The 57,671-nt window shown below is 37.5% G+C and carries 57 protein-coding genes, 2 tRNA genes and 2 rRNA genes (2 of these 61 running past the window's edge); 34 read left to right on the top strand and 27 right to left on the bottom strand.

What is annotated here, in order from left to right; translation table 11 throughout:
- The 5 genes from DCS32_RS03665 to DCS32_RS03685 form a co-directional block, all read right to left on the bottom strand.
- A 23S ribosomal RNA gene (locus DCS32_RS03665) occupies positions 1-468 on the bottom strand (it extends 2,359 nt beyond the left edge of the window).
- Between the two features lie 279 nt (positions 469-747).
- A tRNA-Ala gene (locus DCS32_RS03670) sits at positions 748-824 on the bottom strand.
- Between the two features lie 218 nt (positions 825-1,042).
- A tRNA-Ile gene (locus tag DCS32_RS03675) sits at positions 1,043-1,116 on the bottom strand.
- A gap of 213 nt (positions 1,117-1,329) precedes the next feature.
- Positions 1,330-2,853, bottom strand: a 16S ribosomal RNA gene (locus tag DCS32_RS03680).
- The 16S and 23S rRNA genes sit together here with 2 tRNA genes alongside, the layout of an rRNA operon.
- Positions 2,854-3,610: 757 nt before the next feature.
- On the bottom strand, positions 3,611-5,557 hold the full coding sequence (locus DCS32_RS03685) for a putative porin (protein ID WP_108877039.1): 1,947 nt from the start codon (positions 5,555-5,557) through the stop codon (positions 3,611-3,613).
- A 108-nt stretch (positions 5,558-5,665) separates the two neighbouring features.
- Here DCS32_RS03685 and DCS32_RS03690 point away from each other — a divergent pair, with 108 nt between their 5' ends.
- Positions 5,666-6,304, top strand: a complete 639-nt coding sequence (locus DCS32_RS03690) for a ribonuclease HII (RefSeq protein WP_108877040.1) — start codon at positions 5,666-5,668, stop codon at positions 6,302-6,304.
- Between the two features lie 93 nt (positions 6,305-6,397).
- Positions 6,398-8,854, top strand: a complete 2,457-nt coding sequence (locus tag DCS32_RS03695) for a hypothetical protein (protein WP_108877041.1) — start codon at positions 6,398-6,400, stop codon at positions 8,852-8,854.
- A gap of 10 nt (positions 8,855-8,864) precedes the next feature.
- On the opposite strand, the gene lipB is transcribed toward DCS32_RS03695, so the two are convergent.
- The 3 genes from lipB to DCS32_RS03710 all read right to left on the bottom strand — a co-directional run bounded on the left by lipB (position 8,865) and on the right by DCS32_RS03710 (position 11,673).
- Positions 8,865-9,590 (bottom strand): lipoyl(octanoyl) transferase LipB, encoded by a 726-nt coding sequence (gene lipB / locus DCS32_RS03700; protein WP_108879229.1) that lies wholly within the window; start codon positions 9,588-9,590, stop codon positions 8,865-8,867.
- A gap of 1,067 nt (positions 9,591-10,657) precedes the next feature.
- Positions 10,658-11,512 (bottom strand): hypothetical protein, encoded by an 855-nt coding sequence (locus DCS32_RS03705; protein ID WP_108877042.1) that lies wholly within the window; start codon positions 11,510-11,512, stop codon positions 10,658-10,660.
- Between the two features lie 2 nt (positions 11,513-11,514).
- Positions 11,515-11,673 (bottom strand): YqaE/Pmp3 family membrane protein, encoded by a 159-nt coding sequence (locus tag DCS32_RS03710; protein ID WP_013751129.1) that lies wholly within the window; start codon positions 11,671-11,673, stop codon positions 11,515-11,517.
- 182 nt (positions 11,674-11,855) lie between these two features.
- Here DCS32_RS03710 and lysS point away from each other — a divergent pair, with 182 nt between their 5' ends.
- The 14 genes from lysS (at position 11,856) to DCS32_RS03780 (ending at position 23,657) form a co-directional block, all read left to right on the top strand.
- Complete coding sequence (gene lysS / locus DCS32_RS03715; RefSeq protein WP_108877043.1) at positions 11,856-13,550, top strand: lysine--tRNA ligase; 1,695 nt, start codon at positions 11,856-11,858, stop codon at positions 13,548-13,550.
- 238 nt (positions 13,551-13,788) lie between these two features.
- Positions 13,789-14,694 carry a hypothetical protein gene (locus DCS32_RS03720; protein WP_108877044.1) on the top strand — a complete coding sequence of 302 codons (906 nt, stop codon included), beginning with the start codon at positions 13,789-13,791 and terminating at the stop codon, positions 14,692-14,694.
- A 1-nt stretch (position 14,695) separates the two neighbouring features.
- Complete coding sequence (locus tag DCS32_RS03725) at positions 14,696-15,205, top strand: SLATT domain-containing protein (RefSeq protein ID WP_108877045.1); 510 nt, start codon at positions 14,696-14,698, stop codon at positions 15,203-15,205.
- A gap of 5 nt (positions 15,206-15,210) precedes the next feature.
- Positions 15,211-16,230 carry a hypothetical protein gene (locus tag DCS32_RS03730; protein ID WP_162533587.1) on the top strand — a complete coding sequence of 340 codons (1,020 nt, stop codon included), beginning with the start codon at positions 15,211-15,213 and terminating at the stop codon, positions 16,228-16,230.
- Between the two features lie 89 nt (positions 16,231-16,319).
- The gene (locus DCS32_RS03735) at positions 16,320-17,123 is read left to right on the top strand and encodes a toxin-antitoxin system YwqK family antitoxin (RefSeq protein ID WP_108877047.1); all 804 of its coding nucleotides are present in this window, start codon (positions 16,320-16,322) and stop codon (positions 17,121-17,123) included.
- A gap of 121 nt (positions 17,124-17,244) precedes the next feature.
- A complete protein-coding gene (locus DCS32_RS03740) occupies positions 17,245-18,267 on the top strand; it encodes an adenosine deaminase (RefSeq protein WP_108877048.1) in 1,023 nt (340 codons plus the stop codon).
- Positions 18,268-18,413: 146 nt separating this feature from the next.
- Positions 18,414-18,974 carry a hypothetical protein gene (locus tag DCS32_RS03745; protein WP_108877049.1) on the top strand — a complete coding sequence of 187 codons (561 nt, stop codon included), beginning with the start codon at positions 18,414-18,416 and terminating at the stop codon, positions 18,972-18,974.
- A 192-nt stretch (positions 18,975-19,166) separates the two neighbouring features.
- Complete coding sequence (locus DCS32_RS03750) at positions 19,167-19,730, top strand: TetR/AcrR family transcriptional regulator (RefSeq protein ID WP_108877050.1); 564 nt, start codon at positions 19,167-19,169, stop codon at positions 19,728-19,730.
- Positions 19,731-19,796: 66 nt separating this feature from the next.
- Positions 19,797-20,348 (top strand): carboxymuconolactone decarboxylase family protein, encoded by a 552-nt coding sequence (locus DCS32_RS03755; protein ID WP_108877051.1) that lies wholly within the window; start codon positions 19,797-19,799, stop codon positions 20,346-20,348.
- A gap of 71 nt (positions 20,349-20,419) precedes the next feature.
- Positions 20,420-21,148 carry an SDR family oxidoreductase gene (locus DCS32_RS03760; RefSeq protein ID WP_108877052.1) on the top strand — a complete coding sequence of 243 codons (729 nt, stop codon included), beginning with the start codon at positions 20,420-20,422 and terminating at the stop codon, positions 21,146-21,148.
- 28 nt (positions 21,149-21,176) lie between these two features.
- Complete coding sequence (locus tag DCS32_RS03765) at positions 21,177-21,491, top strand: EthD family reductase (protein ID WP_108877053.1); 315 nt, start codon at positions 21,177-21,179, stop codon at positions 21,489-21,491.
- Positions 21,492-21,501: 10 nt separating this feature from the next.
- Positions 21,502-22,323 (top strand): DUF6503 family protein, encoded by an 822-nt coding sequence (locus DCS32_RS03770; RefSeq protein WP_108877054.1) that lies wholly within the window; start codon positions 21,502-21,504, stop codon positions 22,321-22,323.
- Positions 22,324-22,336: 13 nt separating this feature from the next.
- Positions 22,337-23,005, top strand: coding sequence for a hypothetical protein (locus DCS32_RS03775; RefSeq protein WP_108877055.1), 669 nt, complete (start codon positions 22,337-22,339; stop codon positions 23,003-23,005).
- A 7-nt stretch (positions 23,006-23,012) separates the two neighbouring features.
- On the top strand, positions 23,013-23,657 hold the full coding sequence (locus tag DCS32_RS03780; protein ID WP_108879230.1) for a DsbA family oxidoreductase: 645 nt from the start codon (positions 23,013-23,015) through the stop codon (positions 23,655-23,657).
- 178 nt (positions 23,658-23,835) lie between these two features.
- On the opposite strand, the gene DCS32_RS03785 is transcribed toward DCS32_RS03780, so the two are convergent.
- Positions 23,836-24,300 carry a hypothetical protein gene (locus DCS32_RS03785; RefSeq protein WP_108877056.1) on the bottom strand — a complete coding sequence of 155 codons (465 nt, stop codon included), beginning with the start codon at positions 24,298-24,300 and terminating at the stop codon, positions 23,836-23,838.
- Positions 24,301-24,477: 177 nt separating this feature from the next.
- On the opposite strand from DCS32_RS03785, the gene DCS32_RS03790 reads away from it, so the two are divergent.
- Entirely contained in the window at positions 24,478-24,855 is a 378-nt protein-coding gene (locus DCS32_RS03790; RefSeq protein ID WP_162533588.1) for a thiol-disulfide oxidoreductase DCC family protein, read from the top strand.
- Positions 24,856-24,940: 85 nt separating this feature from the next.
- Here the strand turns inward: DCS32_RS03790 and yiaA are convergent, their stop codons facing one another.
- Positions 24,941-25,402, bottom strand: a complete 462-nt coding sequence (gene yiaA / locus DCS32_RS03795; RefSeq protein WP_108877058.1) for an inner membrane protein YiaA — start codon at positions 25,400-25,402, stop codon at positions 24,941-24,943.
- Between the two features lie 534 nt (positions 25,403-25,936).
- Positions 25,937-27,076 carry a hypothetical protein gene (locus tag DCS32_RS03800; RefSeq protein ID WP_108877059.1) on the bottom strand — a complete coding sequence of 380 codons (1,140 nt, stop codon included), beginning with the start codon at positions 27,074-27,076 and terminating at the stop codon, positions 25,937-25,939.
- A gap of 151 nt (positions 27,077-27,227) precedes the next feature.
- Between DCS32_RS03800 and DCS32_RS03805 the strand changes: the two genes are divergently transcribed.
- The 3 genes from DCS32_RS03805 (at position 27,228) to DCS32_RS03815 (ending at position 31,925) form a co-directional block, all read left to right on the top strand.
- On the top strand, positions 27,228-28,700 hold the full coding sequence (locus DCS32_RS03805; RefSeq protein WP_108877060.1) for a hypothetical protein: 1,473 nt from the start codon (positions 27,228-27,230) through the stop codon (positions 28,698-28,700).
- A gap of 63 nt (positions 28,701-28,763) precedes the next feature.
- The gene (locus DCS32_RS03810; RefSeq protein WP_108877061.1) at positions 28,764-31,238 is read left to right on the top strand and encodes a zinc-dependent metalloprotease; all 2,475 of its coding nucleotides are present in this window, start codon (positions 28,764-28,766) and stop codon (positions 31,236-31,238) included.
- A gap of 237 nt (positions 31,239-31,475) precedes the next feature.
- Positions 31,476-31,925, top strand: coding sequence for a hypothetical protein (locus tag DCS32_RS03815; protein WP_108877062.1), 450 nt, complete (start codon positions 31,476-31,478; stop codon positions 31,923-31,925).
- Positions 31,926-32,297: 372 nt separating this feature from the next.
- Here DCS32_RS03815 and DCS32_RS03820 read toward each other — a convergent pair whose 3' ends face one another.
- From DCS32_RS03820 to DCS32_RS03865, 10 genes are all read right to left on the bottom strand, one after another.
- Complete coding sequence (locus DCS32_RS03820; protein WP_108877063.1) at positions 32,298-32,672, bottom strand: hypothetical protein; 375 nt, start codon at positions 32,670-32,672, stop codon at positions 32,298-32,300.
- Between the two features lie 62 nt (positions 32,673-32,734).
- Complete coding sequence (locus DCS32_RS03825) at positions 32,735-33,076, bottom strand: hypothetical protein (protein ID WP_108877064.1); 342 nt, start codon at positions 33,074-33,076, stop codon at positions 32,735-32,737.
- A gap of 66 nt (positions 33,077-33,142) precedes the next feature.
- A complete protein-coding gene (locus DCS32_RS03830) occupies positions 33,143-33,469 on the bottom strand; it encodes a hypothetical protein (RefSeq protein WP_108877065.1) in 327 nt (108 codons plus the stop codon).
- 12 nt (positions 33,470-33,481) lie between these two features.
- On the bottom strand, positions 33,482-34,303 hold the full coding sequence (locus DCS32_RS03835) for a PoNe immunity protein domain-containing protein (protein ID WP_108877066.1): 822 nt from the start codon (positions 34,301-34,303) through the stop codon (positions 33,482-33,484).
- Positions 34,291-34,473 carry a hypothetical protein gene (locus DCS32_RS03840; RefSeq protein ID WP_108877067.1) on the bottom strand — a complete coding sequence of 61 codons (183 nt, stop codon included), beginning with the start codon at positions 34,471-34,473 and terminating at the stop codon, positions 34,291-34,293. Before DCS32_RS03840 ends, DCS32_RS03835 begins: the two co-directional genes overlap by 13 nt.
- Before the next feature lie 156 nt (positions 34,474-34,629).
- On the bottom strand, positions 34,630-35,136 hold the full coding sequence (locus tag DCS32_RS03845) for a hypothetical protein (RefSeq protein ID WP_108877068.1): 507 nt from the start codon (positions 35,134-35,136) through the stop codon (positions 34,630-34,632).
- Between the two features lie 52 nt (positions 35,137-35,188).
- Positions 35,189-36,472, bottom strand: a complete 1,284-nt coding sequence (hemL, locus tag DCS32_RS03850) for a glutamate-1-semialdehyde 2,1-aminomutase (RefSeq protein WP_108877069.1) — start codon at positions 36,470-36,472, stop codon at positions 35,189-35,191.
- A 76-nt stretch (positions 36,473-36,548) separates the two neighbouring features.
- Positions 36,549-37,382, bottom strand: coding sequence for a glucosaminidase domain-containing protein (locus DCS32_RS03855; RefSeq protein WP_108877070.1), 834 nt, complete (start codon positions 37,380-37,382; stop codon positions 36,549-36,551).
- 4 nt (positions 37,383-37,386) lie between these two features.
- Positions 37,387-38,295, bottom strand: a complete 909-nt coding sequence (locus DCS32_RS03860; RefSeq protein ID WP_108877071.1) for a 1-aminocyclopropane-1-carboxylate deaminase/D-cysteine desulfhydrase — start codon at positions 38,293-38,295, stop codon at positions 37,387-37,389.
- 3 nt (positions 38,296-38,298) lie between these two features.
- Positions 38,299-38,625, bottom strand: coding sequence for a hypothetical protein (locus DCS32_RS03865; protein WP_035335678.1), 327 nt, complete (start codon positions 38,623-38,625; stop codon positions 38,299-38,301).
- Between the two features lie 118 nt (positions 38,626-38,743).
- Here DCS32_RS03865 and DCS32_RS16040 point away from each other — a divergent pair, with 118 nt between their 5' ends.
- The 3 genes from DCS32_RS16040 (at position 38,744) to DCS32_RS03875 (ending at position 41,596) form a co-directional block, all read left to right on the top strand.
- Entirely contained in the window at positions 38,744-38,917 is a 174-nt protein-coding gene (locus DCS32_RS16040; RefSeq protein ID WP_162533589.1) for a DUF5522 domain-containing protein, read from the top strand.
- Between the two features lie 115 nt (positions 38,918-39,032).
- Entirely contained in the window at positions 39,033-41,018 is a 1,986-nt protein-coding gene (locus tag DCS32_RS03870) for a urocanate hydratase (RefSeq protein ID WP_108877072.1), read from the top strand.
- 11 nt (positions 41,019-41,029) lie between these two features.
- Positions 41,030-41,596, top strand: a complete 567-nt coding sequence (locus DCS32_RS03875) for a DUF4136 domain-containing protein (RefSeq protein WP_108877073.1) — start codon at positions 41,030-41,032, stop codon at positions 41,594-41,596.
- Positions 41,597-41,688: 92 nt separating this feature from the next.
- On the opposite strand, the gene DCS32_RS03880 is transcribed toward DCS32_RS03875, so the two are convergent.
- A complete protein-coding gene (locus DCS32_RS03880) occupies positions 41,689-42,438 on the bottom strand; it encodes an enoyl-CoA hydratase/isomerase family protein (protein ID WP_108877074.1) in 750 nt (249 codons plus the stop codon).
- Between the two features lie 161 nt (positions 42,439-42,599).
- Here DCS32_RS03880 and DCS32_RS03885 point away from each other — a divergent pair, with 161 nt between their 5' ends.
- Positions 42,600-44,348 (top strand): aromatic amino acid hydroxylase, encoded by a 1,749-nt coding sequence (locus tag DCS32_RS03885; RefSeq protein ID WP_108877075.1) that lies wholly within the window; start codon positions 42,600-42,602, stop codon positions 44,346-44,348.
- Positions 44,332-44,643 (top strand): rhodanese-like domain-containing protein, encoded by a 312-nt coding sequence (locus tag DCS32_RS03890; protein WP_108877076.1) that lies wholly within the window; start codon positions 44,332-44,334, stop codon positions 44,641-44,643. The genes DCS32_RS03885 and DCS32_RS03890 overlap by 17 nt, the downstream gene beginning before the upstream one ends.
- A gap of 7 nt (positions 44,644-44,650) precedes the next feature.
- Here DCS32_RS03890 and DCS32_RS03895 read toward each other — a convergent pair whose 3' ends face one another.
- On the bottom strand, positions 44,651-45,598 hold the full coding sequence (locus DCS32_RS03895; protein WP_108877077.1) for a GSCFA domain-containing protein: 948 nt from the start codon (positions 45,596-45,598) through the stop codon (positions 44,651-44,653).
- A gap of 69 nt (positions 45,599-45,667) precedes the next feature.
- Positions 45,668-48,280, bottom strand: a complete 2,613-nt coding sequence (gene alaS, locus DCS32_RS03900; RefSeq protein ID WP_108877078.1) for an alanine--tRNA ligase — start codon at positions 48,278-48,280, stop codon at positions 45,668-45,670.
- A gap of 118 nt (positions 48,281-48,398) precedes the next feature.
- Between alaS and DCS32_RS03905 the strand changes: the two genes are divergently transcribed.
- On the top strand, positions 48,399-49,370 hold the full coding sequence (locus tag DCS32_RS03905; protein ID WP_108877079.1) for a M23 family metallopeptidase: 972 nt from the start codon (positions 48,399-48,401) through the stop codon (positions 49,368-49,370).
- Entirely contained in the window at positions 49,370-49,699 is a 330-nt protein-coding gene (locus DCS32_RS03910; RefSeq protein ID WP_108877080.1) for a MerR family transcriptional regulator, read from the top strand. Before DCS32_RS03905 ends, DCS32_RS03910 begins: the two co-directional genes overlap by 1 nt.
- Here the strand turns inward: DCS32_RS03910 and DCS32_RS16045 are convergent.
- On the bottom strand, positions 49,696-49,869 hold the full coding sequence (locus DCS32_RS16045; protein ID WP_013751097.1) for a hypothetical protein: 174 nt from the start codon (positions 49,867-49,869) through the stop codon (positions 49,696-49,698). The two genes, DCS32_RS03910 and DCS32_RS16045, sit on opposite strands and share 4 nt — an antisense overlap.
- A 191-nt stretch (positions 49,870-50,060) precedes the next feature.
- On the opposite strand from DCS32_RS16045, the gene DCS32_RS03915 reads away from it, so the two are divergent.
- The 7 genes from DCS32_RS03915 (at position 50,061) to DCS32_RS03945 (ending at position 56,389) form a co-directional block, all read left to right on the top strand.
- Complete coding sequence (locus tag DCS32_RS03915) at positions 50,061-50,666, top strand: LemA family protein (RefSeq protein ID WP_013751096.1); 606 nt, start codon at positions 50,061-50,063, stop codon at positions 50,664-50,666.
- Positions 50,667-51,110: a TPM domain-containing protein gene (locus DCS32_RS03920; protein WP_108877081.1), complete on the top strand. Its 444-nt coding sequence runs from the start codon at positions 50,667-50,669 to the stop codon at positions 51,108-51,110.
- Entirely contained in the window at positions 51,110-51,937 is an 828-nt protein-coding gene (locus tag DCS32_RS03925) for a TPM domain-containing protein (RefSeq protein WP_108877082.1), read from the top strand. Before DCS32_RS03920 ends, DCS32_RS03925 begins: the two co-directional genes overlap by 1 nt.
- A 188-nt stretch (positions 51,938-52,125) precedes the next feature.
- Positions 52,126-52,329 carry a dodecin family protein gene (locus DCS32_RS03930; protein WP_013751093.1) on the top strand — a complete coding sequence of 68 codons (204 nt, stop codon included), beginning with the start codon at positions 52,126-52,128 and terminating at the stop codon, positions 52,327-52,329.
- Positions 52,330-52,475: 146 nt separating this feature from the next.
- Positions 52,476-54,515: a thioredoxin domain-containing protein gene (locus DCS32_RS03935; protein WP_108877083.1), complete on the top strand. Its 2,040-nt coding sequence runs from the start codon at positions 52,476-52,478 to the stop codon at positions 54,513-54,515.
- Between the two features lie 66 nt (positions 54,516-54,581).
- The gene (locus DCS32_RS03940; RefSeq protein WP_108877084.1) at positions 54,582-55,427 is read left to right on the top strand and encodes a mechanosensitive ion channel family protein; all 846 of its coding nucleotides are present in this window, start codon (positions 54,582-54,584) and stop codon (positions 55,425-55,427) included.
- 143 nt (positions 55,428-55,570) lie between these two features.
- Positions 55,571-56,389 (top strand): mechanosensitive ion channel family protein, encoded by an 819-nt coding sequence (locus DCS32_RS03945; protein WP_108877085.1) that lies wholly within the window; start codon positions 55,571-55,573, stop codon positions 56,387-56,389.
- A 76-nt stretch (positions 56,390-56,465) separates the two neighbouring features.
- Here the strand turns inward: DCS32_RS03945 and tsaB are convergent, their stop codons facing one another.
- Both tsaB and DCS32_RS03955 read right to left on the bottom strand, forming a co-directional pair.
- Positions 56,466-57,143 carry a tRNA (adenosine(37)-N6)-threonylcarbamoyltransferase complex dimerization subunit type 1 TsaB gene (gene tsaB, locus DCS32_RS03950; protein ID WP_108877086.1) on the bottom strand — a complete coding sequence of 226 codons (678 nt, stop codon included), beginning with the start codon at positions 57,141-57,143 and terminating at the stop codon, positions 56,466-56,468.
- A gap of 3 nt (positions 57,144-57,146) precedes the next feature.
- A protein-coding gene (locus tag DCS32_RS03955) for an efflux RND transporter periplasmic adaptor subunit (protein ID WP_108877087.1) crosses the window boundary here: on the bottom strand, positions 57,147-57,671 show its final stretch. The gene runs 762 nt beyond the window's last position; 525 of the gene's 1,287 nt are visible here — the last part of the coding sequence; the start codon falls outside the window, past its right edge — the gene reads right to left on this strand; it ends in the stop codon at positions 57,147-57,149.

Genomic DNA, 57,671 nt, shown 5'->3' on the forward strand with positions numbered 1-57,671 from the left:
CGGTCTCTCAGGAGTATTTAGCCTTATGGGATGGTCCCCACAGTTTCATACAGGGTTTCACGTGCCCCGCACTACTCAGGATACCACTATCTGTAACTGTCTTTACTTATACCGGGCTATCACCGTCTATGGCTACTCTTTCCAAAGTATTCTAATTCATAAAGCACAAAATACCGTGGTCCTACAACCCCAGCAATGCCGTAACATTACTGGTTTGGGCTAATCCGCGTTCGCTCGCCACTACTAGCGGAATCACTATTGTTTTCTTCTCCTCCGGGTACTTAGATGTTTCAGTTCTCCGGGTTTGCCCCATTTCTGGTACTATATCTTCAATATAGTGGGTTGCCCCATTCGGATATCTACGGATCAATTCTTGTGTGCAGATCCCCGTAGCTTTTCGCAGCTTATCACGTCCTTCATCGCCTCTGAGAGCCTAGGCATTCCCCATACGCCCTTAATTAGCTTATTGTACTTATTGCTCTTTTAAGGGCTTATGTATAAAATACATAAACCTTTATATTATAATGAGTTAATCATATTATATTCATATTCTTGCGTATATAACCGGCTAGGTTACATACGACTTCTCGTATTCTTTAATTATTTCCCAATATGTCAATGAACGTTTTCCCATAATCAGTATAAAATCTATGTAAGTAAAAACGTATTGCACTCTCGTGAATCCTGTGTTTTTAAAAACTATATCCTTTATACCTAAGGATGATAACTACTATAAAGTAACTATCTTGGTGGAGAATATCGGAGTCGAACCGATGACCTCCTGCGTGCAAGGCAGGCGCTCTAGCCAGCTGAGCTAATCCCCCATTTTTATGAAATTCCGATGATGACATCAGTTTTCGAATGACGAAGTAATGATTCTCAACTTCTAAAATTTCCTTCAAAATGTAATAAAATGAACATCGCGATTTATTAAGCTTTCGCGAAAGCGTATCCCCTCTGCCTGCGACATCTCCCCTAAGGGTAGAATTCTAAGCAAATTCCTATTTATTCCTTCCCTTTGGGAAGGCTAGGATGGGAATAGTAGTCTCAGGCAGACTCGAACTGCCGACCTCTACATTATCAGTGTAGCGCTCTAACCAGCTGAGCTATGAGACTGTAATTAAACAATCTATAGTCGTTAAGTAATAGTCTTAAGTATAAAACTATACACTAAAGTCTAACTACTATTTACTTGTTTTATTAAAATTAAATCGACAGCTATTGAAAACTAAAACTTATTTTAACCTTTCGGTCGTAAGTCGTTTGCTGTGTATTATTGATATTGTTACATATAAATACGTAACGCACAATAACAGGGACAAGCTCTAGAAAGGAGGTGTTCCAGCCGCACCTTCCGGTACGGCTACCTTGTTACGACTTAGCCCTAGTTACCAGTTTTACCCTAGGCCGCTCCTTACGGTGACGGACTTCAGGTACCCCCAGCTTCCATGGCTTGACGGGCGGTGTGTACAAGGCCCGGGAACGTATTCACCGGATCATGGCTGATATCCGATTACTAGCGATTCCAGCTTCATGGAGTCGAGTTGCAGACTCCAATCCGAACTGAGATAGGGTTTATAGATTCGCTCCTTATCGCTAAGTGGCTGCTCTCTGTCCCTACCATTGTAGCACGTGTGTGGCCCAGGACGTAAGGGCCGTGATGATTTGACGTCATCCCCACCTTCCTCACGGTTTGCACCGGCAGTCTGGCTAGAGTTCCCGACATTACTCGCTGGCAACTAACCACAGGGGTTGCGCTCGTTATAGGACTTAACCTGACACCTCACGGCACGAGCTGACGACAACCATGCAGCACCTTGTAAATTGTCCGAAGAAAAAACTATCTCTAGTCCTGTCAATCTACATTTAAGCCCTGGTAAGGTTCCTCGCGTATCATCGAATTAAACCACATGCTCCACCGCTTGTGCGGGCCCCCGTCAATTCCTTTGAGTTTCATTCTTGCGAACGTACTCCCCAGGTGGGATACTTATCACTTTCGCTTAGTCACTCAGTCCGAAAACCAAACAACTAGTATCCATCGTTTACGGCGTAGACTACCAGGGTATCTAATCCTGTTCGCTACCTACGCTTTCGTCCATCAGCGTCAATATATTGTTAGTGATCTGCCTTCGCAATCGGTATTCTATGTAATCTCTAAGCATTTCACCGCTACACTACATATTCTAACCACTTCACAATAATTCAAGACATACAGTATCAATGGCAATTCTATGGTTGAGCCACAGACTTTCACCACTGACTTATATGCCCGCCTACGGACCCTTTAAACCCAATGATTCCGGATAACGCTTGCACCCTCCGTATTACCGCGGCTGCTGGCACGGAGTTAGCCGGTGCTTATTCTTATGGTACCGTCATCAGTCTACACGTAGACCTTATTCTTCCCATATAAAAGTAGTTTACAACCCATAGGGCAGTCTTCCTACACGCGGCATGGCTGGATCAGAGTTGCCTCCATTGTCCAATATTCCTCACTGCTGCCTCCCGTAGGAGTCTGGTCCGTGTCTCAGTACCAGTGTGGGGGATCTCCCTCTCAGGACCCCTATCTATCGTAGTCTTGGTAAGCCGTTACCTTACCAACAAACTAATAGAACGCATAGTCATCTTATACCGCCGAAACTTTAATGCCTAAATGATGCCATTCAAACATACTATGGGGTATTAATCTTCGTTTCCAAAGGCTATCCCCCAGTATAAGGTAGATTCTATACGCGTTACGCACCCGTGCGCCGGTCGTCAGCAAGTAGCAAGCTACCTCTGTTACCCCTCGACTTGCATGTGTTAAGCCTGCCGCTAGCGTTCATCCTGAGCCAGGATCAAACTCTTCATCGTGTATTGTAAATAAATTTAACTCCTCACGACTCGAAATATCTGGTCAATAATAAACTTCTAGTTTTCAAATTCTTTGTAATAATACCCAAAGGTATTAATACGCGCTGTCAATTCAATAAATCAATGAACTTTCTCTACTACTATTAATAGTAGAAAACTCTTGTAAATGCTAAGGATTTGAACCTTAAATTAGAATAACTAATCTTCCAAAACATCTCAATAAATTACTTTTGAACTTCGCTAGATATGTTACTGTTTCTCTAAGCGGGTGCAAATATACAACTGTTTTTTAAACTCACAACTTAATCTTAAAAATAATTGAAAATTTAATTTTCAACCCATAAAACTAAGCAACAATCGCAATGAACATAACTCCCAAATAACCTCCATTTGTTAGCGGCTGCAAAACTACAACCTTTTTCCTAATCACAAACTATCTTTTGAAAAATAATTTGAAGAAATAAAAAATAACTTTTTGAAGACATTTAAAAGAACAACCGCTTGCTGTTAAGCGGGTGGCAAAGATACACCGAAGTTCTAATCTGACAAGAATATTCTTAAGAAAATTTTAAGGAAATATGCAACTCACTGTAAACACAAGAAGTAGCTTTTAAAATAATTTCAATGACACCTCAACTAACCTAAAAGAACCCTATTTTACCTCTCACAAACTCAGAGAAACTAGCAATTCTCACCTCAGCAACCATCAAATAGCTGCAAAAAGCACCCTAGAAATTTTCGCGAAAGCGTAAACCATCTATAAGAAGAAGTTCCATACGATACCAAAACGTATATTAAAGTCTCTATATGGATATCCAGGGGCACTATAAAAGTCGCTTCCTGTAAAACTACTATTGAAATGCTCTGCTTTTATAAAGATTCTTGTTTGGCGGACTTTCATATTAATAAAGAAGTCCAATAATGGAAAGTTACCTAGCTCTTCTGTGCTTTGCACATAAAACTCGGCTAAGGTAGGATCATAGCCATTGAGATTATACTTAGTAAAGTAGTTTGCTGTAATACCTGTCTGAAGAAACAATGCTTTCTTAAAGAGACGGTCTGTAAAGTAAAAACTACCTCTCCCTACTACATCTGGAACATTGAGCACACCCTCTGCCCCTGTTACATTTTGATAGGTGGCCGTAAGATCGAGGTTAAACTTACCAAACTTGATATCTCTATTTGCACTTATCTTTAGATGATTTACCGCTTCTCCAGATTGACGAGAGGCTACAAGCCCGTCTTCTCCAAGTCCAAAATATGCGTAGTCCTTTATAGTAGATGCAGACGCCTCAAGATTTACGAGACTCTTTGCGTCTAGTTGCGCTGCTAGCGTATTTGTTTTTACCGTAGCATAGTTGTCTTGATTAGACCAGTTATAGTTTAAATAATTACTCTGAAACAGTAAGTGATTAAAACTAGCTTGTCTTGCATTACTGAGAATACTCACAGAGAATCGCTTATCATCTGCTATCGAATATCCCGCTTCTCCATATATATTGTACCCATCAAAATCACCCACCACATTTACCTGTGCCTCTCCTTCTATATCAAATCCTCCAATCCTATTTTTGTAGGCTCCACCTACAGCAATGTTTGTTCCCTGTAATCTATTAGGCACACGCTCAGAAACACCATCCCCATCTGCATCTTGAATAAGCACTGCGTTATACCCGTAATCATAGTACAAAGCGTTTGCTTGAAACTTGAGTTGCCCTAGCTTTTTATCTTCATAAACAGCATTGATTTCATTATAGGTTTCTTCATGATCTGTTCTATCTGAAAAACTGGTTTGACTAAACGCATCACCAAAAATTGCATTTGCCGCATCTTGTCTATAGGTATAGAACTTATTCTCACTATTAAAAATATGCCCTACCCTAAGACTATAATCCTTGAGGCTATCTTTTTTCTGGACAAGGTTATAATGATGATTCACATATATACGTGTGCCATCAAGTATGTTTTCTGCATCCTCAAAGTTTACAGGTAATCTTGATCTATCACTAAAGTCACCTTCACCACTATTAAACTGCTCTATACCTTGCTCTGTAAGTCCGCCGTTTTCTTGATTTAATAAATCTTGTGCAACCCAGTGCGCTTTTATATGATACCTATCATTTTTAGTACGATAGCTTCCTGCAAATCTAAAGTTACCAGAACTCGTTAAGGCGTTTTGATATTTACCTAAACTACGCACTCCTTTATATGCAATAGACATGTTAAGTCGTGGATGAATATTTAAAGTAAAGAATGCATCTAGCTGCTGCCCTTGCTCAAAGGCACTTCTATAAAACAATTCTGTAAGCGGTGTAGGCAGGTGGTAGTAATTAATATCTTCTACCTCCATGTATGCAAAATGTCTAGCCTGCGCTATATATCCTGGTGTAGTGCGTCTATTATTAAAGTTATAAATGAGGGTATTATTAGTTTGCCCAGTGTTTGCAAATGGCAATAAGCCATATCTATCTTTACGCAGGTAATTAAATTTGTAGTCCTTCTTTATGTTAAGCGTAGTATCTACATGCGTAGTATCTCTAGCAATTGATATGATTTTGTAATCCTCAACGGGTGGTCTTTCGAACTTCTTGATATTAGTAGAAGAAACCTCTCTGGCATTAAGAGGATCATTATTATCGTTTTGCTGTATAATGCCTGTAGATGACCCCTTAGTAGGGATCCGAGAAATTTGTGCAAAAAGCATGGTTTGCAACAGGCAAAATAATAAAATCAAAACTCCTCTCATACAAAAAAATTATAGCGTCAAAATTACATTTTTATCCTCGAACCTCGTATTTTCAGCTCCACAAAGATGCTTAAACTCAAATATCATACTCATCTCATAGAATGTGGCACGGACGAAGCTGGCCGTGGCTGCCTCGCAGGCCCTGTTACTGCTGCTGCCGTAATGCTTCCAGACAACTTCATTAACGAGATCCTTACAGATTCTAAACTTCTCACAGAGAAGAAACGTGAATTACTCAAACCTATTATAGAAGAAGAAGCAATTGCTTACGGTTTTGCTCATGTGATGATGAGTGAGATAGACGATATTAATATCCTTAATGCTTCTATATTAGGAATGCACCGCAGTATTGAAAGTATGATAGGTACGCTTTCGCGAAAGCAAAAAAAACCACAACACATTCTTGTAGATGGCAATCGGTTTAAACCTTTCCCTAAGATTGACCACACTACAGTTATAAAAGGCGACGGAAAATACTTGCCTATTGCTGCTGCGTCCATTATTGCAAAAACTGCTCGTGATGAATATATGAATCGCATACACGAAGAGTTCCCCATGTACAATTGGAAGAAAAACAAAGGATACCCAACCAAAGAACATCGAGAAGCAATACGTAAATATGGTATTACAAAGTATCATCGCAAGAGCTTTAAATTACTTCCGGAGCAATACGAACTTGATTTTACGTTTAAGAATAACAGCTAATCTCTTGTTTAAAAAGTAGTCAATAACAATATGTGGTTCTCAAGAAGTTCTCCAGACTGAGGTTGTATTTTTGAACCCACCTTAAGCGCACTTATGAAACCTTTCTTATATATACTTTTTAGCCTTGTTGTTCTCGCTAGTTGCGACACTACACCAAAGGCATCATCTTCTATTACTAAATATATACCTCGCAAAGCGGCGGTAGTGATAAAGACTAATGACTTTAAGGATTTTAAAAGCGCACTTGTAAATAACGACCTTATACAAGAGCTAGCTCCTACGGCACTTTATAAAACTCTAGTTAAAGGGCAGACATTGTTTAAAGACATACAGCCAGATGGCGAGACCTTGTTATGTTATACAAAACTAGGTCGTAATGACTATGACATTAGTATGATCACAAAAGCACATGCTTCTCTTTTTAAAGGAGACTCGTTACTAATGAAAGAAGCAGCACTTAAGGACCCAACTATTAAAACACTAGGCGGAACTGCGCATTATCTCATATATAAAGACATACTTATTGCTAGTACATCAAAAATCCTTTTAGAAAATGTATTGAGAGAGGATAACACAAACATCTATGAAGATGATCTTTTTGAAAAAGCATATACCTCTTCTAGCAATAGCGCTACGGCTTCTATTTTCATAAGGGGATCAGAAGGTGCTAGCTTGTATAAGAGTCTATTTCCTAATGCAACAGCAAATGCACTCAAAAATTCATTTTCTTGGACTGCGGCAGATGTTGATTTGGACAACAATGACATCAGACTAAGTGGTGTTGCGCTGGTGCAAGATTCTACATCGCAAAGATTGAGTTTACTTAAGAATACACAACCAGTAGTAAATAGAATTGCATCTATCACTCCTACGGCTGCAACTGCTGTGGAAGCAATCACGTATGACGACTGGAAGCAGTTTAAATCTAGTAAAGCAGATTTTTTAAAACTAGACCTCTCAAAATACACGCTGGCACGAGAGGATCTTTTTGCTAGTTTCTCAGAGGTAGGAATAATTCATCTGCCAAAAGGAAAAGTAATAGTGGGAGTTTCTACAGACATCACGGTTACAGCTAATGCACTGGCGAGTGCTTCAGAAAAAGCCGAATTTAGAAAGGTTTCCATCTATGAGATTAATATGGGCTCTGCTTTCGCGAAAGCGTACTCACCTCTACTTAATCTATCATCTCCTACGTTATACGCATCGATAGATGACTTCTACCTTTTTGCCGAAAATCAAGAAGCACTAGAAACTGTGATTGCCAACTATCAAAATAAAGCAACCTTATCTAACAGCGCTACCTTCCAGAATACGGAAAGTACTTTAAGTCGCGCCTCTAGTTACTTATACATTTCTAGTCTGGGCAGTAATGCATATAAAGAGCTCGCCTCAGAAGACGGTCAAAAAGTTTTGAAGGATATCACTCTAGATGGTTATGATTATAGTGCGCTGCAACTCATTCAAGAAAAGGACTACTTGCTATTGAATATGGCGATTCTCAAGAACGACGAGGCTACTACAGACGCAAATATTGCTCAAATTGCCAATGTGAAACTAAGCGCAGACATCACAATGACACCGCAGCTAGTAACAAATCATCGTACAAATGGAAAGGATGTAGTGGTGCAAGACATTAATAACACGCTATATCTAATAAGTAATGCAGGAAAAGTATTGTGGCAAAAGGATCTAGATGGTCAAATACTAGGTGACGTGCAGCAGATAGATTTATATCGTAATGGCAGATTGCAACTCGCTTTTACCACGCCATCTTCCTTTTATGTTCTAGACCGCAATGGTAAAGAAGTTTCTCCTTACCCACTGTCTTTTAAAGACAACATCACGCAACCGCTTTCTATCTTTGATTATGATAACAATAGTAACTACCGCTTTGTAATCGTACAAAATGATAAAGTACTGATGTATGATAAAAATGCAAAGGCAGTTTCTGGTTTTACCTTTAGAGAAGCAGGAAGTGCTATCTTATATCCTCCAGCACATATGCGCATTGGTAATAAGGACTATATCACAATTGCCGAAAATAGCGGGAAGCTACACATCTTAAATCGAACAGGAAAAACGCGAATTGACGTTAAGGAAAAAATCAGCTTTGGTGACACACCTATATATAAGTATGGGAACAACTTTGAAACCTTTACGGTTAATGGTGAGAAAGTGAGCATAAACACTTCTGGAAAGCTTACACAAAGTATTTCAGATTTTCAATCTGATTCTAAAATTGCTATTGAGGATAAACTGAAAGTAGGTTTGAGAGAAAACAAACTTGTGGTAAATGGTAAGAAGAGAGAAATTGCCTTTGGCACCTATACTTCGCCTAGCATCTCAAGTACTGGAAAATCACAATACATTGCTATCACCAATACAGAATCTAGCGAAGTCTACATCTATGACAATAAAGGCGTATTACTACCTAACTTTCCTATTTATGGAACTTCTAAGGCAGATGTTGGCTTTTTACAAAGCAATAAGTCTTTAGGTTTTGTAACTCAAGGAGGCAGTAACTCGGTATTGATTTATAAGATTAACTAGCGCGACGTCCTTATATATACTCGGCGCCCCCTTCTGGGGTAATGAATTTGGCTTCAAAGAGCGCTGTGAAGTGTTTGAGTAATTTCTCTTTCACTTCGGCTTCGTCTACCCTTGTTTTGCCTAGCTCTACATTGAGAGACGTCACTGCTTTGTCTTTTATCCCACAAGGAATCATCAGATCAAAGTAGCCTAAATCTGCATTTACGTTTAATGCAAATCCGTGCATGGTTACCCAGCGGCTAGCACGCACACCCATAGCACAAATCTTACGTGCAAATGGCGTTCCTACATCAAACCAAACACCCGTTTCTCCTGGAGAACGTTCGGATTTTAGTCCGTATTCGGCTAGGGTGAGAATCACCATCTCTTCTAGTAGTCTCAAGTATTTGTGAATGTCTCTAAAAAAGCTATCAAGATCAAGAATAGGATATCCTACTATCTGCCCAGGGCCGTGATACGTGATATCACCACCGCGGTTAATCTTATAAAAAGTAGCTTTTTTCTCGGCAAGCTCTTTTTCGCTGACAAGCAAATTAGAAAGATCACCACTCTTGCCTAAAGTAAACACATGAGGATGCTCTACAAACAAGAAATGGTTAGGAGTTACCAGTCCAGCATTTTGTCTACGGTTGGCAATTTTCATCTCCACCGTTTTCTTAAAAAGCGTCTCTTGGTAGTCCCAAGTTTCTTTATAATCTCGATTTCCGAGGTCCTGTAAAATGATATTTTTATTCACGGCGCAAAGGTAAGAAAGGGTTGAGAGTATTGAAAGTTTTATTAATTGATTACTCTTGTGAGACATCTCCCCTAGCCTTACTAGATGTATGTGATTACTCTTGTAAAACATCTCCCCTAGCCCCTCTTCAAAGAGGGGAATACTCACATGCAAATTGCAACGAAGTTGCAAAAAATGAAGCCCCTCTTCGAAGAGGGGTTGGGGAGATGTTCGCAAGTTGTGAGAAACAAAAAGTCACCTTTTAGGGTCGGGGAAAACTTTTAAAAAAGCCACCCTTCAGGGTTGGGGAAAGCTTTTTTCGTAGTGCCTAGATTTTTCTTTTCCCCGCCCTAAAGGGTGGAAAAATCTATTTAATAAAAATTGCTTGAAAGTATCTACTCTGTTCTTAGTAGGTGTATGTGATTACTCTTTCGCAACATCTCCCCTAGCCCCTCTTCGAAGAGGGGGATACTCTTTTGGAAAAAGCTACCCTTTAGCGTTGGGGAAAGCTTTTTGAAAACATCATTACAATTAGAAAAACAATCACATGCAAATTGCAACGAAGTTGCAAAAAATGAAGCCCCTCTTCGAAGAGGGGTTGGGGAGATGTTAGCGAATTGTGAGAAACAAAAAGTCACCTTTTAGGGTCGGGGAAAACTTTTAAAAAAAGCCACCCTTTAGGGCTGGGGAAAGCTTTTTTTGAAGTGCCTAGATTTTTCTTTTCCCCGCCCTAAAGGGTGGAAAAATCTATTCAATGATAGCTACTTGGGAAAAAACATTCTTCATGTCTTAAAAAGTGTGCGTGATTACTCTTGTGAAACATCTCCCCTAGCCCCTCTTCAAAGAGAGGAACACTCTTGTGAAAAAAGTCCCCCTTTAGGGTTGGGGAAAGCTTTTGCAAACCCCTCCTCAAACACAGGAATACTCACATGCAAATTGCAACGAAGTTGCAAAAATTGAAAGCCCCTCTTCGAAGAGGGGTTGGGGAGATGTCCGCGAGTTGTGAAAAAACCCACCCTTCAGGGACGGGTCTACTTTAAAAAAAAGCCACCCTTTAGGGCTGGGGAAAGCTTTTATAATACCACCCCTTATTTATCCTCAAGAACCACCTCAAAGTTTTCTAAGGTTTTGTCTGTTCCTTCTAGTAGGGTTTTATAGTCTATAGAGAAAGTAACTGTTTTGCCATCTTCTGAGATTACTGCGTTTTCTTGAGATACGGAGATTACTTTTCTTGGAAATATATACTCTAGTTTCATAGTAGATTGATCTAGTACTTCGTCCATGCCTAGCACCATATCTTTCATCATATTGTTTTCCACTTCTCCATTTTCGTCTTTAAAAACGGCATCCTCTACGTCTTGCCTTGTCTTTTCAGATAATTCGCTACTGCCTTCTAGGTGTCTAGATACAGCTTTAGGATCTGTTCTTCTAAAGGTGTTCTCGGTAAAAGTATAAATCACCTTATTTGTGCTCAGCATACTATTTGCTGGGCTACTACTTGCTTTCTCTCCGCCTGGTGTGGTTTTCTTTGCGCTTTCAAACACTTTATCTACATCATATGCGATGCGCTCTATCTCCTTAAATTCTTTGAAGTCCTTTATAACAGTGAGTACCATCACCCCATTCTCCTCGTCTATGTTCATATTCATAGCAAAGTCTTTAAGTGCTTTCACATTCTCCTGCTGTGCAGCTGGTAGTGTGGCGATGCTATCCTTGTAGATTTCTAGAAAGTCGTTAAACACCATGGTGGTATCCATTTTCTCCTTCTTCTTTTCTGGATTACTCGCTCCACTTTGAGCAGCGATTGCCATGATTTGTGATAGGTCAAACTTAGACTCATAACGACCTCCCATGTCTTCATTAAACACAATACGCTCATGCATACTACAACTCACTAGTAATACTAAGAGTACTACTAGCAGTCCATAAACCTTTTTACTCATTCCTATTTCTTTGGATTATTTAATATTACGAGTGCTGCGATTACGCCGGGCACCCAGCCACAGAGCCAAAGTAAGAAAACTATTAATACAGACCCACATCCTTTACCTATTACAGCTAGTGGTGGAAAAAAGATGGCAAGTAAGACGCGCCAAATACTCATAAGTGAAGTTTTTTGATCCTCTCCTTAGGTTGGAAAGGTTGATTGATGTACTTAATAAGACGACATAATTTTCAGATTGTTACAATGTTGATTTCTGAGCGGGCTATTACTATCTTTGCGCCGCTCTACCACTATTTGTGTGTAGCGCTTATTTGCAAAAAATATAAAAGAATTATTACTGTATGCAACTGTCAGAACAAGAACAAGTACGCCGTCAAAAATTATCCCGCTTGCGCGAAATAGGAATCAATCCTTATCCAGCAGCACAATACCACGTTACTCATAGCTCTAAACAGGCAATCGAAAATTATAAAGAGGGTGAGAAGGTAGTAATGGCAGGTCGCTTGATGCGAAAGAAGATTCAAGGTTCTGCATCTTTTGGAGAGATTCAAGATGGTGAAGGTCGCATACAACTATACTTTAACCGTGACGAGATTTGCCCGGGAGAAGATAAGTCTCATTATAACGAGGTATTTAAAAAACTACTAGATCTTGGTGATTTTATTGGTGTAGAAGGAACGTTATTTACTACACAAGTTGGTGAGATTACGGTATCACTTACTGGCTTCACACTATTAAGTAAAGCTCTTAAACCATTACCACTACCTAAAACAGATGCAGAGGGTAATACCTATGATGAGTTTATTGATCCAGAAATGCGTTACCGCCAGCGTTATGCAGATCTTGCTGTAAACCCACATGTAAAAGAAGTATTTGTAAAACGCACCAAGCTTTTTAATGCGATGCGTAACTTCTTTAACGACGCAGGATATTTTGAAGTAGAGACTCCTATCCTACAACCTATTGCTGGAGGAGCTGCAGCACGACCATTTGTGACGCACCACAACTCACTAGACATGCCATTATACATGCGTATTGCAAATGAGCTGTACTTAAAGCGTCTTATTGTTGGCGGATTTGAAGGTGTGTATGAGTTCTCAAAGAACTTCCGTAATGAAGGGATGGACCGCACGCACAATCCAGAGTTTACCGCGATGGAAATCTATGTAGCTTATAAAGACTACAACTGGATGATGGAGTTTTGTGAGCAGTTACTAGAACACTGTGCGATTGCTGTAAATGGGACTACAAAGGCAACCTTTGGTGAGCACGAAGTAGATTTTAAAGCTCCGTATGCTAGAGTAACCATGGCAGATAGTATCAAACACTTCACAGGTTTTGATATTCTTGATAAAACAGAAGATGAGATACGCGCTGCCGCACAAGGCATGGGTATCGAGGTAGATGAGACTATGGGTAAAGGAAAACTCATAGATGAGATTTTTGGTGAGAAGTGTGAGGGTAACTACATACAGCCTACCTACATCACAGACTACCCTAAAGAGATGAGCCCGCTATGTAAGGAGCACCGTGATAACCCAGAACTTACAGAACGTTTTGAGTTGATGGTTTGTGGTAAAGAGATTGCAAATGCATACTCAGAGCTTAACGACCCTATCGACCAGCGTGAGCGTTTTGAGGCACAGCTAGAACTTGCAAAGCGTGGTGATGACGAGGCAACAGCTTCTATAGATTATGACTTCTTGCGTTCATTAGAGTACGGGATGCCTCCTACCTCAGGAATGGGAATTGGGATGGACCGTTTGATTATGTTCTTGACTAATAACCAGTCTATACAAGAAGTACTGTTCTTCCCACAGATGAAACCAGAAAAGAAGGCACTTGATCTTAACGAGAACGAAAAAGCAATTTACGACCTCCTTAAAAAGGAAAGCCCACAAGAACTTGGCGCACTTAAAACTGCAGCAGGTTTAAGTAACAAAGGATGGGACAAAGGCCTTAAAGGTCTTACCAAACTAGGCGCTGCCAAAGTTTCTAAAACAGACGAAGGTTTGTTTGTAACCATTGCAGACTAACCCCACCGTCTTACTATAAAAGACAATCTAATTACCGACTATCAAATCCCTGCTTTTTAAGTGGGGATTTTTTTATGCGCTTTCGCGAAAATTTGAATTGGTTACCTCGATGCTTATACTAAACTAATTGTTAATATAATTTTTATCAAATGTGGCTAGGCTCAAATGTTGAATGTTAGGAAGTTGTAATTTAGTGAACAATTATATGAGCTAGATATAATTCAAAACTAAAACATTGATGAATCAAGAAAAAACTATTAATGATATTGAGTTTCGGGGTTATCACGAACCTTTACTCAAAGGATATACTGAAGGAATTAAGGAGGTAATTAAGCCTATAAAAGACATCTGTAGCTTAATATTTTCTAATTCTAAAACAATATTAACCGATGAACTTATATCTCTTGTAAGAAAAACTGATGATGTTTATTTAGAATCTATAATTTATAGATTGATCGGAGTGAGGGAAATAATTTACTGTAGAGAAAATAATAAAAAATTAGATGTCAAATTTGTTTGGAAGTTAATTTCAAAGTCAATTGAAATTATTCCAATAGAGTATACAATCTCATCAATCGGCTCACAAGGCTTCTTATCGATACCTCTATATAAATTTGACAAATCTTTAGAAAGTTTTGATTTCATAAGATTACACATTTGGGATGACTCTTTAAATCAATATATTGATTTAAAAAAGCGTGATGACTTCTCAGTTCACACGCATACATTTTTTGCTGAGAGTTGGGTGATAACGGGGGAAATAATTAACAATACATTTGACTTTGAAATTAGTTCATCAAACTCTAAACACTCGTTTTTTAAAGTGGTTTATAACGATTCATTAAACGAAATAAATCAACACACGTCCAAAGCTATTAATGAAAAAATAGACGTCCAGATCAGCCAAACATCTAAAGAAACACATTTTAAAAACGGATATTATAATGTTAGCGCTGGAAAATTACATAAATCAGGCCATTCAAATTCACCTCTCGCTTCTGCAACATTTTTTTCTTTCACAGGGAAAAATGGTTTAGACAAATCCATCGTAATTGGCCCTAAAGATATTTCAGAATCTATTATAAATAGGAAAATGATTATTGACCCAACAGAATTACTAATTAAAATAAATACTCAGATATAATATGGATGAGAACCAAAAGAAAATGTTGTTAGATTGGATGAGAAAAATTCATCAATTAGAATATGCTCATTGTTATCAATCAATTTTTTGGTCCTCATTTGAAAAATGGATTGGTATTGGTGCTTTTATAATTTCAACAATCGTTGCATTTTCATATAGATTTCCAGAGATTGATTCTACTTATATTCAAAGCTATTTATTCCCATTTGCGCTTCTAATTGTTGCAATTTTAACCGGTCTTCAAACTTTTTTAAAACCAAGTGAAAAAGCCGAAAATCATAAACGTATAGGTTTTAATTATGAAAAATTGAGACATAGTATCGAATTGATATTAAATACAAAGATGACAAATGCAACTAGAAATCGAGAAATCGAAATTATTAAAAATGAGTGGGCTGACTTGAAATCAGTATATGTAAGTACTAGAAAATTTAAAAAAGGGAAGAAGGTAGTTGATGATTTAAATAAATACCCTGAAGAACTAAGCTTTTTAAATACAGCTTCAGAATGAATTCTGTGGCTAAGAACATACTTCAAAATGTATTGATAGCAATGAAAAATATAAAAAACACAATTACCATATTTATAATTCTAGCAACTATTTCATCGTGTTCTGAAAAACAAGATAACTTCTCAACACATGATTGGATTCTTCATTACTATGAGTTCAATGAAGATTACAGCAGCTCAACATCTCATCAAAGAATTTTATTTAAAAATGACTCGATAGTCTGTATTTCCAAGATAACTGGAGAGACAACACGATTTCCATTGATAAAGAAAGACAGCTTAATTATTTTTAAAGAATTATATACAATAGGAGGTAAAGGAGAAACAAAGAAAGACACTATAGTAACCGACACCTTACTTTACGATTTTAAAAACATTTTTAATAAACCTCTATTATTTATAAAACCTTTGAATTCTGAATATTTTAATGTGCTCACATCTTCAAAAGATAATATTCAAATTGAAGAAAGCAACAACTTTTTATCAATTACTAATTTTAAAATAGGAGGTTTTGAAATTGGTGATTCAATATCAATTGATAGTTTAAACAATGTCAAAGACGCAGATAATTATGGTGTAAAAAATTTGTTGATTGCTAATCCAAAAAACAATGACAATATAGAGCTAGAAATAATTGATAAAAAATACATCTATAGCATCAAACAGAGAAATATTGAAAAGAGCCAAACTGAAAACATTGCTAAGATTATAAATGAAAAAATTAATATAATTCCGGATACTATAAACCAAACACAACCTTTCTATTTAAATGGATTTCAGTGGAGTCATAATGGTATTGACATAAAATTAGAAAACAATAATATGTATCAACATTATATGGACATTGTTCATGAAACTAAAGGGAATGGTATTTTAAGTATCGCAAGACAAACCGCAGCTTTAAAACTTGCTAACGAAAGCTCTGAACAAAGCAGCTACTACGAACTAGAATATAACAATTCCATTCTACAAGAAATATTAAGAACTATCAGTACAAGAAAAACACAGTCCTCAATTATTGAATAATTGAAGTTTCTAACTCAAGATTAATTTAAAGACTAAATTATTTTGACTATTCCCTTATAAATTAATTGTAGTAAATTATATATTAATCAATGCGACCTCTACACACTTATTTCACCATCTTCCTCCTACTCCTAAGCACCCACATCACCACTGCTCAAGAAAAACAAGTAGTTGAGTACTTCAACACGGGTGAGAAAAAAAATGCTGGTCTTAAAAACGCAGCTGGCTTTCCTACGGGTGAGTGGATTTATTATAGAAAGGATGGAGCGATAGATACTAAGCTCACTTTTAATGGTTCAGATAATCCAGTAGGCCCTTTTGAAATGTACTACCGCAATGGGCAGTTGCAAACTAAAAGTTCTTATGCGAGTGAGGGTTTCTATAGCATGGACGGCCCTTACGAGGATTATTACAGTAATGGCCAACTAAGATCTAAAGGAGTTTATAAGGAAAATCAAAGTATCGGCAATTGGATGGGGTATTGGGAAAATGGCCAACTCAAATCAAAAACCACCTATAGCAGCGAAGGTGTGATTATAAGTAATACAGAATATCACAGCAATGGCAACTTGAGACTAGATGCTACCTACACAGACAAAGGCGACTTTACCGGCAACCTCAACATTTATTATGAGGATGGAACGCTATTTACCTCTCAAGAATTTGACGAGCTAGGCAACAAAAAAGGCGTGTACACTTCTTTCTACAAGAACGGCAGTATCAAAGAGCAAGGTGAATATGCAGGCATCGATTACTTTAAGAAAAAAGGCGCCTGGAAATCTTTCTACAAAGATGGTACATTACAAATGATGGTTACCTACGACAATAAAGGCAACCGCCTAGACATAAAACGCTATGACACCAATGGGGATTTGATTCCTGAGCAGGAGTGATATAAAAGCTGTTTTCGCGAAAGCGTACTTATCCTAAAGCTAGTTCACGTACAATTCAAGCGTCGTAAAACCACTTCATACAAATAACCCTACCTTTGTAGCCACAAAAAAAATAGCGACAATGAACAATACTCCCCTAAGAACCCTTGTACAAGGCATCCCAAAAACAGAACTCCACCTCCATATAGAAGGTAGTTTTGAGCCAGAATTGATGTTTGAAATCGCAAAGCGCAATAACATCACCCTTGCTTATGATTCTATTGAGTCACTTAAGAAGGCATATACATTTAATAACCTTCAAGAGTTTCTAGACATCTACTATACAGGTGCACAAGTGCTTTTACACGAGCAAGATTTTTATGATCTTACGTGGGCATATCTTACCAAGGTGCATAGTGAGAATGTGGTACATGTAGAGGTGTTCTTTGATCCACAAACACATACAGATCGCGGTGTTCCTTTTAAAACTGTAATCACCGGGATTTACAATGCGCTTGAGAAAGCAAAAAGTGAATACGGTATTACTTATAAACTCATCATGTCTTACTTAAGGCACTTAAGCGAGGAAGCTGCATTTAAAACACTAGAAGAATCACAACCATATAAAGCGTGGATAGATGGCGTAGGACTTGACTCTTCTGAGCAAGGTAATCCTCCTAGTAAATTTAAAAACGTATTTGAAGCCTCAGCAAAAGAAGGCTACAAACTAGTTGCACACGCTGGTGAAGAAGGCCCAGCAGATTATATCTGGGAAGCGCTTGACGTTCTAAATGTTGTACGTATAGATCACGGTAATCGCTGTCTAAGTGATGACGCACTTGTGGAACGTCTTGTAAAAGAACAAATCCCGTTAACGCTTTGCCCTACTAGTAATGTAGCGCTTAAAGTGATTGATAAGATGGAAGAACACCCAGTGGCAAAGATGCTAGATAAAGGGATTCTTGCGACGATACACTCTGATGATCCAGCATACTTTGGCGGATACATGAATGAGAATTATTACCAAACAGCAAGTGCCTTAAACTTATCTAAGGAGCACATCATGCAACTTGCCATCAATGGTTTTAAAGCAAGCTGGCTTACCGAAGATGAGAAAAACGCACACATCACAAAGGTGAAAGCATACTTTGCTTCCATCGATTAATTATTTTAATAAGGTTGCGCTTTAGCAAGAGCGCAACCTTATTTCTATCGTTCTGTAAGGGACATCTCATCACTAACCAAGAACACCTAAGCGACTGATAACTCAATCTTTATAGCTATTTTTGAACTAACTTAAATAGGAATACTATGGAGGTAATAAAAATTATATTCTTTGCGCTTGGCACTTTCTTTGGCGTGGACGATAGTACCATTGTGGCAGAAGAAACTGCGGTACACATTAACATAACAGAACAAATTATAACGGTAGATCAACAGGATGTCTTTGCACTCGTGAGCAATGAGAAAGACAGCCTAAAGATTAGAAATACCCTCTATAGAATTGGCAATGCGCAAGCACAAGAAAAGCGCCTTACCTTAAAAGAAAAGTTTGACACCTACGCTTGGTCCACTTCTGAAATAGTGAGCCGTAAAGAAGCAAAGCAACTTGACATCAAACTCAAGTTTAAATATGTTACTAAGGAGCAGCTTAACGATTTTGGGATAGACTACGTAGAAAAAGATAGCTCCTACGCTATGATTAACATCCCAGCGTGGAATCTTAAAACCACTACTGGAACACTACGCGATAATTACTGGTACTTTAAAGACAGTATTTCCTTCACCCTTTCACCCGCTAAGGATATGCCTAAGAAATATCTTCCGTTTAAAAAGGGATTATATGATTACTGGGAGCAGGTGAAGCCATAAGCATAGATTATAAGAATTGTTGTTACGCTTTCGCGAAAGCGTAATTACCTATCAAAACTATATACCGTATATAATCCTCATCAAACAAATGATGAGGATTTTCTATTTCTAATACACCCATAACATAAATAATTGTTAAACCCTTTTTAATTACTAAACGGTTGGTTAGTTTTGCACAGTAATAAGAAACAAGTGGCTAGAAAAAAGAATTATGATGAGCGTGAAGTAGTCGAGAAGGCTATGAATCTGTTCTGGAAAAATACCTACGAGTCTACCTCTATGCAAATGCTAGAGAAGGAAATGGGTATTAATAAATTCTCCATCTATGCGAGCTTTGGTAATAAGCACGGTCTGTTTTTGGCAAGCTTATCTTTTTACAAAGAGAAAGTGGGCGCTATCATTAAGAAGTTTGCTAGCGGTACAAATGGTGTTCAAGATATCAAGCAGTTTTTTATAGACTCTGTAACGATACTTGATCCAGACGGATCTCGCAATGGATGTTTGCTTACAAACACTTATAACGAATTTGCAGCAAGTGAAGACGCTGTGATTCAAGAAGAGATGAATGCCTTTATGAGTAGTATAAAGGAGCTTTTTATTGAAAAGCTGAGAATGGACGGTAGTAAAGATGAAGCGACAATCATGCGTGAAGCAAACTTCCTTTTACTAGCAAAACATGGCCTAGCTGCTGCCTCACGAGTAAACACAACAAAAGAGATTGAAGATTACATAGAGATGACGTTTAAAAACATCTAACTATTTTTTTACTATAAAACTAAACGAACGTTTAGATAATATTAACATACATTAAAAATTACAATTATGACTTCATTAAACATTCACAACATAGAAAGCGCACCACAAGAAAGTAAAGCACTTTTAGAAAAATCACAAAAAGCTTACGGGATGATTCCTGGTTTACATGGCGTACTTGCTGAGTCTCCACAATTACTAGATGCATACCAACAACTACATGAGTTATTTACAAACTCTTCATTTAACGCAGATGAGTTAACGGTAGTATGGCAAACAATTAACGTAGAGCATGCATGTCACTACTGCGTACCAGCACACACAGGTATCGCAAAAATGATGAAAGTAGATGACGCAATCATCGAGGCTTTACGTAACGAGACTCCACTAGAAGATGCAAAACTAGAAGCACTACGTACATTCACTTTATCACTTACACGTAACCGTGGTAACGTTTCTCAAGAAGATCTTACTGCATTTTATGCAGCTGGATATGGAGAAAGACAAGTGCTAGATATCATCTTAGGATTATCTCAAAAAGTAATAAGTAACTACACAAATCACATCGCAAACACACCTGTAGATGCTGCATTTGAGAAGTTTGCTTGGGAAAAAAAATAAGTAACTCCCCTAACTTAATTAATAACAAGCCTTCCTCAATATTGTAGGAAGGCTTGTTTAAAACAAATCATATGAGTATTTCAATAGAAAATAAAGTAGCATTAGTCACTGGCGCAAATAGAGGTATTGGTAAAGCGATTGTGGAGTCATTTTTAGACCACGGAGCAAAGAAAGTATATCTAGCGGTACGTGATACAAACTCTACAAAAGAACTAGAAGAAAAGTATGGTGATAAAGTAGTCACTTTACAAGCAGATGTGTCAAACACAGCCTCTATAAAAACACTAGCAGCACACGCTACAGATGTAGATGTAGTAGTAAACAATGCAGGAATAGGGACACCACAGTCTATCATAAGTGATGATGTAGAAGAAGATTTTCTTAATCAGCTACAGGTAAATGCTTTTGGATTAGTGCGTGTTGCAAACGCTTTCGCGAAAACGTTAGAAAGCAACAAAGGAGCATTAGTACAATTAAACTCTATTGCTTCTATCAAGAACTTCTCTCAACTCTCTACGTATTCTGCATCAAAAGCTGCATCATATTCTTTAACACAAGGAATTCGCACAGAATTAAGTCCACGAGGAATTAATGTACTAAGTGTACACCCAGGCCCCGTAGATACAGATATGGCAGCAAAGGCAGGTTTTGAAAATGGAGCTACAACTTCTGAAATTTCTGAAGGAATTGTAAGCGCCTTAAAAGCTGGAGATTTCCACTTATTTCCAGATGATATGGCGAAGCAGTTTGAGAAAGAATACGAGAACTTTTCTAACAACATCGTAACTTCAGATTTTTAAGGAGTAATTTCACTTTAAAACAAATATCATGATAAAAGTATCTGTAATGTACCCTAATAGTGATAGTGTTAAATTTGACACCGACTATTATAAAAATAGCCACTTACCTATGATTCAAGAATCACTAGGTGACGCATTAAAAGGATTAGAACTAGAAGTAGGAATTGCTGGAAGAGCGCCTGGAGAGCTTGCACCTTATGTAGCGATTGCTCATTTAAAATTTGATAGTGTTGCTTCTTTCCAAGAAAGCTTTGCGCCACACCAAGAGAAGTTTGCAGCAGATGTTGAAAACTACAGCAACGTGCAAGGAGAATTACAGATAAGTGAAATCATAGCTTTGTAATACACCTCTTTTGAAAATAAATTTTTTAAATATTATAGTTTGTGTACTTCTATTATCATGCGGAGATAATAGAGGTACTCAACAAACTAAAGAGTCAAAAGAATCTGTAATGACTTTTGAAAATAAAGGTCATGAGTTGGTGTATAACATGGTTCAAAAAGTAGGTGACTACAGGAGCCTATTAGACAAGAAAGATGTCATCTACACATACACCTATAAAACCGCCGATGGTAAAGTAGATGTTGCTACAGAAAAATATTTATTTGATGGAGAGCTATCCTACGGTTTATATGATCAACATGAAAGGACAATACCCCAGCTAGAAGGAGCTATTGAGCAAGGATATGATGGGAATGAATATTGGTTAAAACATGACGGAGAGATTGTAACAGACCAACTTCTTATTGACAAGGTGATGTTTAATAGACCCACCAATTTATATTGGTTTGCAATGATGCCAAAATTGCTAGATCCTAATATAGTATACAATTATATAGGAGAGACTGTAATTAATGAAGCAACGTATGACATTGTCAAGGTCTCCTTTAATATACCCAACAAGGAGAATACAGATGTTTATAAAGTATATATAAATCAAGACACAGGTCTCGTAGATCAGTTTCTTTTTACAGTCGCAGCATACAATGTAATCGACACTCCTTATTTGATGCAACTTAAGTATGAAGCTATAGACGGACTATTAATTCCTACGCAAAGAACATATCAAAAATCAAATTGGGATGGTGTTGATTATAACGGACCTTCGACAGAAGTTACTTGGACTGATATTTCTTTTAATAATGGATTAACCATAAAAGATTTCAAAAAATAAAGTTGCTATCGCTATGGAAAAGTTAAGTGTCAACATAAAAAAAATAGCAAAAGATGCTATTAGAGATGTTTTTAGAACTGACACTAGCAAACCTGGTTTTATTCATATTGATTTAGGAGAAGATTCTTCCTCTAGCGAACTGAGAGCTACTATGGTTGCTCTTAAAAAAGAATTATCTAGCTATACAAAAGCAACTTACAATAGACCATTAAGCTACCACTGGCTTGTCCGTTTTGATCAACAAGTGAATACGCCTTTCCATGTAGATAACGCTGCAGATCAATCTTTTTTAATGCTGGGCTATGAACCAACTGCAATACAAAGCGAGCTGTATATAGGAGACTATCACAAGTATGCTAAGGAAAGTGAAGATGCTCCAAAAAGCTACCTTAAAGAATTTACACCTGTTTTTGAAAACAATCTAGAGCATCTCAAACCGTACATTACAAAAGTGGAGACCTTGTCAAATAATTCTTATAGTATTGTATTGATAAATAATAGTGTTCCTAAGCAAAACAATGAAACATTAGGTGCGTTTCATAAAGCAACAATGCGTTCTCAAGATCTCTCAAAAGAGAGAGTGGTAAATTCTATGATTATGAACATGCTTCCTGAGCATGAAATCGCACTCAATGAACCAGATGAACAGCACTTTATTACAACTAGCGAAATAAGTAAATAGTAAAATGATGAAAGAAAAATTAAAAATAGATATTGTCTCAGATGTAGTTTGCCCATGGTGTACCGTAGGTTACAAACGCTTAGAAAAAGCAATATCAGAACTTGGTATTGAAGACCAAATAGAGATTGAGTGGCAACCATTTGAGTTAAATCCTCAAATGCCTGCCGAAGGTCAGAACGTAAACGAGCATATTACAGAAAAATATGGATCAACCGTGGAGCAACAAAAAGAGTCTAAGCAACGACTGGTAGATGCTGGAAATGAGCTTGGCTTTACGTTTGACTATTTTGACGATATGAGAATTGTAAATACTTTTGATGCACATGTATTATTAGAGTATGCAAAGAAATTTGACAAACAAACAGCATTAAAAATGCGACTTACTGCTGCTTACTTTAGTGAGCGTAAGGATGTATCTCAAAGAGAGGTCTTAAAACAAGCACTACTTGACGTTGGCTTAGATGCAGAGGAAGGTCTGGCTTTACTTGAAAATGAAGAAGCTCGTTATGAAGTAAGAACGCAACAAGGTTACTGGAAGAACTTAGGTGTAAACTCAGTTCCTACTATTGTTTTTAATAGAAAAAGTGCGGTTACTGGAGCACAACCTGTTGATTTATTTAAGAAAGTACTCTCCGAACTTATTGCAGAATAAAAGGATATAGATAATCATTCTTTAGAATTCGCTTTTCCCTAAAAGCTTTTTTAAAGAATATAGAACCCGTACATAATGCTCAAAAAGCATCTTGTGCGGGTTTTCTTTTATAGTATATCATGTCCTAATTATGGAAGACTCCTTTATATGAGCCTATACTACTTAACTCATAAAGGGATTACTTGGCATTTACTCGTTTATCATTTTCCCAAACTCCTTGCTCCGTAATGTTACCTTTATTATCAAATACTTTTCCTTTACCGTTCTTCCTATCATCCTTCCACTTCCCGCTCCATTTTGTCCCAGTTATTAAGATGAGAGATCCCTTACCATGTCGTTTTCCTTTCTTAAACGATCCTTCATAACGCATTCCATTTGCCCAAGTGTAAGTACCTTTTCCAGAAACATATGCGCCAGAAAGTCTACCAGAATAGGTTGTTCCATCTAACCACTTTACAACACCTTGAGTATATCGTCCTCCTAATATTTCTACATCAAAAATAGCTCCTTGTAATTCAAACTTATGCCATCCGTCTGGCCAAGACTTTACCTCTAGATTAGTAGGCAATATTTTAATTCCTTGTGCGTGTACCGCTGTAAATATCCCTACGAAGAGAACCGATAGTAATAGTAATTTTTTCATTTTAATAGCTTTATCTCAAATACGTCGCTATCTATTCACGAAAACTTACACAACCTCATTACAAAACGATAAACACCTCATTATGAATGGCAACTAATAATAAATAAATTTTAAAATGAAAAGTTTTTAATTTTTATTCGACCTAGTGATTGTAATTAACGTATCAAATCAATGGAAATGGAACACAATAAAAACATTATTATTTTTGACGGAGCTTGTAATCTCTGTAATGGTGTTGTGGGCTGGCTCCTTAAATTTGCACCAAGCGAATTGTTTGAATGTATCGCCTTTCAATCTCCAAAAGGTCAGCATATTTTAAAAGAATATGGAAGACCTACAGATCGTTTAGATACCGTAATGCTTATTGAAAATCAAGAACTACATACACATTCTGATGGGTTTTTAAAGATCATTTCTAAAATCCCAAAGTGGAAATCGGTAGCAGCACTACTTGCATTTATCCCAAGAATCATACGTGATTTTATTTACAACACTGCTTCTCGCAATAGACTTAAATGGTTTGGTGCTTCTTCATCTTGTACTATTAATATATAGTTATAACATAGAAACCCAACACTCCCTAAGAAGCATTGGGTTTCATCAAACAACAAAAAGCGACACCCGTAGGTGTCGCTTTTTGCTAGTTGTCATTAATACTATCTATAAACTTTACATCTCGTGTATTCTTTTGCACCGCTATGGCTGAAAACAGACTTAATGTAAAAGACATTCCATAAAATCCTTTCTCACTTAATTCTAGATCTGCATTCCATAAACCTACAACGAGTAATAAGATAGAGACGATAGTGACAAACCAACTTATACCATAATAAATATCTGTTACTAGCACTCCTTCTAGTCTATCTCTCACGCTTTTTTGTACTGATACTACAGCAAATAATCCAAATAGTAATACTGTAAAGTAATATCCCTTTTCATTGAGGTACATATCTGCATTCCATAGTCCTACACAAAAGGACACCATCCCTACAAATAATGCACTCCATGATGCACTTATAAAAGCTCCCGTAGGCTTGTTTGAAAATGGTTCTTGTTTTTTATTCTTCTTTTCTGTTACTGGTGTTTCAAATTGATTTTCCATAATAGTTGTTGTTTGTTGTTGTTTAATTGGTAATTGTGATATTCTAAAAAGCTTTCTCCATCTCTAAAGAGTGGCCTTTTCTAATTGTAAATCTGATTTTCTCCCTTTAGGGTTGGGGTAAAAAATCTCATTTTCTAAAAAGCTTTCCCCAACCCTAAAGGATGGCTTTTTCTGGGTGTGATTAATAATTTTCTCCCTTTAGGGACGGGGTAAAAACCTGATGTTCTAAAAAGCTTCCCCAGCCCTAAATGGTGGCTTTTTCTAATTGTAATCCTGATGTTCTCTATTTAGGGGCGGGTTAAAAAATCCGATGTTCTCCCTTTAGGGTCGGGGTAAAAATCTGATGTTCTAAAAAGCTTCCCCCATCCCTAAAGGGTGGCTTTTTCTAATTGTAATCTTGGTTTTCTCCATTTAGGGTTGGGGAAAAATTCTGATATTCTAAAAAGCTTTCCCCATCCCTAAAGGGTGGCTTTTTCTAATTGTAATCTTGGTTTTCTCCCTTTAGGGTCGGGGCAAAAATCTGATGTTCTCCCTTTAGGGCTGGGGCGATAAATCATCTTTTATAATTTCTTCTTCAGTTTTGTCTTCTTTTGCTATCTCCATAATATGATCTCCGCAGGAGTAACAGTGTGGCAGGTGTGCATAATTTGTAGTCTCACAGCTATTGCAATCTTTAAAGAGTTGGAGCCCACAATGACGGCAGTAGTTGGTTACTTTTAGACTTCCTGCTACTCCTTTTTTTCCACCGCTCTGGTGAAACTCATTAATAAGATAATCTTTACCACAGCTAGGGCACATATGGTTTTCTAATGCTTTCTCTGCAACCTCTTCTTTTATTTGCTTTGATCGCTCTTGGGTAGATTGTTGTAAATCTTCTTTCTTGCGTTTTATAAATGCTTGTAGTGACCGTATTGCATATACTCCTAAAAAGATGGAAAGTAGGATACCGATTGTAAATCTCACATATCCTCCGTAGCTAGGTAAGTAAGGCACTAAACCTACAAAAAAGCTATAGAAAGAAAAGAACACATACCCACGATATAATGGCCAGTACGTATGCTTTCTTTTCTTTACAAGCATCCATAAACCTAGCAACAGTATAGGAAGTACAAATAGCAATCGTTTTAAAAAGATGCTCAGCTCATAACTTCTTACAGCATCATCATGTAGATTATACACTACCTCCATAGCCTCCTGCTCTTGCAAACTATAGACTGCCTGTGTATCTCTTAATGTTAAGATAGCTGCTGCATAAACAGACTTCTCTGTCTCGTAAGATTGTATCACTTTTTGAATGGAGTCCATCGTAAGGTTACGCTTTCGCACCTCGGCATCTACTGTAGATGATTGCGTAGCTGTACGTGTGGAAATCCAAGATTTAAAAGAGCGCTGCTCTTGAGATAAGGTAGTTTTGGCTAACTCAAGATTTATTTCTAAAGCCTCCTGACTACGGTATTGTTCATTTATTGAATCTTGAACCGCACGGTATAACGTTCTATGAGTATCCACATCTGTTTGCGATTCAAAATTTTCTAGCGTAGGACGATTATCAGATTCATCAATATCCCAGATAATTCTATTTGCAAGTCCTATTAAAAAAGCAGCCAGTAATATACTTATAACGTAGTGTACTACGGTTGTCGTTCTTGACAGTTTTTTGTTATTAAATTCCATGACCTTGTTGTTTGATTACAAGGCAAAGATGCAGTGATGTAGGAGCTAATAAAATCTAATATTTCAATATTACTTATGATATAAATAGAAATAAACATCATTTAATTCCTATATTTATTGCACTTTAAACAGATAAAACTTACGATTTAAAATGGATGTCACAACTATTATACAATCTTTCTCTACAGAGGACAGTAAGTTATTCAAGACCTATTTACGTTCAAAAAATAGAAGATCAGACACAAAGAATCTCACATTATACAACCTTATAAGAAAGGGAACGCCTCTTAAAGACATAGATATCTTACTATATGGAAGCCCAAATCGTAATGCGTATCATGCGCTATCAAAAAGGCTACAAGACAGTCTCATTGATTTTATAGCCACTCAAAATTTTGAAAATGAAACCTCTGATGATATGCAGGTTTTTAAATGGATACTCGCAGCACGTATTCTTTATGAGCAAGACCTCCATAAACCAGCTCAAAAACTTTTAAAAAAAGCGACTCAAAAAGCAAGAGACCTTGACTTACACACGGCTCTTATTGAAAGCTACCACACCCAGTTCCAGTATAGTCATCTTCATCCGGAGGTAGATTTACAAGAGCTCACACAAGCCGCACAACAAAACCAGCAGCGATTTATACAGCAAGAGCAACTCAACATGGCATATGCACACATCAAGCGCATACTCATATTTGATGAACATCTATTAAAGAAAGGAATACAGAAAACGGTAGAAGAGATACTCGCTGCTTTTCATATTGAAATCAACGAGACGTTCACCTTTAAATCCTTGTACCAGCTGCTAGAAATTATAAATACCGCAGCGCACTTAGATCACAATTTTGGCGAGGCACTGCCCTTTATCACGCACACTTATAATCTCATAAAGAAGAAGGAAAACGTTCAAGAAAAGCAACGCTTTTATCACATCCAGGTGCTTTACTTTATGGCAAATGCTCACTTTAGAGTGCGCGATTTTGCACAAGCAACGCATTATCTCTCGTTAATGAATACCGAGATGAATGCCGAAAATGGAAAGTGGGAATCCCGCTTTCGCGAAAACTTGCTTCTCATCAACTCCTTCGTTTTAAATTATAGTGGTAACTCCTCTCTGGCTATTGCAGATATAAACAACCACATCTCAACAACAAAACAGAAAGTTGATCCAGATATATTGCTCGCACAAGTGGTGTTTCTCACACAGCAAGGTGAGTACAAAGCCGCTATAAGTACGCTCAATAAATTTAAACATACTGATAGCTGGTATGAGGAACGACTAGGAATAGACTGGATGATTAAAAGAGATTTACTCTCATTGATTAATTATTATGAACTAGAATATATTGACCTCGTTCACTCACAACTCCGTAGCTTCAAACGGAAGTACAAAAAAATCATCCTTTCCGAAGTAAGATTGGAACGCTTTATAAAAGTATTTAGCCAGATCTTTAATGATCCGACTATTGTGAAGAAGGCAAATTTTCGCGAAAGCGTAATGAGTCAATTTACTGTAGACTCCCTAAAAGATGAAGATATTTTTATGGTGAGTTTCTTTGCATGGATAAAGGCGACGCTAGACGGCACAAAACTTTATGAGACCACACTTGCCATGTTGTGATTTTCTTAACAATATAGGGAGTCGCTGGTCTGTACCTTTTACCCACCAAAAAAGGTCAACCGAATGAAAAGAAAATTATCCTATGTGATGGCAACCCTATTTGCCATTACTATCGCGAGTTGTAGCACCTCACAATCTAAAGTTGCCAGCAAGGCAAGTGCTTCAAAATCAAAAGCAAAAGACAGTAAAAATGCCATTAAACCTTATGGCAAAGTCATCACAAAAGATGCAAAGACTGATGAAGGTCTTTTTACCGTACACAAACTAGACGACAAATATTTTTATGAGATTCCAGACTCACTTATGGGTCGTGAGATGCTCATGGTGACTCGTATTGCAAAAACTGCAGGAGGCCTAGGCTTTGGTGGTGGAAAGCAAAACACTTCTGTGTTGCGCTGGGAAGTAAAAGACAAGAAAGTATTATTGCGTGTGGTATCACACCAAGTATATGCTGCAGACTCACTTCCTATTTCTGAGGCTGTAAAGAACAGTAACTTTGAACCTGTACTGTATGCTTTTGACATTAAAGCGTATCATAAAGACAGTGTTTCTGGTTCTAGAAATACAGTAATTGATGCTACAGGTCTTTTTGAAAGCGATGTGAAGCCACTAGGTTTACCACAAAGAAGCCGTAAAGGATTAAAAGTAACAAAGCTAGATACTAAGCTTTCTTACTTAGATACTATAAGAAGTTACCCAGAAAACATAGAAGTACGTAGTGTAAAAACATACGCTTCTTCTGATGCACCATCTAATAGTGCTACGGGAGTAATATCTCTGTTAATGAGTAACTCAATGATCTTACTACCAGAAGTGCCTATGCAACGTCGTATGTTTGACGAGCGTGTAGGATGGTTTGCACGTGGTCAAACAGATTACGGAATTGACGTTCAAAAGAGTAAAACAGTGCGTTACCTTGACCGCTGGAGACTTGAAGTAAAAGACGAGGACATGGCTGCCTTTAATCGTGGCGAACTTGTAGAGCCTAAAAAACAAATTGTTTATTATATAGATCGTGCGACTCCAAAAAAATGGATTCCTTATATTAAGCAGGGTATAGAAGACTGGCAAGTAGCTTTTGAAGCTGCAGGTTTTAAAAACGCCATCATCGCTGCCGATCCTCCATCTGTAGAGGAAGATCCAGACTGGAGCCCAGAAGATGTACGTTACAGTGTGGTACGTTACCTAGCTTCTCCTATTCCTAATGCAAATGGACCTCACGTAAGTGATCCACGTTCTGGAGAGATTTTAGAAAGTGATATTAACTGGTACCATAATGTAATGACATTATTACACAACTGGTATTTTGTACAAACTGCAGCTATCAATCCTGAGGCTCGTAGTAATGAGTTTAAAGATGAAATCATGGGACGATTAATTCGTTTTGTGAGTTCGCACGAGGTAGGTCACACACTTGGACTTCCACACAACATGGGAAGTAGTGTTGCTTATGCGGTAGATGATTTACGTGATCCTGAGTTTACTAAGAAATATGGAACTGCACCATCTATCATGGATTATGCACGTTTTAATTATATAGCACAACCGGGAGATGGAGATGTAGCCTTAATGCCTAACATAGGTATTTATGACAAATACTCTATAAACTGGGGTTACCGCCCTATCCCATCTGCAAAAAGCGCAGAAGACGAGAAGAAAACTTTAGACAGCTGGATTCTTGAACATGCTGGAGATCCTATGTACCGTTTTGGAAGACAACAAAGAGGTGTTATCGATCCTAGTTCACAAACAGAAGATCTAGGTGATGATGCTATGAAAGCTAGTGCTTATGGTATTGCAAACCTTAAACGTATCGTTCCTAACCTTATTGAGTGGACGGCAGAAGAGGGTCAAAACTATGACGAGCTAGATAAAATGTATGGTCAAGTATTATCACAATACAATCGTTACATGGGACACGTTGCGGCTAACGTAGGTGGTGTATATGAAATGTACAAAACCTATGATCAAGAAGGAGCAGTATACACACACGTACATAAAGCAAAACAGAAAGAAGCGTTAGATTTCTTACAGACACAACTTTTTGACACACCAGAGTGGTTACTAGATAACAACATTTTTGATAAGATTGAAAATGCTGGAAGTGTAGAACGTGTAAGAGGTTTCCAGACTAGAACACTTAACAACCTTCTAGACTTTGGACGTATGGCTCGTATGCTTGAAAACGAAGCTATGAATGATGCAGATGCATACTCACTAGTTACTATGATGTCTGACTTAAGAGCTGGGTTATTCTCAGAGTTAAGAAGCCGCCAGGCAATAGATATTTACCGTCGTAACTTACAGCGTGCATATGTAGAACGTCTTGAGTTTATCATGACAGAAGATCAAAGTGGTGGTCGTTTCTTTAGCGGGACAAGAGTAAATGTAGGTCAGAGTGATATACGTGCCGTAGTACGTGCAGAGCTTAAAGATCTTAAACGTGATTTACAGAACAACCGACTTAGAGACCGTATGAGCCGCATACATGCAGAAGATCTTGTAGAGCGTATCAACATGATACTTGATCCTAAGTAATACTTACAATAGCTTACTTATAGAAACAGCCAGCAATCATGTGATTACTGGCTGTTTTTTTTTATGGATCCATTTTATTAAGGTTCATTCCTTATAGTTGCAGACAATTGGAAGGGTTACGCTTTCGCGAAAGCGTGCTTTGATAAAATCATAATAAAGTCACAAAAAATTATAATCATTAAACCTTCCTCTTTTTTTTGGGTCATATAAGTGTTCAACAATTAAAAAAGAAAAAAGATGAAAAAGTTAATGATGATGTTTCTAGTACTTGCGACCGTATCAATGTCTGCACAAAGAGGTCCAAGATCTGGAGAAGAAAGAATAGGTAATGACATGACTGCAGAACAAGTTGCTACACTTAATACAAAGAAGATGACACTTGCACTTGCACTAGATGATAACCAGTCTAAAAAAGTGTACACCGTGCTTCTTGATCAAGCAAAAGATCGTAAAGCGATGCAAGCAGAGCGTAAGGCAAATAAAGAAAAGCCAGAGCTTACTAAAGAGCAACGTTATGCAATGCAGAATGAGCGTCTAGATAAGCAGATTGCTATGCAAGAAAAAATGCAGAGTATCTTATCTGAAGATCAGTTTAAGCAGTTCAAAAAAATGAATGCTAAGAGAAAAGGAAAGCGTGGTGACAAAGGAAAAAGAGGTCACGAAGAATCACGCAGAGGGAATAAATAATTTTGATTGATTGGTTTATTTTTAGATTGAAAACGGCATCCTTGATTGGGATGCCGTTTTTTGTTATAGTGATTTTGGAAAATGATTATGGTTGTTCTCCTTCTAGAATTTTTGAGAAGTCAAATATATTTGCTTCTGTATATTCTCCAACTCTCAACATAAATGAACCCTTTTCATTAATCATCGGAAGAGCGCAGCAGTGTGTCCCGCTTTTTAAATTGAATGTCTTAGTAAAAAAATTATCTTTATCCTTATAGAAATCATTTCTTGGGTATTATAAGTTTCTTAGCTGATTTCTCTTGGAGTGGGATGTAAATATTAGTAACATTTTCTAAGCTTAATTTTCTGTAGAATTCATCAAACCAATCTTAGTTACTTCTTATCAGAATATTTGCTAAAGCGATCTATCCATCCATTTTCTATAGTCGGTTCTGCTTTTAGCATCTCACTTATTTCCTCGAGATTAACTTGCTTACCGTTTTCTTCATAAATTAATTTATAATTTTCTTGTTCCTCAAATATTTTAAGAAAGGTAAAAATTAAATCAGATTGTGTTCTTTTAATTAATTTTTTTAGACCATTTATTTGTTCATCATTTAATGATTTAACGAAACTAGCTTCTTCTTTAATAATGTACGGAGGCTTTGTTATTTGCTTTAGGTCGTCTACTAAATTTATACCAGAGTCATATCCATCTTTAATAATTAACCTCCCAAAGTCATTAAGTATATTTTCATTTAATATCATTTTTTAAATTTAAGGATTTATTCCCTTCCAAGTAATATGATTTGTATCAGTAATACCTTGCATTATATTAATTTAAAAGAACTATAACTTCCATCCCAATCCTCCCCATTTGATATAATTTCTAAAAAATTACCTTTATCGCTATTTAAACATAATGCATATGAAACCTCATAATCTAATCCTTCAATGAACAAGCTTCTCGTGGATGAAAGTAGCATATTGAATTTCTTGGCTTCTTGAAATTCCAGTCTATAGCCAAAATTAACAATTACCCCTACTCCACTATATTTTCTATCCTTAACTGTAAAATCTTCAAAATGATTTGATAAATAAGGATAAAGGTTTTTATTGTCTTCAACTATAGTTTTTAAAATTGAAAGTTCTAATATGTTCAGATTTTTCATATTATATGCATTGTAGAAATCTCCTACTTAATATTTAAATATTATGGTAAAGTATGTCGAATAAATTTAATGTGCTTTTGATTGGGCTGACCAATTATAAAGATGGAAAGCTTTTTCATTTTCTTTATAAAAATATTCTTTATCATCGACTTTTATAAAATCAGATTCTTCTAAATCAATTGAATAATAATTATAGCTTACTTTTTTAGGCAATGACATTAAAATCGTTTTGTTGTTTAGCTCTATTACCAAGGTTTCATCTCTCTTATAAATATCTTTTATTGTAGAAATAGTATCTCCAGGTTTACCAAAATAATTTCCATAAATAGATATTACACCTAGCGTTTGAAGTTCCTTATTTTTAAAAGCATTTATTAGTTTATCTAAATCCAAGTCTGTAATTATTTAAAAGAGTCCTTTTTTCTTTGATGTTAATGCAGTTTGATGAACTAAGTCTTTTGGATAATATTGGTTATCTATAAAACTACTATCATCTAAGCCCATAATCTTAACCACTGCGGCTGTCTCAAAGCTCCAATAGCCACAATAAATATCAGCCTTACTATTATGGCTATTATAAAGGTTCATATGCTTGTGGTAAAAGTCTTTTTCTAAAAATTGTTTTATCAATTTTGAGGCTTCTACTTTATCTTCTGTTTCTGTAGCCTTACGAAGTTTATCGTATACTTTTAATATTACAGATTGCTTTGTATCGTATTCTTCTGGGCGTTTTTGTTCTCTATTAGGAAAGCGAGCTTTGATAATAAATTCATATAAATTATCGCTGATATTGTCTCTATCAATAATATCAACCAATATTTGAAAATCTTCATTGGATACTTCCAAAAAATATGCTAGTGATAAATATTGCAATACTTCTTGATAAATATGAATATAATATTGGTCTAAATATTGACTTTTAGTAACGTGAACTTTTCCATTATTACCTGTCAACGATTCATTCATCAACTTAATTCCATTATGAAAATCACTTTTGAGTTTTTCTAAATAATCTCCATTTGAAAATTTAGCATGTATAATATGTAAATAAGATGATGACATCGCTTTTTTTACAGGAATTATCCTTTCATCTTTTATTAAAACAGAATTTAATTTAACAATCCTTTTTTCCAAAGATTTATATGTATCGTCTAGAAAAGAATCAAAGTAACTTTCATCTTTCAGCTTGTCTCTCATATTTATATTACTATTTTTTAAGGAGTCCATACATTACCTATGTTACCAAGAGCATCTACTAACTTATAGATTACATTACCATTAGGCCCGTGGGTAGCTAAAACTCTAGTATAACCGGCATCAATAATATCATCTGCTAAACCCGTGCTTCCAACTGTATTTGCTAATTCTCCTGGCCTTGTTATCCAAGCATCACTCATTTGTTTTGGAAGATTTGTCGCGTCATTAGCCGAATTAAGCGAAGGTGTTGTAGTAGAAGAGAACTTACTTTCTACAATGAAATATTGTCCATTCTTTTCAAAAACGGCATCCTTGATTGGGATGCCGTTTTTTGTTATAGTGATTTTGGTAAAAGATTATGGTTGTTCTCCTTCTAGAATTTTTGAGAAGTCAAATATATCTGCTTCTGTATATTCTCCAACTCTCAACATAAATGAACCCTTTTCATTAATCATCATAAGAGCATAACAATGCCTTCCACTTTTTAAGTTAAACGTTTTGGTAAAAAAATCATCCTTGTCCTCATAAAAGTCTTTTCTAGATTTTGTAAGCTTTCTTAATAAATTATCTTCAAGCGAGATGTAAATATTTGTGACATTTTTCAATGCTAATTTCCTATAAAACTCATCATTCCAATCATTATCAATTACTCGATATTGATTGCGCGGACAAGTGCTTAAAAACGTTTTAAAAGTAATAATAAGCTTAGTGCCTTCTTTCCAATTATAGTTTTGCTTCAGAAATGCTACTTTATGTTCAGGTATGGAACCTTCAAAAACAAATTCACTTCTTCTATCTACTTGTGCATGGCCTACTATTGAGAAAGAAAACAATACAAGAAATATTACTACGATATTTTTCATGACTATAAAAGGCTTCTTTAAGATTGAGAGCTACAATTTCACTGATTACATCTTACAACGTCTTTCCCACCTTTGCTACTGCAGCGATTGTCTCATCAAGATCTTCGTAAGAAAGAGCGTCATTTAAGAACCAACTTTCATAAGCACTTGGTGCGATGTAAATACCTTCTTCAAGCAATCCATGGAAGAATTTCTTAAACGTATCATTATCACCCACTGCAGCCGATTTGAAATCTGTTACTGCGCCTTCTGCAAAGTGTACAGAAATCATAGAGCCTATTCGGTTTATAGTAAAAGTAACTCCGTTATCAGTTAAGGCTTTATCTATTCCTTTGTGCAAGTACTCCGTTTTCTTTGCTAGGCTTTCAAAAACATCACTATTATTAAGTTCTGTAAGCATGGCCAGTCCGGCAGCCATCGCCAGCGGATTCCCACTTAAGGTTCCTGCTTGATATACTGGTCCTTCTGGAGCAAGGTGACTCATGATTTCTGTGCGAGCTGCAAAAGCTCCTACAGGTAACCCACCACCTATTACTTTTCCGAAAGTGACAATATCTGCACGAACATCCATAAGCTCTTGCACACCACCTTTTGCTAGTCTAAAGCCTGTCATCACCTCATCAAAAATGAGTAGCGCACCATGTGCGTCACATAGCTCACGTAATCCTTGTAAAAATCCTTCGGCTGGAAGTATACATCCCATATTACCTGCAACAGGTTCTATAATGATTGCAGCAATCTCACCTGAATTTGCTTCAAAAAGTTCTTTTACATTTTCTAGGTTATTATAATCTGCAAGTAAGGTGTCTTTTGCCGTACCAGCCGTTACTCCTGGACTATTAGGAGAACCAAAGGTTACTGCTCCACTACCTGCTTGAATAAGAAATGAGTCAGAGTGACCGTGATAACAACCTGCAAATTTGATAATCTTCTCTCTTCCTGAGAATCCGCGAGCAAGACGCACTGCACTCATGCAGGCTTCTGTCCCACTGTTTACAAAGCGTATTTTATCAATACCTGGCACCATAGAGATGGCAAGCTCGGCTATTTTTGTTTCTATCTCTGTAGGCATTCCAAAGGAAGTGCCTTTTTGTGCTTTTTCTACAACAGCATCTACCACAGGTTTATGCGCATGACCTAAAATCATAGGCCCCCATGAGGCGATATAATCAATAAGTCTGCGTCCATCTTCATCATATAAATAGGCTCCCTTTGCCTCTTTTACAAATACAGGATCTCCTCCTACAGATTTAAAAGCTCTTACGGGACTATTTACTCCTCCTGGTATTACTTTTTGAGCTGCTACAAAAAGCTCACTACTTCTTTTATAAATCATCTAAATATGCTATTTGTTGTCTGTACATTTTACACTGTACAATCTTGTACTATATTTTATTCAAGGATCTAATGTTTTAATACCCTCTATCAAATGGTTTGATAAAAAGCACTTGACCTTCAAAGATTTGATCACCATCAATACCATTCCATTTTTTTAGTTCTGGCACCGTTACATCATACATGCGAGATAGACGGAAAAGCGTTTCTCCCTTTTGCACAGTATGTTGGTTATTATTATCTGTCACTTTCTTATAGTCTGCAACATCTTTACCTAGTACTTCACCGTCATAACGATATAACTCATAACGCTCTACCAGGCTAATTAATTTTTGAGGATACTTCTTATCTGTAGCATATCCTGCAGCACGTAACCCATTTGCCCATCCTTTATAATCATCTTTAGGGAGTTTAAAAAGATCTGTATAACGCTTTCTTCCTGTCAAAAACAAGGAGTGATCTCTGTAAGAAAACTTAGCCAAACTATACTTTCTAAAGCATTCCCCCTTCGTATCATCGTCATGATAAACGGTCTGACCTTTCCAGTCGTGACATTTAATCCCAAAGTGGTTATTTGCTTTTTGAACCAATTCGCCTTTACCAGCACCAGACTCAAGAATCCCCTGCGCTAGCGTGATACTTGCTGGGATTCCGTATAGTTCCATTTCTTCTTTTGCGATATCTGCAAAGTCTTCTATATAACCGTTTACGCCACCTTTAGGAACTGGATTAACTCCATTATCAAGATTGTCATCTGGAGTTGCTGCCTCCTCAACTTTTGGAGAAGGTTGTCTTCTCTCGACGGTACGTGTAGTTTTTGTTCTCTTTTTAGAACGTGTGGCTTTTTTAGAGCCACCACAACTTACAGACAGTATTCCTATTAATAAAAGTATGATAAAACGTTTGAACATATAATTAGTGTATGAGCGGAAGCCCTTTTCTAGCTAGCTGGATATTCATTCCTGCAATTCCTTGTAAACCTCCCGTATGAACGGCTAAAATACGAGAATTCTCGCGGAAATACCCACCTTTCATAAGCTCTGAAATACCATAAAGCATCTTACCCGTATAAATAGGATCTAGTAAAACGTGATGCTTTGCGTGAAATTCATTTATAAAGTTAACGAGATCACCATTCACCTTTGCATATCCGCCAAAATGATAGTCGGCAATAATCTCCCACTGCTCATTATTTGCATATTTTCTCACCTCATCTGCCACCCAGTTACCTTTAAGAGCTGGAAACCCTAACGCCTTCTGATGCGGCTTCAGGCTATTTATGATACCAGAAATTGTACCTGCTGTTCCTATTGGGCAACATATATAGTCAAAGTCTGTATCATCATCAGCTAAGATTTCTTCACAACCTTTAATAGCGAGCTCATTGGTTCCACCTTCGGGAATTATAAACGGATTATTAAAGGTTTTTGTCATGCTTTCGCGAAAGCGTAACTCATCTTTTTCACGGTATTCTTGCCTTGATATAAAGTGAAATTTCATCCCACACTCATGTGCAAATGCCAGCGTAGGATTACTTTCTAACGTCTGAGCAAGATGTACACCTAGCTCTTCTCCACGAATAACTCCTATGGTTTTGAAACCTTCTAACTGACCTGCCGCTGCCGTAGCAGCAATATGGTTTGAGTAAGCGCCTCCAAAAGTGAGTAGCGTATCATAACTTTCTGCTCGGGCTTGTATGAGGTTATATTTAAGTTTTCTAAACTTATTTCCTGAGACTGTAGGGTGCAACAAGTCTTCCCTTTTAATAGAAAGGGAGTAGCCATTTGTTTCTGAAATAAATTGATTTTTTGAAGTAAGATTCACGGGTTAAAGATACGCTAGAAAACTCCAAAAAGGGCGTTTTTCTAGATAGCTAAGCTCGCACTCACGAGCATAAGCCTCTCTCTCAAAACTGATATTGAGGTAAGCGACATAGTTATCCCTATACTGTATAAGCCTTATAAAATACTCAATAACATACCATATAAAGAATGGTAGTACTAGCATTTCTGCTTGTTGTCTAATATGGATTTTCTCGTGATTAATAAATACAATATCCTCCTTAAGATCTGGAGTACGCATCACTATAAATGGCCAGAGAGTGACTCCCACAAAGCGTTTGCGCAATAAATATTTATTTACAATTAAAAACATAGGTCAAAAATAAATTAATTATAACATCTAGCATCTTAAGATCTCCTTAATACTTGTACGTTATTACTAATACTATAGACGTTATTCAAAGTCTATGCCGTATCCTTATCTTTGTGTTATGTCCTACTTAAAAAAACATATTCCTATAGAAGACGGCGATTATTACCTAACGCCAGAAGGCTATAAATGTTTTACAGAGCAATACCACCTCAAAAGAGGTTATTGTTGTGAGAGTGGCTGCCGTCATTGTCCATATGGATATAGTAAGAAAACAAATAAACAAGATGGATAGTAGGCTTAAACATTATAGAAAGCGTACTTATAAATCCTATCATCGCGTAGATATACGTTACCCTTAGTGAGTAGAAGCAATTTGTATTTATTGTTTCACTTAACACTCACATCTTATGACTTTTCAAGAACAAATTTTAATGGGTATTCCTGATAACTTACCACCAGCAAAGGAATACAACCCATCGATTAATCACGCGCCAAAACGTAAAAAAATTCTTTCTCCAGAAGAAAAAAAACTAGCTTTAAAAAACGCACTCAGGTATTTTGAACCTCAACATCATGAAGTACTCCTCCCTGAATTTAAAGAAGAACTAGATACCTACGGCCGTATCTATATGTATCGTTTTCATCCAGAATATGATATTTATGCAAGACCTATAGAAGAATATCCCTCGCGATCTAAAGCGGCAGCGGCAATCATGTTAATGATACAAAACAATCTGGATTATGCGGTTGCACAGCACCCTCACGAACTCATTACCTACGGAGGTAATGGCGGTGTGTTTTCAAACTGGGCACAATATCGTCTTACAATGCAATACCTCGCCCAGATGAATGATGAGCAAACACTTGCCATGTACTCAGGCCATCCTATGGGTTTATTTCCTTCCCATAAAGATGCGCCACGGGTTGTGGTGACTAACGGCATGATGATTCCTAATTATAGCAAGCCAGATGATTGGGAAAAATTTAATGCCCTTGGTGTTACTCAATACGGACAGATGACGGCAGGAAGTTTTATGTATATCGGCCCGCAGGGAATTGTGCATGGAACTACGATCACCGTTCTTAATGCGTTTAGAAAAATAAAGAAATCTCCCATAGGTGGTCTTTTTGTAACCTCTGGACTGGGCGGTATGTCTGGAGCACAACCTAAAGCTGGTAAGATCGCTGGTTGTATCACGGTATGTGCAGAGGTAAATGCAAAGGCAGTACACACAAGACACTCTCAAGGTTGGGTAGACGAAGTAATAAAAGACACAGACACGCTTGTAACTAGAATAAAACAAGCTAAGCTTGATAAGGAAACCGTTTCTATCGCTTACCAAGGAAATGTAGTTGACGTCTGGGAAGCATTTGACACACATAACATCACCATAGACATAGGTAGTGATCAAACTTCTTTACACAATCCATGGGCTGGTGGTTATTACCCTATGGGATTTACTGTAGAAGAGGCAAATGATATGATGGCAAATAATGTAGACCGCTTTCGCGAAAGCGTACAAAGCACTCTCAGGCTTCATACTGCAGCCATCAATGCTCATACAGCAAAGGGTACTTACTTTTTTGATTATGGGAATGCCTTTTTATTAGAAAGCAGCCGTGCAGGTGCAGATGTCTTTGCCGAAAATGGTATTGACTTTAAATATCCAAGCTACGTACAAGACATCATGGGACCTATGTGTTTTGATTATGGATTTGGCCCTTTCCGTTGGGTGTGTGCTTCTGGAAAACCAGAAGACCTTTTAAAAACAGATCAAATAGCTTGTAGCGTTCTTGAGGAGCTTGCAAAAGATGCTCCTCCAGAAATCCAGCAACAAATGCAAGACAATATCACTTGGATAAAAGGAGCACAAGAAAATAAACTTGTTGTAGGATCACAAGCTCGCATCCTCTATGCAGATGCAGAGGGAAGATCAAAAATAGCACAAGCTTTTAATGATGCAATTGCACGTAAAGAAATAGGTCTTGTGATATTAGGACGTGATCATCATGACGTGTCTGGCACAGATTCTCCATATCGCGAGACTAGTAATATTTATGATGGAAGCCGCTTTACGGCAGACATGGCGATACAAAATGTAATAGGTGATAGTTTTCGCGGTGCTACATGGGTAAGCATACACAATGGCGGTGGCGTAGGCTGGGGAGAGGTTATAAATGGGGGTTTTGGTATGGTAATTGATGGTAGTAAAGAATCTGAAAGACGCTTACAGTCAATGCTTTTCTGGGATGTAAATAACGGGATTGCTAGACGAAGCTGGGCTCGTAACGAAGGTGCTGTTTTTGCAATAAAACGAGCCATGGAAAATGAACCAAATCTTACAGTAACATTACCAAATTTTGTGGATGACCACTTATTAAATAATCTTTAAAACAAACTACTATGAAAGCACTTAGACTTTTACCATTGCTAGGAGCCGTACTCTTACTGGCTTCATGTAGCACTGTGCGCGTAGCATCTGACTACGACAAAGAAACAAACTTTAACGAGTACAAAACGTTTGCTTTTTACAAACCAGGAATAGACAAAGCAGAGATTTCTGATCTAGATAAAAAACGTGTACTCCGCGCTATTGAATCTGAGATGATAGCAAAAGGTTTTACAAAATCTGAAAATCCTACAGTGCTTGTAAGCATTTTTACAAAAGCTAAAGAACGTATTGATGTGTATCAAAATAACTTTGGCTTCCGTGGAGGCTGGGGAGGTTTCTGGGGACCATGGGGAGGCCCTTGGGGCTGGAATGGCGGATTTAATAACAACTCCGTTGCAAGATCTACTCAGGGTACTTTATACATTGACTTAATTGATGCGAATAAAAATCAGCTTATCTGGCAAGGTCAAGGTACAGCACCACTAGTGACTGGCGATGTAGATAAGCGTGAAGAACGTATTAACCTAATCGTTCAAGAAATTTTAGGTGTATATCCTCCACAAGTAGCAGGAAATTAAAACTTTGTTTGAATTAGCCCTTAAACTTAAAAAGCACCCCTTGGGGTGCTTTTTTAATGTATGAAGTTTCTGACTGATAAAAGTCATCTTGGTTACAACGCTCCCAGTGTGTCTTTTGTAAACTTACTCAGCACTAAAGTACCACTCATCTCGGCACGTTCTTCTAAAAGTGTTGGCCAGTGATCTGTACCTTCCCATAATGCTTTTTTCATAGCGGCTACCGCTTCTGGATTATAAGAAGCAAGTTTTGAAGCTAATGCTTGTACCGCTTCATCCATTAAAATAGAGGTTTCAAAAAGTGCTGCATAGAGACCTTTTTCTTTTGCCCATTCTGGGCTATAAAATTCTGTTGCATTAAGTGTCAAGTCGCTTAGTGCATTTAACCCCATCTTACGCTCAACAGCAGGGGCAATAACAAAAGGCCCTATACCTATGGTGAGTTCGCTTAATTTTATACTTGCATGCTTAGTAGCGTAGCAATAATCTGTTGCAGCGGCAAGGCCTACGCCACCACCTACAGCTTTACCTTGAATGCGACCAATGATTATTTTAGGACAAGAGCGCATCGCAAGTATGACGCGTGCAAACCCCATAAAGAATTCTTTTCCTTCTACATTATTTTCAATCCCTTTAAGCTCATCAAAGCTAGCACCAGCACAAAAAGTGCGTTCTCCTCCACTTTGCAATACAATTACCTTTACATCTGCATCATCCCCACTATGTTGGATAGCATTTTCTAGATCTGATAACACAGTGCTAGGCATACTATTGTGCGATGGATGAAAGAATGTAATGGTAGCGATTCCGTTTGCTTTTAATGTCTTTACGTAAGGTTGTGTCATTTTCTGTAACTGAAATTAATGTTAGGTAAAAATAGGTAAATAGAGAAGAATGCATGTTTTGCCAACTCACATTTTCGCGAAAGCGGAAATCTAAAAATAAATTAACGCAAACGATTTAGGAATGCATTTTATTCACGACCAATTCTTCGTAAATTTACTTTATGGAAATACCAGTTACATCAAACCCGTTATTAGATCGTCTGCCTAAGCATTTAGGACAATATATCAAGGCGCAAGATTATGACCAATACACACCTATCAACCAGGCGGTGTGGAGATATGTGATGCGCAAAAATGTAGCTCATTTAAGTCAGGTGGCTCATGAAAGCTATATGTCTGGTCTTAAAAAGACAGGGATTTCTATAGATAATATCCCATCTATGTACGGGATGAATCGTATTCTTAAAGAAATAGGATGGGCTGCCGTTGCGGTAGATGGTTTTATCCCGCCTAATGCTTTTATGGAATTTCAAGCATATAAAGTGCTTGTGATTGCAAGTGACATACGCCAACTAGAAAATATAGAATACACACCTGCACCAGATATTATTCATGAAGGTGCTGGTCATGCTCCTATTATTGCAAGTCCAGATTATGCAGAGTACCTGCGCAGATTTGGAGAAATAGGTGCTCGTGCCATATCAAATGCACATGATATGGATATGTATGAAGCAGTGCGCAAGCTCTCTATTTTAAAAGAAGCCGAAGGTATTGCTCAAGAAGATATAGACGCTGCCGAAGATGAGGTAAACCGCCTGCAGCAAATGACGGTAGAACCATCTGAAATTGCACTTATAAGAAACCTTCACTGGTGGACCGTAGAGTATGGGCTTATAGGAACACTAGAAGATCCTAAATTATATGGCGCAGGCTTATTATCATCTCTAGGTGAGAGTAAACACTGCCTTACAGATGCTGTAAAGAAACTACCTTATAGCATAGATGCTGCTTATCAAGAATTTGATATCACACAAATGCAACCTCAGCTATTTGTTACTCCAGATTTTGGGTACTTAATGGAAGTACTAGAAGAATTTGCAGAGACCATGGCACTTAGACGTGGTGGATGGAGAGGTGTTCAAAAACTTATAGACTGCAAGCAACTAGGCTCTATCGAGCTTAATACTGGGCTGCAGGTAAGTGGGAATTTTAGCAACATGATTCAAGATGAAGACAACCGCGTTGTTTATTTTGAAACTCATGGTCCCAGTGCGCTTTCTTACAGAGGCAAGGAACTTATAGGTCTAGGAACAGATCATTTTAGAAAAGGATTCTCTTCTCCTCTAGGGAAACTCAAGCGTAGCTCTATGGCTATCGAAAATATGAGCCCGAGAGACCTTAAGGCATTTGAAATTTACGAAGGCGGCATTAACTCTTTTGAGTTTGAAAGTGGCATTACTGTAACAGGAATGATTACCACCGGAACTCGTAGTGTAGACGGAACCTTGCTCGTAGTTCACTTTGATGGATGCGAGGTATCCTACAAAGGTGATAAGCTTATCTCACGCAAGAACGGACCTTTTGATATGGTAATAGGTAGCTCTGTAGTTTCTGCTTTTGCAGGAGCGGCAGATCATCACTCCTTTGACGTAAAAAGTAATGTGAGCAGCACAGCAACCATTCACAACGAACTATCTGAAGAGGATAAAAAACTTAACGAATATTACAAGGAAGTAAGAGACCAGAGAGAAGAAAACGTAACGCAAGAAACTGCATTACTTACTATATTCAAAACGGTAAAAGAACAATATCCTACAGACTGGCTTCTGTCACTTGAGATATTTGAGCTTACGCGAAATAAGGAAGTGCTAGCACACCTAGAATCTCTCATGGTTTCTAGAGCAAATATTGCACATCTTATAAAAGATGGACTAAGTTTAGTAATGGAAGATAATGGGGTTATTCAGTAGTTTTTTCGGTAAGAAACAGCGAAAACTTGACGACTTCTTTAGTAGAGATGCTGTTATCATAGACGTGCGATCAAAAGCCGAATATGATAACGGCGCTATTCCAGGCTCTAAACACATACCACTACAATCCATAGATGCCAATGCCGCAAAAATCAAGAGTTGGAATGCACCTATAATATGCGTTTGCGCGAGCGGAGCACGAAGTGCCTCTGCTACTGCAATTTTAAAAAGCAAAGGGATTGAAGCTATGAATGGTGGTGGATGGCTTTCACTCTATAAGAAAATGAACACTTAAGCTTTCATTAAAATCTCATCCAAGGAAATTCTTGAAGTAACTCTTCTTTTTGACTGTCTAACTTTGCCAAGAATTTTTGATGCTGTTCTCCTTCGGCATTAAAGGGTTTATGGGTAAGTCCTTGTTGTACTTTTGAGACTTGCTTCATGGTTTGTTGCGCTTTCGCGAAAGCGTATATTTCAACAAATCGTTCCCAAATATAATCTACCGCCTGTGCTGAAGGATGAATCATATCTGAGCCATAAAAGCGATAATCTCTTAACTCATCCATCATAATCTCATAAGACGGGAAGTAAGAAACAACATTCTTATCTACCAACTCATGAATGGCAGAAATCAAATGAGATTTACTTCGTGTATTTTCTATAAATCCATCTTTTATGTGACGTACGGGAGATACAGTAAAAGTGATGTAAATATCAGGATTGAAGTTACGTACAAGCTTTACTATGCGAGATAAGCTTTGTACAATATCATCTATAGTCAAGAGCTCTTTTGCAAATTCTTTTTGTGGAACCTTATGACAGTTAGCCACCACCTCATCTCGTTCAAGATGTCTATAAACCCAAGCAGCACCTAATGTGATAAAGAGATGTGATGCACTTTTTAATTGCGTCCTAAGTAATTGCTGTGCTTCTTGAAGATGTATTACAGCTCCTAGTCTACTCAAAGCATTTTTATCGCTATGCGCGTAGTATGACTTCCAGACACCATCAAGTTCAAAAACATCTTCTTCTGTGTATGTTTTGTTTTCAATCGCGTCTTGTATAAGGCGCTCAAGTGCTATAGGATTAAATATAATCCCAAATGGATTTGTAACCGATTGAAATTTATAGTAATCTAGTTTATCTCCTATGTTTTCTGAAAAACAAGAACCCAACAGCAGCAGCTTATCATCATACCCAAACGGTGTAGATGATGCAGCAAGTGGCAACTGAGTCTGTAATTTTATCATAACACAAGAGCAATCTTTATAAAAAAACCACCTACTTATTAAGTCAATAAGCAGATGGTTGTATGTGTATTAAACCAAGTAATTTTTCACTTCAGCTATTGCGGCGTCTATTCCTGCTGGGTTTTTCCCTCCTGCGGTTGCAAAGAAAGGTTGTCCTCCACCTCCACCTTGGATGTGCTTTCCTAGTTCGCGCACCACAGTACCCGCATTTAATTTCTTAGAAGCTACTAGCTCCTTTGAAATATAGCAGCTCAATAATGCTTTACCATCTTGCTCTGTACCAAAAAGGATAAAGACATTGTCTTTATTTTCTCCTAGTTTAAATGCAAGGTCTTTGATTCCCCCTGCATCTAGGTCTACTTTTTTGGCAAGGAAATCAACACCATCTACATCTGTAAACTCTTTAGCAAGATCACCGCTTAAGTGTTGCGCTTTCTCTTTTATGAGTGCTTCTACTTGTTTTTTCAAAGCTGTATTCTCGTCTAGTAAGCTAGTAATTGCTTTTACTGGATCTTGTGCGTTTTTAAGCGTAGCTTTTACATTGTTATAAGCTTCAGTTTCTGATGTAAAATAATCTTTTGCTGCATCACTTGTGATTGCTTCTATACGACGTATTCCAGATGCTACAGCACCTTCTGAGGTAATCTTACAATGCCAGATTTCTCCTGTACTTGGTACGTGAGTTCCTCCACAAAGCTCCATAGACTTCCCAAAACGGATGGTTCTCACCGCATCTCCATACTTCTCTCCAAATAATGCAATGGCACCTTCTTGTACTGCCTGATCATAAGGAATACCTCGCTGCTCTTCTAGTGAAAGATTTTCTCGTATACGTGCATTTACAAAATCTTCTACTTCCTTAAGTTCTTCTTTAGAAACTTTTGAGAAGTGTGCAAAGTCAAAACGTAAATTCCCACTATGTACCATACTACCCTTTTGCTCCACGTGTGTACCTAATACCTTACGTAAGCCTTGGTGTAATAAGTGTGTTGCTGTATGGTTTGCAGCTGTACGACTACGTTGCTTTGCATCTACCACTGCCTTAAATGTTCCATCTGTAGATCGCGGAAGATTTTTAGCAAGGTGTATAATTAAATTATTCTCTTTCTTAGTATCAATGATATAAACAACCTCTCCATTAGGAGTTTCTAGATATCCTTTATCTCCTACTTGCCCTCCTCCTTCTGGATAGAATGGAGTAAGATTAAATACTAATTGGTATAGCTCCCCATCTTTTTTACTCTCCGTCTTACGGTAGCGAGTGATTTTTACTGGTGTTTCTAGTGTATCGTATCCTACAAACTCTTCTTCAGCATCTTCGTGTAAGATATTCCAATCGTCTGTCTCGACTTTTGTTGCTGCACGAGAACGGTCTTTTTGCTCTTTAAGAGCAGCTTCAAAACCTTTCTCATCAAGCTTTAAGTTTTTCTCACTAAGTATAAGTGCTGTAAGATCTATTGGGAATCCGTAGGTATCATAAAGCTCAAAAGCTTTATCTCCAGAAACAATATCACCCTTAGTCTCAGCAATTACATTATCAAGTAATAGTAACCCTTTATCTAGCGTGCGTAAAAAAGAAGCCTCTTCCTCACGTATCACATTTGTCATTAGATTCTTCTGTGATTTAAGCTCTGGAAAAGCATCACCCATTTGTTCTACAAGTGTTGCTACAAGCTTGTAGATAAATGGTTCCTTAGTGTCAAGGAAGGTAAACCCATAACGAATTGCACGACGTAAGATTCTTCGTATTACATAACCAGCTCCAGTATTTGAAGGCAACTGCCCATCTGCTATAGAGAATGATACAGCTCTTACGTGATCTGCGATTACTCGTACTGCAATATCTATTTCTTCGTCATTACCGCACTTTGAGTTTGTGATGGTTTCTATCTCACTCATTAATGGAGTAAAAACGTCTGTGTCATAATTAGACTGCACTCCTTGAAGCACCATACATAAACGCTCAAAACCCATTCCAGTATCCACGTGCTGATTAGGAAGCTTTACAAGCGATCCATCTGCAAGACGATTGTACTGCATGAACACAAGGTTCCAGATTTCCACAACATGTGGATGGTCCATATTGATGAGGGTCTTCCCGTCTACTTTTGCTTTTTCTTCGGCAGATCTTATGTCTACATGTATTTCTGAACATGGTCCGCAAGGTCCTTGCGCTCCCATTTCCCAGAAGTTATCTTTTTTATTTCCATCGATGATTCTATCCTCATCAATACGCTGTTTCCAGATATCAAAAGCTTCTTGATCTCTATCTAATCCATCTTCCTTGTCTCCTTCAAACACACTCACATAAAGACTGTCCTTATCAATCTTCACTACTTCCGTTAAGAATTCCCAAGCCCAAGCAATCGCCTCTTCTTTAAAATAATCTCCAAAAGACCAGTTACCCAGCATCTCAAACATCGTGTGATGATAGGTATCTTTTCCTACCTCCTCCAGGTCATTATGCTTCCCTGAAACACGCAAACATTTTTGAGTATCTGACAGCCTAGCATTTTTTGGCGTGGCATTTCCTAGAAAATATTCTTTAAAAGGCACCATTCCCGCGTTTGTAAACATTAATGTAGGGTCGTCCTTTAAAACCATTGGTGCAGAGGGCACTATGGTATGTTTTTTGGATTCAAAAAAGTCTAAAAACTGTTTACGTACCTCTTGAGATTTCATACGATGGATGGTGTGGATAATTTATTTTATATTTGAACGTTGTTGAGGTTTTAAATCACGCTTTCGCGAAAGCGTACTAAACCCCATAAACAAACCCCAAAAATAAGCATTTTAACTTATGTCTAAGGTAAAATATTACTACGATAGTGAGACACTATCCTACCGAAAAGTAGAGAGAAAAAAGGGACGCACCTTTGGCGCAGCATTGATATTCATTGCAGCAACCGCTCTTATGGGACTTCTTATAACGATTGCTGTGTTTAACTCTGGTGTCGACACTCCTAAGGAACGAAAACTAGAACGTGAGCTGGCAAATATGTCTTTACAGTTTGAGATTCAAGAAAAGAAACTTGACCAGATAGAACGCGTACTTGCAAATGTAGAAGAGCGAGATAATAATGTATATCGTGTATTATTTGAGGCTAGCCCTATTCCAGATGAGGTAAGACAAGCAGGTTTTGGAGGTGTAAATCGTTACAAAGACTTAGAAGGATTTGATAATTCTTCTATGATTACAGGAAGTGCGAAACGTATTGATCAGATCACAAAACGACTTGTAATCCAGTCAAAGTCTCTAGACGAAATTGCAAAACTAGCCGAAGAGAAGGAAGCGTTACTCAAAACTATACCAGCTATACAACCGGTTCAAAACAAAGACCTCTCTAGAGTAGCCTCTGGCTACGGAATGCGAGTGCACCCTATTTTAAAATACCGTAAAATGCATAATGGGATGGACTTTACAGCTCCTCCTGGTACGCCAATTTATGCCACTGGTGATGGAAAAGTCACTAAAGTAGGCCTAGGAAGTGGCTATGGTAAAATGGTAATTATAGAGCATGGTTTTGGCTATAAAACGTATTATGCGCACATGAGTAAGTACAAAGCTACCGTGGGGCAAAACGTAAAACGTGGTGAGATTATAGGATATGTAGGTAATACTGGACTCTCTTCTGGTCCCCACCTGCACTATGAAGTGTGGAAAAACGGCACCGTAGTTAATCCTGTAAACTTTTACCATAATGATCTTACTCCAGAGGAATATGACCTTATGCTCACTGCGTCATCTATAGAAAATCAATCACTCGATTAATGTATATAGATCTTCCAGAAAAACTATACTATACTATAGGAGAAGTCTCAAAAGCATTTGATGTAAATGCATCTTTGATACGCTTCTGGGAGAAAGAGTTTGATGTGATCGCTCCAAAAAAAAATGCTAAGGGAACAAGGAGATTTACTCCAGAAGACATTAAAAATCTGGAGCTTATTTATCATCTAGTAAAAGAACGTGGCTTTACACTTGAAGGTGCAAAAACACACCTCAAAGAAGGTAAAAAGGAAATTTTATCAAATTTTGATATTATAAGAAAACTAGAAGCTGTAAAAGCACAACTACTAGAGATTAAGTCTAATCTCTAAAAACGCTTTCCTTTATAGTAATCGCGATAAGCTAGGCCTATAAAAAATAAGCTAGTGGTTATTGACAAAAGGCTCATTACAAGATACTGCCCAGACACAAGGTGATACACACCTGCAATAACACCTATAACTCCCATAGATGCTAGTAAATATAAAAGTTTTAAATCCATAACAATAATACACTGCAAATGAGTGTAGCTTTTTTTTTGCAAAAATCTCAATTATATAACTCCTAGGTATTCTGTTTAACAAAACCTTATTGTCTTCTTATAGTAATTCTTTTTCTTAACTTGCTACTATTGCAAGTTACTTGTAACAAATCACAACAGATAACAACTAACTATCAAACCTAATTAATATTATGAAAAAAGGACTTATCGCTCTTATCGCCATTGTTGCTATACTAGTAATAGGAGGCTTATGGCTTGCTCGCACAAATAATAATCTCGTTCCTCTAGATGAAGAGGTAAGTGCACAATGGGGTAACGTGGAGAGCTCTTACCAACGTCGTGCAGACTTAATCCCAAATATTGTAAATACAGCCAAAGGATATGCAGAGTTTGAGCAATCTACTCTTATAGGGGTTATAGAAGCACGTAGCAAAGCTACCTCAATAAATATTGATCCTTCAAACATTACACCAGCACAACTTAGACAGTTTCAAGAAGCTCAGTCAGGCCTTACCTCTGCGCTATCTCGACTATTAGCTGTTTTTGAACGCTACCCAGATCTTAAAGCAAATGAAAACTTCAAGGAGCTAATCAATGAGCTGGAACGTACAGAAAACCGTATCAATGTGGAGCGTAATCGCTTTAATGAAAAGGCAAAAATCTTAAACTCTGAGATACGCATGTTTCCTACTAACCTAGCTGCAGGAATTTTAGGTTTTGAAAACCGCGCATACTTTGAGGCAGATGCAGGATCAGAAAATGCTCCAGAAGTAGAATTTGATTTTGGCACAAAATAAATGGCATCTACGGTAGAAGACTTTTTAAGTAAAAGCGACGAGCAAGCCATTGTTGAGGCTATTAGACAGTCTGAGACTCGTACTTCGGGAGAAATTCGTGTGCACTTAGAGCATCACTCTAACAAAGTAGATGCACTCATACGTGCTCAAGAATTATTTCATTTACTTAAAATGGATAATACTAAGGAAGAAAATGGAGTCCTTATTTATGTTGCTGTAGATGATCATAAACTCGCTATTTGCGGTGATGCTGGCATCAACATGGTAGTCCCACCAGATTTCTGGGAGTCTACTAAGGATGCTATGATTGCTCAATTTACTAATGGAAACTTCCGCGATGGTCTCATTGAAGGAGTACAATCTGCTGGTGAGAAACTAGCTGCATTTTTCCCATGGAAGCATGGTGATAAAAATGAACTCCCTGACGAAATAAGTACCTCTTAATGCAAGAAAAAAATAATTTTTTTGGTTCACGCTTTCGCGAAAGCGTACTCTTCTCTCTACTTTTATTAGTACTGAGCTTTCCTGCATTTGGTCAATTTAATATTCCTGAAAAACCAACAAAGGCAAATCCGGACGCAGTTTATGATTACATAGGCTTACTATCTGCAGGACAAAAGAGTGCTCTAGAAAACAAGCTTATTAAATACAGTGATAGTACCTCAACACAAATTGTGATTGCTATTATCGCTACTTCTAATGGAGAAGGACTTGATATGGTAGGCGCAAAGTGGGGACAGCAATGGGGAATAGGCCAGGCAGATGAAGATAACGGTATCCTAATAATTCTTGCAAAAGATGATCGCAAGGTAGATATCAATACGGGTTATGGAATAGAAAGCATCATTTCTGATCGCGATGCAGAGCAAATCATAAATAGAATAATGATTCCTCAGTTTAAACAAGGGAATTTTTATGCTGGACTTGATCAAAGCGCAGATGCCATCTTTGACGGCTTGCAAGGAAACTTTAAAGGAACAAGACAAGGCAACGATGGATTTCCCATACAAGGGATTCTCATGTTTATCTTTTTTATCGTTATTCTCATTATCATAAGTCGCAACAATCATCGCGGTGGCGGTCGTAATGGCGGTAAGCGCAGTGTAGGCGGCTCACTACTGGATGTTATCATACTCAGCAATATGGGACGTGGTGGCTTTGGTGGTGGTGGCTCTTTTGGCGGTGGTGGAAGCTTCGGTGGAGGCGGTGGTTTTGGAGGAGGCTTTGGAGGCGGTGGCTTTGGAGGTGGTGGTGCTTCGGGAGGATGGTAATCATACCAAGTACTTCAAAAATAAAATCTCTCAAAATAGCTTTAACACCTACGCTCATCTACACATAACTATCGTTATTATTCAGACAGACAGTAATTATAACATTTATAAAAACATTTGCATTCTTATCTAATGAATTCCGTAACTTTCAGGAAACAACTAATTATTAACACATTAAAACCAATAAAATGGCAGTATTAAAAGTTATAGAAGTATTAGCAAGTTCTGAGAAAAGCTGGGAAAATGCAGCAGAAAACGCACTTAAACACGCTAGCAAGTCAATAAAGAACATCAAATCTCTTTATGTAAACGAGCAAAACTGTGTAGTAGGTGATGATGGAAAAATAAAAGAATACCGCATGAACTGTAAGATTACTTTTGAAGTAAAGTAAATCTCTTTTTAAAATATTGAAAAAAGTCTCATCTCAAGATGGGACTTTTTTTGTTTGTATTTTTACAAGACTACCACAGTTTACAATCGCTCTTGCGTCTATAATCACACTCCTTTTACAATCGCCAAGCACTAAAATATCCCACAATGGAACATCCTTACACTAATGATCTTATACAGGAGACTAGCCCTTATTTATTACAACATGCTCATAACCCTGTAGACTGGAAACCATGGAATGAGCAAACACTCGCTCAGGCTAAAAAGGAAAACAAACTCTTATTGATAAGCATAGGTTACTCATCATGTCACTGGTGTCATGTTATGGAGCACGAGAGCTTTGAAAACACAGAGGTCGCGCAACTTATGAATGCGCATTTTATAAATATAAAAGTAGATCGTGAGGAGCGTCCAGATGTAGATAATGTATACATGAATGCTGTCCAACTTATGACAGGTCGAGGTGGCTGGCCTCTTAATGCCATTGCATTACCAGATGGAAGACCAGTATGGGGAGGCACCTATTTCCCTAAAGAGGAATGGACAAGCGCACTAGAGCAAATTGCAAAACTCTATCAAACAGCTCCAGAAAAACTCATAGAATATGCAGAAAAACTTGAACAAGGCATGCAAGAGATGGATGCAATTATCCCAAATAATAGCAGTCCAGATTTTAAGTTAGAAACGCTCCAAAATGCGATAAGCCAGTGGTCACGACAGTGGGACACTAGACAAGGTGGCCTTAACCGAGCACCTAAGTTTATGATGCCTAATAACTACCTCTTTTTACTTAGGTATGCACACCAAAATCAAGATCAAGAGATTTTAGAATATGTAAATACTACGCTAGAACAAATTGCCTTTGGTGGAGTTAACGACCACGTAGGTGGTGGTTTTGCGCGTTATAGTGTAGACACAAAGTGGCACGTGCCACACTTTGAGAAAATGCTTTATGACAATGCACAGTTGGTAAGCCTATACGCACTAGCCTACACAAAGACTAAAAATCTTTTATATAGGGAAACAGTCTATCAAACCTTAGCATTTATAGCACGCGAGATGACGACAGAAGATGGAGCCTTCTATAGCGCTATAGACGCAGATAGCTTAACTACAGATGGAATTCTAGAAGAAGGAGCTTACTACGTATGGACTAAAAAAGAGCTACAAATTTTGATAGGTGATGATTTTGATCTTTTTAAGGAATACTACAACATCAACTCCTATGGAAAATGGGAGAAAGACAACTATGTACTTATTAGACAAGATACAGATCAAGATTTTTGTAAAGAGTTTGGTATTTCGGAGCAGGAAATTATTTCAAAGAAAAATAAATGGCATGAGGATTTATTACGCTTTCGCGAAAGCAATAAAGAAAAACCTCGCCTAGATGACAAAATACTAACCTCTTGGAATGGATTAATGATTAAAGGGTATGTAGATGCCTACCGCGCTTTTAACGATGAGGTATTTCTTGCTGCTGCATTAAAAAATGCCAACTTCATAAGTACCAATCTTATGAGAGAAGATGGCGGTCTCAATCGTACATTTAAAAATGAAAAAAGTACTATAAATGGATATCTAGAGGATTATGCTGCCATAGTAGATGCCTTTATAGCACTCTATGAAGTCACAGCAGATAATCAATGGCTTAATAAGGCTAAACAACTTACAGATTACACCTTTCAACATTTTCAAAATCCAGAAAATGATTTATTCTTTTTTACATCAAACCAAGATCCTAGTCTCGCAAGTCGTAACACGGAGTTTTATGATAACGTAATACCATCTTCAAATTCGATAATGGCAAAGAACATATTTATGTTATCTCATTACTATAGCGATAATATTTATAGAGATGCGGCGAAAGCAATGCTACATAACATTCAGCCATCTATTGAGCAAAGCCCTACTAGTTTTTCAAACTGGATGGATGGAATGCTTAATTATACAATGCCTTTTTATGAGCTTGTCATCGTGGGAAAAGATGCAGAAGTCCTAAGACAAGAATTCGACAGCTATTACATTCCTAATAAATTAATTGCAACTAGCACTATCAAAAGTGATCACGACATCTTTAAGGGGCGTTACGATAATGACAAAACATTTATCTATGTATGTGTGAATAATACGTGCCAGCTACCCGTAGAAACTGTGAAAGCGGCGTTAAAACTCATGGAAGTTTAACAGAAGTTTATCCTAGAAGATTATGTAACATGTTTGCTTATATCCAATTTTGTAAAAAAATTAAATATGAGTAATCCTTTGGATCAAGTAAGCGAATACCAAGAACATATAGATCAGGCCATCAAATGGATATGGGATTTCATCCCAGGCTTTTTGAGCGCTATGGTTTTGCTATTTATTGGTTTATGGGTCATCCGTATTATTAAGCGATTGGTAGCTAAATTTTTCAAAAAAAAGGATTACGAGCCTACGCTTGAAAAATTTATTGCAGACCTTATAAACTGGACTTTAAAGATCGTACTTTTTGTACTTGTGATTACACAAGTAGGTGTGCAAACTACTTCACTGGTAGCTATCATAGGAGCAGCGGGACTTGCAATAGGACTGGCATTACAAGGATCTCTCGCAAACTTCGCTGGAGGAGTTCTTATCTTATTACTAAGACCTTTTAAAGTAGGTGATTTTATAAAAGCACAAGGACAAGAAGGAACCGTAAAAGAAATTTCAATCTTCCAGACCAAGCTTAATACTTTTGGAAATCAACTAGCTATTATTCCAAATGGAAAGTTGTCTAATGAAACCATTGTAAACTTTACCGAAGAAGGAATCCGTAAAGAAGCAATCACTTTTGGAATTGATTATGGTGATGATGTTAAACTAGCTAAAAACATTTTACTTACACTAGTCAACGAACAAGAACAAGTAATCCAAGAAGAAGGAAAAGCACCTATGATCGTTCTTGCAGAGCTAGGAGATAGCAGTGTAAATCTATCGCTAAGATATTGGGCAAAAAACGAAGACTTCTGGAACTTACGCTGGTTAGTTCTTGAGGAAGGAAAAGAACGCCTAGAGGCTGCAGGAATCACGATACCATTTCCTCAACGTGATGTACATGTTCACAATGCTGAATAATAAAAACTAGACAAGATTCCCTTTTGTATCGATTAACGATATAATCAACGTAATAATCATTCTATAAAAACTCGCATATATTGATATATGCGAGTTTTTCTATTTTTAGGTTACAAACATTAACAACCTAATAATTAAAACCAATGGAAGATTATCAAAAATGGATTGACCTCGCTATCGAAAAAGGATCAGAATACGGACTCAAAATCCTTATGGCAGTAGTCATATGGGTCGTAGGTAAATGGGTTATTGGAAAACTAATGAAGGTTTTCAAGAAAGTGCTCGAGAAAAATAAGAATATGGATAAGACACTTGAGAAGTTTTTATCTAATCTCGTGAGAACTATTTTACTAGTGCTACTTATTATAGCCATTTTAGGACAATTAGGTATAGATACAGCATCTTTTGCTGCTATTCTTGCAGCCGCTGGTCTTGCTGTTGGTCTCGCGCTACAAGGTTCTTTATCTAATTTTGCTGGTGGTGTATTACTTATGCTTTTTAAACCTTTTAAAGTAGGTGATCTTATAGAAGCTCAAGGTGAAGTAGGAGTTGTATCTGAAATTCAAATCTTTACTACCAAGATAGCTACACCAGGAAATAAACTAGTTATTATACCAAATGGTGTTTTATCTAATGGTAATATTAAAAACTACACAGAACTAGGTGAACTACGTGTAGACCTTACCATAGGTGTATCTTACGATGCAGATATTAAGGCGACTAAAGAAGCTCTTATGCGCGCTATGCACTCTCAAGAATATGTACTACAAGTACCTGCTCCATCTGTAAATATGGGTGAGCTTGCAGATAGCTCTGTAAATTATGAAGTACGTCCTTGGGCTACACCAGAAAATTACTGGGATGTATACTTCCAAACTATCGAAAATTGTAAAATTGAACTTGACAAAGCTGGGATTGAAATTCCTTATCCACATGCTGTCGAAATACACAAAGAAGCTTAAGAAGCTCTTTCTTAAAAGTAAAAATCCCGTGATACAGTATTGTATCACGGGATTTTTTTTTGCTTAAGGGTTATTACTACTTTGCTTTAGGCTTACCTGCAATAAAATCTTTGAGGTAATACGGTTCAAAATAAGCTACATCTTCAAGATCATTAGCTTCAAATTTTGACTGTGCCATAGTTGCCATTTGTGTTGATGATGGCAGCTCTCCTATCACAAACCTAGCATTAGGATGCTCACAGATTTCTTGAAATTTTTCTACGCCATTCCCCACAAAGTGAACGATTCCCTTATCTAAATATTCGGTAAAAGATGTTTCATCTAGTATTTGTGCTTGGGTTTCTCTGTGACGATTTCCATTATTATCAAAAACGGCACTGTACACCTCCATACGACGCGCATCAAGCATTGGGATGATGAGTTCGCCATCGTTTATAGTTAGCTTTCGCGAAAGCGCACCTAAAGTATCTACAGAGATAAGCGGTATATCTAGTGCTGCACAGAGTCCCTTTGTTGCCGAAACACCTATACGAAGCCCTGTATAGCTTCCTGGACCTTTACTTACAGCAATTGCATTAAGTTTATCTTTAGTAACACCTGCTGTATCAAGCACCTCTTTAATAAATACGTGTAATCGCTCTGCGTGAGAATACTTTTGAGCATTATCTTCTTGCATTGCCACTACGTTTCCATTAATAGACAAAGCCACCGAACAATTTGTGGTGGCTGTCTCTAGACATAATATACGTGTCATTTTTTACTCTTCAGATTCGTTTTTTTCTTCTCCCTTTACCTCAACTTTATCTCCTGTTTTGAGTGTTTTAGTTACAAGACTGTAAGGGCCTATTATGATCTCATCTCCTTCTTCTAGACCTGTTAAGATTTCAATTTTAGAGTCATCTTGTATTCCTGTGGTTACCACCTTCAACTTTGCTTCACCACCACTCTTCACAAATACACATTCAAATTTCTCCTCTGCCGCTCCTGCAGTTGTTGTAGACTTTGGCATAGTGCTTCTTGTAGCACTAGTATCTGTTTTTACTACAATAGCACTTATAGGTGCTGCAAGAATATCGTTACGCTTCTTAGTAATGATATCTACAGTAGCCGTCATACCAGGTCTGAAAGGCGAATATGTATCCTTTTTACCTTCTAGCAAGTGCTTATATGATTCTTCTAGAATACGCACTTTTACTTTAAAATTTGTAACCTGATCTGCAGTGAGTGTTGCTTGAGCCGAGTTTGCAATTTCTGTAACCACACCAGCAAATTTTGTTTTTAG

Origin of the sequence: Dokdonia sp. Dokd-P16 (assembly GCF_003095655.1) — a bacterium.
GTDB lineage: Bacteria > Bacteroidota > Bacteroidia > Flavobacteriales > Flavobacteriaceae > Dokdonia.

Excerpts from the sequence above, each read along its gene's own strand:
- DCS32_RS03685 (WP_108877039.1), bottom strand. The coding sequence starts at position 5,557 with ATGCTTTTTGCACAAATTTCTCGGATCCCTACTAAGGGGTCATCTACA.
- DCS32_RS03690 (WP_108877040.1), top strand. The coding sequence starts at position 5,666 with ATGCTTAAACTCAAATATCATACTCATCTCATAGAATGTGGCACGGAC.
- DCS32_RS03695 (WP_108877041.1), top strand. The coding sequence starts at position 6,398 with ATGAAACCTTTCTTATATATACTTTTTAGCCTTGTTGTTCTCGCTAGT.
- DCS32_RS03705 (WP_108877042.1), bottom strand. The coding sequence starts at position 11,512 with ATGAGTAAAAAGGTTTATGGACTGCTAGTAGTACTCTTAGTATTACTA.
- DCS32_RS03710 (WP_013751129.1), bottom strand. The coding sequence starts at position 11,673 with ATGAGTATTTGGCGCGTCTTACTTGCCATCTTTTTTCCACCACTAGCT.
- lysS (WP_108877043.1), top strand. The coding sequence starts at position 11,856 with ATGCAACTGTCAGAACAAGAACAAGTACGCCGTCAAAAATTATCCCGC.
- DCS32_RS03720 (WP_108877044.1), top strand. The coding sequence starts at position 13,789 with ATGAATCAAGAAAAAACTATTAATGATATTGAGTTTCGGGGTTATCAC.
- DCS32_RS03725 (WP_108877045.1), top strand. The coding sequence starts at position 14,696 with ATGGATGAGAACCAAAAGAAAATGTTGTTAGATTGGATGAGAAAAATT.
- DCS32_RS03735 (WP_108877047.1), top strand. The coding sequence starts at position 16,320 with ATGCGACCTCTACACACTTATTTCACCATCTTCCTCCTACTCCTAAGC.
- DCS32_RS03740 (WP_108877048.1), top strand. The coding sequence starts at position 17,245 with ATGAACAATACTCCCCTAAGAACCCTTGTACAAGGCATCCCAAAAACA.
- DCS32_RS03745 (WP_108877049.1), top strand. The coding sequence starts at position 18,414 with ATGGAGGTAATAAAAATTATATTCTTTGCGCTTGGCACTTTCTTTGGC.
- DCS32_RS03755 (WP_108877051.1), top strand. The coding sequence starts at position 19,797 with ATGACTTCATTAAACATTCACAACATAGAAAGCGCACCACAAGAAAGT.
- DCS32_RS03760 (WP_108877052.1), top strand. The coding sequence starts at position 20,420 with ATGAGTATTTCAATAGAAAATAAAGTAGCATTAGTCACTGGCGCAAAT.
- DCS32_RS03765 (WP_108877053.1), top strand. The coding sequence starts at position 21,177 with ATGATAAAAGTATCTGTAATGTACCCTAATAGTGATAGTGTTAAATTT.
- DCS32_RS03775 (WP_108877055.1), top strand. The coding sequence starts at position 22,337 with ATGGAAAAGTTAAGTGTCAACATAAAAAAAATAGCAAAAGATGCTATT.
- DCS32_RS03780 (WP_108879230.1), top strand. The coding sequence starts at position 23,013 with ATGAAAGAAAAATTAAAAATAGATATTGTCTCAGATGTAGTTTGCCCA.
- DCS32_RS03785 (WP_108877056.1), bottom strand. The coding sequence starts at position 24,300 with ATGAAAAAATTACTATTACTATCGGTTCTCTTCGTAGGGATATTTACA.
- DCS32_RS03790 (WP_162533588.1), top strand. The coding sequence starts at position 24,478 with ATGGAACACAATAAAAACATTATTATTTTTGACGGAGCTTGTAATCTC.
- yiaA (WP_108877058.1), bottom strand. The coding sequence starts at position 25,402 with ATGGAAAATCAATTTGAAACACCAGTAACAGAAAAGAAGAATAAAAAA.
- DCS32_RS03800 (WP_108877059.1), bottom strand. The coding sequence starts at position 27,076 with ATGGAATTTAATAACAAAAAACTGTCAAGAACGACAACCGTAGTACAC.
- DCS32_RS03805 (WP_108877060.1), top strand. The coding sequence starts at position 27,228 with ATGGATGTCACAACTATTATACAATCTTTCTCTACAGAGGACAGTAAG.
- DCS32_RS03810 (WP_108877061.1), top strand. The coding sequence starts at position 28,764 with ATGAAAAGAAAATTATCCTATGTGATGGCAACCCTATTTGCCATTACT.
- DCS32_RS03815 (WP_108877062.1), top strand. The coding sequence starts at position 31,476 with ATGAAAAAGTTAATGATGATGTTTCTAGTACTTGCGACCGTATCAATG.
- DCS32_RS03820 (WP_108877063.1), bottom strand. The coding sequence starts at position 32,672 with ATGATATTAAATGAAAATATACTTAATGACTTTGGGAGGTTAATTATT.
- DCS32_RS03825 (WP_108877064.1), bottom strand. The coding sequence starts at position 33,076 with ATGAAAAATCTGAACATATTAGAACTTTCAATTTTAAAAACTATAGTT.
- DCS32_RS03835 (WP_108877066.1), bottom strand. The coding sequence starts at position 34,303 with ATGGACTCCTTAAAAAATAGTAATATAAATATGAGAGACAAGCTGAAA.
- DCS32_RS03840 (WP_108877067.1), bottom strand. The coding sequence starts at position 34,473 with ATGAGTGATGCTTGGATAACAAGGCCAGGAGAATTAGCAAATACAGTT.
- DCS32_RS03845 (WP_108877068.1), bottom strand. The coding sequence starts at position 35,136 with ATGAAAAATATCGTAGTAATATTTCTTGTATTGTTTTCTTTCTCAATA.
- hemL (WP_108877069.1), bottom strand. The coding sequence starts at position 36,472 with ATGATTTATAAAAGAAGTAGTGAGCTTTTTGTAGCAGCTCAAAAAGTA.
- DCS32_RS03855 (WP_108877070.1), bottom strand. The coding sequence starts at position 37,382 with ATGTTCAAACGTTTTATCATACTTTTATTAATAGGAATACTGTCTGTA.
- DCS32_RS03865 (WP_035335678.1), bottom strand. The coding sequence starts at position 38,625 with ATGTTTTTAATTGTAAATAAATATTTATTGCGCAAACGCTTTGTGGGA.
- DCS32_RS16040 (WP_162533589.1), top strand. The coding sequence starts at position 38,744 with ATGTCCTACTTAAAAAAACATATTCCTATAGAAGACGGCGATTATTAC.
- DCS32_RS03870 (WP_108877072.1), top strand. The coding sequence starts at position 39,033 with ATGACTTTTCAAGAACAAATTTTAATGGGTATTCCTGATAACTTACCA.
- DCS32_RS03875 (WP_108877073.1), top strand. The coding sequence starts at position 41,030 with ATGAAAGCACTTAGACTTTTACCATTGCTAGGAGCCGTACTCTTACTG.
- DCS32_RS03880 (WP_108877074.1), bottom strand. The coding sequence starts at position 42,438 with ATGACACAACCTTACGTAAAGACATTAAAAGCAAACGGAATCGCTACC.
- DCS32_RS03885 (WP_108877075.1), top strand. The coding sequence starts at position 42,600 with ATGGAAATACCAGTTACATCAAACCCGTTATTAGATCGTCTGCCTAAG.
- DCS32_RS03890 (WP_108877076.1), top strand. The coding sequence starts at position 44,332 with ATGGGGTTATTCAGTAGTTTTTTCGGTAAGAAACAGCGAAAACTTGAC.
- DCS32_RS03895 (WP_108877077.1), bottom strand. The coding sequence starts at position 45,598 with ATGATAAAATTACAGACTCAGTTGCCACTTGCTGCATCATCTACACCG.
- alaS (WP_108877078.1), bottom strand. The coding sequence starts at position 48,280 with ATGAAATCTCAAGAGGTACGTAAACAGTTTTTAGACTTTTTTGAATCC.
- DCS32_RS03905 (WP_108877079.1), top strand. The coding sequence starts at position 48,399 with ATGTCTAAGGTAAAATATTACTACGATAGTGAGACACTATCCTACCGA.
- DCS32_RS03910 (WP_108877080.1), top strand. The coding sequence starts at position 49,370 with ATGTATATAGATCTTCCAGAAAAACTATACTATACTATAGGAGAAGTC.
- DCS32_RS16045 (WP_013751097.1), bottom strand. The coding sequence starts at position 49,869 with ATGGATTTAAAACTTTTATATTTACTAGCATCTATGGGAGTTATAGGT.
- DCS32_RS03915 (WP_013751096.1), top strand. The coding sequence starts at position 50,061 with ATGAAAAAAGGACTTATCGCTCTTATCGCCATTGTTGCTATACTAGTA.
- DCS32_RS03920 (WP_108877081.1), top strand. The coding sequence starts at position 50,667 with ATGGCATCTACGGTAGAAGACTTTTTAAGTAAAAGCGACGAGCAAGCC.
- DCS32_RS03925 (WP_108877082.1), top strand. The coding sequence starts at position 51,110 with ATGCAAGAAAAAAATAATTTTTTTGGTTCACGCTTTCGCGAAAGCGTA.
- DCS32_RS03930 (WP_013751093.1), top strand. The coding sequence starts at position 52,126 with ATGGCAGTATTAAAAGTTATAGAAGTATTAGCAAGTTCTGAGAAAAGC.
- DCS32_RS03935 (WP_108877083.1), top strand. The coding sequence starts at position 52,476 with ATGGAACATCCTTACACTAATGATCTTATACAGGAGACTAGCCCTTAT.
- DCS32_RS03940 (WP_108877084.1), top strand. The coding sequence starts at position 54,582 with ATGAGTAATCCTTTGGATCAAGTAAGCGAATACCAAGAACATATAGAT.
- DCS32_RS03945 (WP_108877085.1), top strand. The coding sequence starts at position 55,571 with ATGGAAGATTATCAAAAATGGATTGACCTCGCTATCGAAAAAGGATCA.
- tsaB (WP_108877086.1), bottom strand. The coding sequence starts at position 57,143 with ATGACACGTATATTATGTCTAGAGACAGCCACCACAAATTGTTCGGTG.